Source organism: Myxococcus sp. SDU36, from assembly GCF_030168875.1.
In the GTDB taxonomy this organism is placed as follows: domain Bacteria; phylum Myxococcota; class Myxococcia; order Myxococcales; family Myxococcaceae; genus Myxococcus; species Myxococcus vastator.
In genome coordinates this window covers 5,044,096-5,100,359 of record NZ_CP077414.1, presented here as the reverse complement: position 1 = coordinate 5,100,359, position 56,264 = coordinate 5,044,096, and the positions used below count along the sequence as shown (strand labels likewise).

Below are 56,264 nucleotides of genomic sequence, written 5' to 3'. Positions count from 1 at the left end.
AGCTTCGTGCCCACGGGGAAGCGCCACTCGTCGCTCTTGGACGTGTCCACCTTCGTACCGGGCGGCAGGGAGATGAAGCGCGCCTTGTCCAGGCCGTCGCTCCAGAGCTGGAGGCCGGGCTCGTAGGGGCGCACCTCGGGAGGAATCGCCCGGGCCGCCCACCCCGTGCCGCCATCGCCGTAGAGGCCAGTGCAGGCCAGGTGCTGGAGCTCCTGGCACTGGACGCCGCCGTTGGCTTCCTTCCAGCCCGCCTCGGTGGGCGTCTTGGTACAGCCTCCGGCGGACACCATGATGATGAGCAGCAGCGCACTCGTGCGTGGCGCGGACATCGGACCTCCTGACACCTTCCACCCTACCGGCGGGGGCGCCGCGCTTCGTGCGTCTTGCTGACGCACCCCGCGGCGCTCACTTGGGAACGGGATACTTGGACAGCTTGCGTTGCAGGCTCCGCCGCTGGATGCGCAGCAGCCGGGCGGCCTGGGAGATGTTGCCCCCGCAGTCGGAGAGCACGCGCTGGATGTGCTCCCACTCCGCGCGCGCCAGGGAGGGCACCTCGTGGGTGAGCGCGGCCTCCTGTCCGGAGGGGAGGGTGGCGCCGGCGAAGGCGAGCAGGATGTCGTCCACGTCCGCGGGCTTGGCCAGGTAGTGCGTGGCGCCTCGCCGCACGGCCTCCACCGCCGTCGCGATGCTGCCGTAGCCCGTCAGCACCACGACGGTGATGCTCGCGTCCAGGGCCTTCAGCTCGCGCACCAGCTCCAGGCCGGAGCCGTCGGGCAGGCGCAGGTCGACGACGGCGTAGCCCGGGCGCAACGCCCGCGCGGCCTCGAGCGCCGCTTGCGCGCTGGCCGCGCCGTGGGCCTGGAAGCCGTGCCGCACGAAGGCGCGCACCAGTCGCTCGCGGAAGCGCTCGTCGTCGTCCGTGACGAGCACCGTGGCGGGGGCCTCACCCGGTGGCATCGGACGACTCCTTCCTCAAGGGCAGCTCCAGCGTCACGCGCGTCCCCTGTCCCTCCTCCGAGCTCAGCTCCAGGCGGCCTCCACACAGCTCGGCGTACGTCTGGGTGAGGAACAGGCCCAGCCCCATGCCCTGGCCCGCGGGCTTGGTGGTGAAGAAGGGCTCGCCCAGCCGGGGCAGCAGCGCGCGTGGGATGCCGGTGCCCCGGTCCTCCACGATGAAGCGCAGGCGGTCCACCTCGCGGTGCGCGGACACCACGACGCTCGCCTGGGTGGCCTCGCTGGCATGCAGCCCGTTGCGTACCAGGTTCGTCAGGACCTGCACCAGTCCTCGCACGGGGCACCAGAAGGGCACGTCCGGGCCGGGCTCGAGTTGGAGGCGCGCCTGGTCCGCGGTGCTCAGTTGTTCCCGGAGGCGCGCGAGCACGTCGCTTGGCGTCGTCCGCTCTGGCACTTCGCCCAGCGTCTGTCCGGTGCGGGCGCTCATGCGCTCCAGGATGTCGCGGCAGCGCTCCACCTCGTCCCGGATGAGGCGGGCGTCCTCCAGCGCTTCCTGGGGCGCCTCCAGGATGAGGGTGTCCAATTCATTGGCCGCGATGGCGATGGTGCCCAGCGGCGTGCCCAGCTCGTGCGCCGCGCCGGCCGCGAGCGTGGACAGCGACGCCAGCTTCTCCGCGCGCGCCGCCAGCCGCTGCGTGCGCGCCAGCGCGGCCTGCCGGTCTCTCAGCGCGGCGGCCACGCGGGCGACGACGAAGGCGATGATGAGCGCCGTCAGCGTGAAGGCGACCCACATGCCCACGACGTGGAGTGAGTCCAGGCCGTGGCTGCCCGGCGCGCTCACCGTGTCGGGCAGCGGGACGTGGAAGGCGAAGAGGCTGGTGGAGCCCAGCACCGACAGCAGCGCGATGAGCACCGTCCACCGGGGGCCCAGCACGATGGCCGCCAGCGTCACGTGGACGAGATACAGCATGGCGAACGGGTTGGCCGGGCCACCGGACAGCGCGAGCAGCCCCGTCAGCAACGCGGTGTCGAACGCGAGCACGGCGCCCAGCAGGCCGGGGCGGACCTCGGGCTCGCGGCGGAGCCAGAGCGCGAGGAGCAGGTTGGACACCGCCGTCGTGGCCACCAGGGCCAGCAGCGGCGCCACGGGCAGCGCCAGCCCCAGCACCCGGACGGCGACGCCCACCGTCAGCGCTTGTCCGGCGACGGCGTGCCAGCGCAGGCGGACCAACCACCCGAGCGCGATGTCGCTGGAGGACAGCCGCGCCGCCATGTCCGCGGTGGAGCGCCGGAAGGCGGAGCGCGGCAGGCGCGGGGGCGAGGCCAGGACGTCAGGCGACGGCGCCTCGGCGTGAGTCGGCGCGGTGGACACCCGCACGTCATATCCCGGCGTCGGAGGCGGGGTGTGCGTCAAGTTGACGCATTGCCCTGCCGGGCAGGTGCCCGAGCCTGCCCCTGGAGCGTGCTCCGAAGCTGGGAGATGTCCCGGGCGGGCGGCGCGCCAAACAGCCGGCTGTACTCCCGGCTGAACTGCGAGGGGCTCTCATAGCCCACCGAGTGCCCCGCCGAGGCTGCGTCCAGCGCCTGCCCCAGCATGAGGCGCCGGGCCTCCTGGAGCCGCAGGTGCTTTTGGTACTGGAGCGGGCTCATGGCGGTGATGCGCTTGAAGTGGTGATGGAGCGCCGACGTGCTCATGTGCGCCACGCGCGCGAGCTGCTCGATGCGCAGCGGCTCCGCGTAGTGGTGCTTGAGCCAGGTGATGGCCCGGTTGACGGAGTCGAGCCGCTCTCCGGCCAGGGCGATGTGGCGCAGGCTCGCGCCGTGCTCGCTCGACAGCAGTCGGTAGAGGAGCTCCCGGATGAAGAGGGGCGCCAGGAAGGGGATGTCCCGGGGCGTCTCCAGGAGCCGCACGAGCCGGGTGGCCGCGTCGAGCAGGTCCGGCTCGGCCGGGCTGAGCGACATGCCCGGTCCGGCTGGTGGGGTTCCGGTGGGCTCCAGCGCGGCCTCCAGCATCAAGGCGCCCAGCTGCCCCGGGTCCAGGTCCACGCGGAGGCACAGGTACGGCGCCTCGGGCGTGGCCTCCAGGACCTGGCCCGTGACGGGGAGGTCCACCGACACCACCAGGCACTGCTCCGGGCCGTAGTGAAAGACTTCATTCGCGAGCATGACCTGCTTGCGGCCCTGCGCGACGATGCAGAGCGCAGGTTCATGCAAGGCATGCAGGGGCTCGCTCGGCTGCGCGGCGCGAATCAGGACGACCTGCGCGATGGCGGTCGCGTGGATGCCATCCGCGGGCGTGTGCCTCTGAATCAACCGCGCCAGCGCGGCCGAGTGCTTGGAGGTGGAGGAGGGCGTCATCGGGTGGAGAAGCGTATGCGGCCCGGCCCTCCGGTTCAGCGTCATCCGCCGGTTCGTGCAGGATTGGGCAAGAACCCGGCAGCATCGGAGTACTGCGCCAGCGGCGGGAGCGCGCAGATTGCGGTCATCCACTCCGCAGTCACGAGGCGCATCCACATGTCTGGAATCAAGGGGAAGGTCATCGCCATCACCGGGGCGAGCAGCGGAATCGGGGAGGCGACGGCTCGCCTGCTCGCGAGCAAGGGCGCGCATGTCGTCCTGGGCGCGCGCCGGACGGACCGGCTCGAAGCCCTGGCGTCGGCTCTCCGCGCGGACGGAGGCTCCGCGCGCCACCGGGCGCTGGACGTCACGAAGCGCGCGGACGTCGAGTCCTTCATGGGCTTCGCCCGCGCCGAGCACGGTCGGCTCGACGTCATCATCAACAACGCGGGCGTCATGCCCCTGTCGAAGCTGGAGGCGCTCAAGGTCGAGGAGTGGGACCGCATGATTGACGTCAACATCCGCGGCGTCCTGCATGGCATCGCCGCGGGGCTGCCCATCATGCAGGCGCAGCGCTCCGGTCAGTTCATCAACCTCTCCTCCATCGGCGGCCACTCCGTGGTGCCCACCGGCGCGGTGTACTGCGCGACCAAGTACGCCGTCATCGCCATCTCCGAAGGCCTGCGCCAGGAGGTCGGCGGTGACATCCGCGTCACCGTCATTTCACCGGGCGTGACGACGTCCGAGCTCGCGGACTCCATCTCCGACGCCGGCGCGCGCGAGGGCATGCGCGAGTACCGGCGAATCGCCATCCCACCCGAGGCCATTGCCCGGAGCATCGCCTTCGCCATCGAGCAGCCCGCCGACGTGGACGTGAACGAAATCATCGTCCGTCCCACCGCCAGCCCCAACTGAGCGTGACACCGCGCGGACGGAGCCTGGCGCGGCTCCGTCCCGCTGTGCGTGAAATGCCGAGCCAGCACGCGTTTCCCGTCTGACCGCCTGCCTTGACTTCATCGCGCGGCCGGGTTTCATTGGGTCTGGTTCCGATATTGAGAGTGATTCTCAATAGCGTCCTTGCTCCGAGGAGAACATGGCGGTTTCGACCCTGCTCATCCTGCTGGGCCTCGCTGTGCTCCTGTCGGTAATGGCCCGCGCCCCCCAGAGTGCCCTCACGCGTCACCGGGGGTGGGTGCGCGCCGTGGGCGCCGTGGCATGTCTGGCCGGCGTGGCCGTGAGCGTGAAGGCGCAGGGGTTGAGCGTCGGGCTGACGACGGCCACGGTGGTGGTGATGCTGGCCACGCCGGTGCTCGCGCTGTGTGGGCCGCTGTGGCCGCGCGCCACGCGGTGGGCGGTGCCGCTCAGCGCGGTGGGGCTGGTGCTGGCCTGGGCGGGGACACGCTGATGGCCCAGAAGCATCAACATGGCGCTGCTCGCATCAGCGCCGCGGTGACGGTGGCGCCCGCGGCCGGGGTGCTGGCGACGCTGGCGCTGGTGGCGGTGCTGCCCGCGTCCGTCGATGTCCGATACCTGCTCGCGTTCCTCGTCGCGCTGCCAGCGATGGCCACCGCGGCGTGCCTGGCGCTGCTGGCCCGAAGTGGCGCGCGGGCCTGGGTGGGCTCGGCGGTGGTGGCGGTGGTGTCGTCGGTCGTCCTGGTGCTCACGTGAAGCTGTCTCCCCGTTCGTACACCATCCTCTGGGACGCGCACGCCTGGGCCGGCGTGCTGTCGTCGCTCATCCTCTTCGTGCTGTTCTTCATGGGCTCCTTCGCGCTCTTCGCGGAGGAGCTGGCGCCGTGGCAGGAGCCCACGTTCCGGGCGCCCATCTCGGTGCCGGAGGCGCAGGCCGTCCAGTTGGCCCAGCGGTTGGCGGAGGCGGAGACCGCGGCGAAGCCCGTCTGGTTCGGTATCTCCCTGCCCACCGACAATGAGCCGTGGATGCGGCTGTGGCGCATGACGCCCGAAGGCCCCATCCGCTCCACCTGGTGGGACCCGGTGTCTGGCCAGCAGTTGGGCGAGCGCAGCGACCTGGGCGAGTTCCTCAACGCGATGCACTTCCTGGAGCCGCTGCCCTTCGGCAAGCACCTGGCGGGAATCGCCTCCGGTGTGCTGCTGCTGCTCGTCATCACCGGCGTGCTCATCCAGTTGGGGCGGCTGGTGCGGGAGCTGGTGCAGTTCCGCCCGGAGTCGTCGCGGCGGGCGCTGTGGTCGGACGCGCACAAGGTGATTGGCGTCATCAGCGCGCCCTTCCTGTTCGTCTTCGCCCTCACCGGCGGAGTCCTCTGCCTGTCGGACTGGTACCTGCCCGCGGTGGTGTCGTCCGCGCTCGACGGTGACGCGAAGGCGATGGAGGTGGCCGTGGACTGGCCCGCGCCGCTCGCTCCTTCCGGACAGCCCGGCGGCCCTCCCGACCTGAGCCGGGCGCTGGCGCTGGCCAAGGCGCGCTTCCCGCACTCGGAGCACAGCTGGTTCTTCTTCGACCACCTGGGGGACGCGAACGGCACCGTCCACCTGCCGGGCGAGGCGGAGGGCACGCTGCACGCTTTCACGCACCTGCGCGTGTCGCGCGAGGGTGACGTCCTCTGGTCGCGCGAGACGGGCGGCGGCACGCGCTACACGCAGGTGATGGACCCGCTGTACGGCCTGCACTTCGCGACCTGGGCCAGCTTCCCCGCCAAGGTCCTCTACGCGCTGCTCTCCTGGCTGATGGCGTTCGGCATCCTGGCGGGCAACCTGCTCTGGCTGGAGCGGCGGCGCCTGCAGGGGAAGAGCCGCTTCGACGCCGTGCTCGCGAAGCTGACGGCGGGGGTGTGCGCCGGGCTCACGGTGGCGGTGGCGGTGCTCTTCATCGCGAACCAGCTGGTGCCCGCGGAGCTCGCGGACCGTCCCCGCTGGGAGCACACCGCCTTCTTCGTGGCCTGGGCGCTGGGCGTGGGAGGCGCGTGGGTGGGCGGCTCGCCCGGCGTGTACGCGCGCCGCCTGCTCATCCTCGCCAGCGCGGGGCTCTTCGCCGTGCCCTTCATCGACGCGGTCCGGATGCAGCGGCTCCCCTTCGCCCCGGGCTCCGCGTTCGTGCTCGCGACCGAGGTGGGCCTGTGCCTGCTCGCGGTGCTGCTGGCCGGCGCGGCCCACGCCATCTCCCGCCTTCAGAAGCAGGCCCCGACGCCGATGCCCGCCGCGGTGCCTGCCTGAAACCACGCCGTACCCCTCATGGAGAATCCAATGCGCACGCGCAGCCGTCTGGCGACTGCATCCACCACGTCCCTCATGTTCCTCGCCGCCTCGTTGACGGCGTGCGGCTCGTCGGACTCGGACCCGAACGTGACCCCCGACGAGACGGAGACCGGTCCGGTGTACAGCCTGGCCACGTCCGTCTTCGGAGACTCCGGTTCGGCCACGTATGTGAGCGTGTTCAACTCGCTCGACGTGACGAGCATCGACCTGGAGCAGGCGAGCGAGCACGCTGGCTTCGCGACCATCGGCGCGGTTGACGGGAAGCTCTTCGTCGGCGCGGGCGAGGCGCCCGAGCTCACCCGCTACTCGGTGTTCGACAGCGGGCGCTTCCAGGAGTCGGGGAAGCTCAGCTTCGCCAACTACGGGCTGACGGCGGCGCCGCTGTACCTCAACCACTTCGTGGACGGGACGTCGGCGTACATGCAACTGGAGGAGTCCCGGCGCATCGTGTGGAACCCGGAGGCGATGACCATCTCCGGCCCGGTGGAGTCGCCGGGGCTGGTGACGGAGCGCGACGGGCTGGTGGTGAAGGCCAGCTTCGACCGGGGCGTGGTGGCGCACGGCGGCTATTCGTTCCAGCCCTTCTACTGGACGGACGCCAACTACTACCGCTTCTCCCCCAGCTCCCAGATTGCCGTCTACTCCCACGCGGACGACAGCCTGGTGGAGCTCGTGGAGGCGCCGTGCCCGGGCCTGGACGTGGCGACGAAGGATGAGAACGGCAACATCTACTTCAGCAACTGGGTGTTCAGCGCGGGCGCGCCCGTGATTGACGACACCGCCCCGGAGACCTGCGCGGTGCGCTTCAACGCGAACGCGCGCGCCATCGACGGGGACTGGACGCGCTCGCTGGCGTCCATGGTGGGCGGGCGGCAGACGGCCGCGTTCCGCTACCTGGGCAACAACATGGGCGTGGTGGCGGCCTTCCACGACGACAGCCCGACGCTGGGCGCGACGCCGACGGCGTCCGACGTCACCAACGGCACGCACTGGAAGCTGTGGCAGGTGAACGTGGAGACGGGCGAGGGCGCGCCCATCCAGGGCCTGGATTGGATTGCGGGCGGCTACTACGCCTTCACCATCGAAGGGCGGACCTTCCTGCTGCTGCCCACCGCGGACTACGCGTCCACGTCCGTGTGGGAGCTGAACAGCAACGGCTCCGCGGTGAAGCGCTTCGAGACGCTGGGCTGGGCCTATCAGTTCGTGAAGGTGCGCTGAGCAGGGTGCGCCAGGTGCCGCCCGCGTGAGTGACGCGGGCGGCGCCGTGCTTCAGTACTCCACGGTGGCCTTGAGCCAGCCCGAGCGGCCGGGCCGCTGGACGCCGAAGAAGTCGAACAGCCTCGCGTCGGTGAGGTTGTCCAGCTCGGTGGTGAGCCCCAGGGAGAAGCCGTTGAGGCGGACCTTGTAGCCAACGCCCGCCGCCTGCGCGAACTGGCTGTCGATGGTCTGCTTCGTCTCCGCGGAGCCCAGGCCCCCCCAGTAGCGATAGAAGCCGTGGACGTAGCGCGCGGTCCAGAAGGGGGACAGCTCGTCCTCCGCGGTGGCCACGCCTCGCAGGGACAGGCGCGCGGTGGCGTTGAGGAAGAACCAGGGCCGGTTGGGCAGCCGCTGTCCCTCGAAGGCGCCGAAGGTGCCCTGGCTGGACACGTTACGGAGGTCCTGGACGGTGGCGTTGGCGTCCAGGTGCAGCCAGCCGCCAGGGGCGCTCCAGCCCGTCGCCCCCTCCAGGCCCAGCGCCCGCGCGCCGTAGACGTTCTGGAACGTCCAGTCGCGGTCCCTGCCCGCCAGCATGATGAGGTCCCGCGCCAGCCGGGCGAACCCGTTCAGCTCCCCCCGGAAAACGCCGAGCCGGGTGCGCAAGGGCGCGGTGGCCAGGCCGGCGTTCACGTTGTGGCTGCGCTCTGGCGCCAGGTCGAGGTTCTCCCGGATGAGGACCCCGTTGCCGAACAGCTCGTCCATCCGCGGCAGCCGCGTGGCGCGCTCGTAGCTGACCTTGACGTAGAGGGGCTCGCTCACGCGCAGCCGCAGGGCCGCGCCGCCGCCCAGTTGGTGCAGGTCGCGGTCCTTGCTGAGCCACTCGCCGGTGGGCTGCGGCTGCTGGGCCCTGGCCGCGTAGAGGTAGTCCTTGGCGAAGACAATCAGCTCCAGCGCGTCGTTGAAGGCGTTGAGCTGGTACTCCAGGCCCGTGACGGCGGTGAGGAGGTCGCGGTCCGCGGAGAGCGGGTCCTGGTCAATGGGGCTGGCCAGCCGCCGCTGCTCGCCGGTGCGGCGGGTGAGGGTGGGGGCGAAGGCGAGCCGCAGCGTCTGGGACGGGCTCAGGGCCCAGCTCGCGTTGGCGCGGCCATAGAAGGATTGCTGCCAGAGCGTCTGGTCGGTGGCGTCGCCGCCCAGCTCGCCCGGCTGGGTGCGCTCGCGCAGCCGGTTGCCGAACCAGTCGTAGACCCACTGGGACGTGTCCTGGAAGTCGGAGGCCTGCCACGCGTAGCCGGCCAGCGCGTCGACGCGGACCGCGCCGGTGAGGGCCTTCTCGTAGAGGAGCTGCGTGCCGAGCGCGGTGGCGCCGTAGCGGGCCTCGCCGAAGGGGCCTCCGCTCATCACCAGGTTGTGCTGGAGGTCCTTGTCGTAGCCAGAGCCGAAGACGCGCAGGGCGACGCGGTCCGCCCAGCCGACCTGTTCGAAGCCGGCCTCGAGCCCGCCGCCCAGCGCCTGGTAGCCGTCGTGGAAGCGGCTGACGGTGACAGGGCGAAGCTGCCCGCTGTCGTCGGAGGCCTCCACATTCACGCGGTAGTCGTTCCGCGTGGTGTCCGCGAAGAGGTGGGCCCGGGTGTAGATGCCGCCAGCGGCGGGCCGGTAGCTGCCGCCCAGCGTCAGCCGGTACGTCCCGAAGGCGCCACCCTGGAGCGACACGGCGCCATGCGCGCCGTCCTGAAGCGGCGCGGAGGTGAGGTTGACGGCACCGCCCAGCGCGTCGGCGCCGAAGCGGGAGGGCACCACGCCTCGGTAGATTTGAATCGAGTCGACCAGGTTCACCGGCACGTTGGCGAAGCCAAAGGGATAGCCGGACAGCTCGAGCGGCACGCCGTCCAGGAAGAAGCGAATCTGGTCGTCGGTGAGGCCGTTCAGCGAGAAGCGGATGGTGCTGCCCAGGCCGCCGCTGCGGCGCACCTCCACGCCCTCCTGCGCCGCCAGCACCTGGCCCATGTCCACCGAGCGGGCCTGCGCGCGGGTGGTGCTGACCACGCGCACCGCCTCCGCGGACTGGCGCATCCGCTCCGCCTCCGAGCGGCCGGACACCGTGGTCTCCATCGTCTTCTCTTCCGGAGGAGGCGGCGCGGCGGGCGCCTCCGCCTGCGCGGGCGGTGGCTCGGCGGTGGGCGCGGCCTCTGGTGCTGACGGGACGGGCGCGGTGGCCGGCTCCAACCGGAAGGAGTGGACCAGCTCAATCTGGCAGGCGACCGCTGCTCCGCCGACGCGCGCGGGCTCGAAGCGGAAGGCGAGGCTGGCGGTGCGAATCGCCTCGTCGAAGGCCGCGCCCGCGGACCGCACCACCTCCGACTCCGTCACCACGCCGTGCTCGTCGATGGTGAGCCGCAGCACCACGTCCGCCTGGCGCCCCGCCGCCAGCTCCACCTCCGGATAGGGGACGGTGACGCTGTCGATGCGGCTGGGCGGCTGGACCTGGGAGGGCGCGGTTTCGGAGGGCGCGGGCGCCGCCGCGGGTGCTGGCTCCGCGGGGGCCGCCGAGAGCAGCAGGGCGAGCGAGGTGAATGCCGAGAACATCCGCAATCCCGTTTTTGGTTTTGCGTCTCAGTCTCAACTATGACGCGAGCCGCTTATCGAGGATTGCGACAGGCCGGTCAAGGCAGGGCGCCCGGGTCTTGATTGACGGCCTGTCTCACGATTCGATAATCGAGCAAAAACCGTATATGTTGAAAGTCTCGAAGCTGAGCCTTCACCGCGAACTGAGTGAAGGCCGGCACGGCCCCTTTTCACGTGGGGGGCCGCGCCGGGGTGCCGTGCCTTGCGGGCTGCCTCATCGCGGGGATGAGGCAGCCCGTTTTTTCGCGGCTCAGGCCCGTTCCACGCGGAGGCGCGCGGGCAGGCCATTGATGCTGACCTCTTCTTCCTGGCCGGTGAGGCCCTCGGGGCCCACGAGGATGCTGGAGGCCAGCGTCTCCCGCGCAATCAGCTCCCGCGCTTCGTCCGTCACGCGCTTCACGCGCGCGTCGCCGTCCACCCAGAGCTGGATGCGGTCCGCGTAGCCCAGCTCCAGGTCCTTGCGCGCGCCCTGCACGCGGGCGAGCAGCTCGCGCACCAGGCCCTCATCCACCAGGCCTTCCGTCAGCTCGGTGTGCAGCACCACCACGCCCACGCCCATGCCCGCGGCGGCGTAGCCGGGGTTGGCCTCCACCAGCGTCTCCAGCTCCTCGGCGGTGAAGACCAGGTCCTCGCCGGCCACCGTCAGGGCCACGCGGCCCGTCTGGAGCAGCTCGCGGTGCAGCGCGGCGCCGTCGCCCGTGTCGAAGGCCTTGCGCACCGGGGCCAGCTTGGGGCCCAGCCGTCCGCCCACCGCGCGCAGGTTGGGCCGGACGCGGAAGCGCACCACGTCCGCCTCCGGGCTGCCCGGCTCCACGAAGCGCACGTCGTGGACGTTCAGCTCGTCCGCGATGAGGTCGCGGTACACCGCCACGCGGTCCGTCAGCTCCTTGCGCGCCAGGATGACGTCCGCGCGCGACAGCGGCTGGCGCACCTTGAGGCGGTTGTCCGTGCGCACCTTGAGGCCCAGGGACACCAAATCCCGCACCGCGCCCATCTCCGCCGCGAGCCCCTCGTCGATGAGGGCCGCCTCCACCGTGGGGAAGCGCGCCAGGTGGACGCTCTCCGGCTGCGTGGTGGGCCAGGGCTTTCGCACCAGGTTGCCCCACATCTCGTCGGCGAAGAAGGGGATGAAGGGCGCCGACAGCGCGGCGATGGTGGTGAGCGCCTCGTGGAGCGTGAAGTACGCGTCCTGCTTGTCCTGCTCGAAGCCCGGCGCCCAGAAGCGCGAGCGGCTGCGGCGCAGGTACCAGTTGGACAGCGCGTCCACCAGCGCCACCATCCGCTGGGCCGCGTCGTAGACCTGGTAGGTGTCCAGCGCGCGGGTGACGTCGCGCAGGGTGAGGTGGACCTCCGACAGAATCCAGCGGTCCAGCACCGGCCGCGCCTTCACCTCGCGCCAGCCCTGGCTGCGGCGGATGGCCTCCCACGGCGCGTCGGACGCGTCCGTGTTGCCGGCCGCGGGGTTGAAGCCGTCGATGTTCGCGTAGATGGTGAAGAACGCGTAGACGTTGCGCAGCTTGACCTGGAAGTCCTTCTGGAGCAGCCGCACGTTGCTCAGCGAGTGCCGCGTGTTGGACCAGGTGGGGCTCGCCGCGTAGAAGAACCAGCGGAACGCGTCCGCGCCCGGCGCCTTGGCGGCGGGGTCCTTCAGCACCACGCGTTCGGAGGGCGCCAGCCGGGGCACCTCCACCGGCATGACGCTGGCGCCGCGCGCGGAGGGCGCCACGTCCAGCGACTTCACGTCAGCGGGCGCCAGCAGCAGCACGCGGCGCTTGAGCTTCTTGTGCGCCTTCACCGTCGCCGTGAGCGCCACGTCCGGACGGTCCGGGCGGAAGAGCCGCACCTGGGCGCCCTCCTGGAGGTCCAGGCCCTCCAGGTCCTCGCGGGCGATGAGCGCCACGCCCGGCTCACCCGGCACGCCGGCCTCCGCGGCCGTGAGGACGGCGAAGTCCATGCGCACTTCGTCCAGGATGATTTCGGGCGGCGTGTAGTTGCCCTTGGACTTGGACTCCTTGCGGCCCTCCTTGTCGGAGACGTGGCCCAGCACGATGCAGCTCTTGTACGGCTGCGGCCAGCCGCGCTGGGGCGACAGGCCCATGCGCGCCTGCGTCTCCTCGTCGAAGAGGAGCGTGCTCACCATCAGCAGGGAGTAGAACCAGCCGCGCGTCTGGTCGATGGCTTCGGAGATGAAGTCCGCGGGGAAGGCGCGGTTGAAAATCTCCCGCGAGCCCGGCGCGTGCGGGAAGCCCCACTGCGCGAAGGGCATGCAGCCGGAGTCGAACCACACGTCCACGACTTCGGGCACGCGCTGGAAGCGCCCCGGGGTGCCGGGCTTCTCGAACGTCACCTTGTCAATCCACGGCTTGTGGACCAGGAGGTGCCTGGCGTTGGCCTCGTGCGGCTTGCCCGCGAGGAAGGCGTTCAGCTCCGCCTCCACCGCGGCCACGTTGTTGCCCGGCTTCTCGCGCAGCGCCTGGAGCGAGGGGACGGCCTCCACCTCACCTGTTTCCGAGTGCACCCACAGCGGCAGCGGCGTGCCCCAGTAGCGCTCGCGTGACAGGGCCCAGTCCACGTTGTTGGCCAGGAAGTCGCCGAAGCGGCCTTCCTTGATGTGCTCGGGCACCCAGTTGACGGCGCGGTTGTTGGCAATGGCCTCGTCCTTCACGGACGTGGTTCGGATGTACCAGGCGGGCCGGGCGAACTGGATGAGCGGGTCGTCGTCCGCGCGCCAGCAGAAGGGGTACTCGTGCTTGTACTGCTCCGTGAGGAGGATGAGCCCGCGCTCCTTCAGGTGGCGCTGGATGTCCTTGTCCGCCTCCTTCACGAAGCGGCCCGCGACGAGCGGCACGTCGTCGGAGAAGGTGCCGTCCGGCTTCACCGCGCAGAACAGCTCCAGCGCTTCGGGCTGGGCGAAGCGGGCCTTGTCCTTGCGAAAGGCCTCATAGTCGTCCTCGCCGAAGGCCGGGGCGATGTGGACGATGCCCGTGCCGCTGTCGAGCGTCACGAAGTCCGCGCCCAGCACGCGCCAGGCCTGTGCGTCCCCCCCGCCGTCCTTCAGCGGCAGCCGCGTGTCGCCCGCGCGCTGGTGGTACTGCTCGAAGGGCGGCTGGTAGCGCTGGCCCACCAGGGCGCTGCCCTTCTGCGTGGCGACCACGGGCAGCTCCTGCTTGAGCTTCTTCGCCAGCGCCTCGCGCAGGGCCGCGGCGACGATGAGCTTGCGCTCGCCCGCGTCCACGGTGACGTAGTCCACGCCCGGGTTGACGGCCGCGTACATGTTGGACGGCAGCGTCCAGGGCGTGGTCGTCCACACCACCAGCGCGGTGTCCGGCGCGTCGCGCAGCGGGAAGGCGACGTAGACGCTCGGGTCGTCCACCGTCTTGTAGCCCAGGCCCACCTCCGCGGCGCTCAGCGCGGTGCCGCCCTGCGGCCACCACCACACCACCTTGTGGCCCTGGTACAGCAGACCCTTGCGGTGCAGCTCCGCCAGCGCCCACCACACGCTCTCCACGAACTGCCGGTGGTAGGTGACGTAGGCCTGGTTCAGGTCCACCCAGAAGCCGATGCGCTCGGTGAGCCGCTCCCACTCGGAGGTGTAGCGGAAGACGGACTCGATGCAGCGCTCGGTGAAGGGCTCCACGCCGTAGCGCTCAATCTCCGCCTTGCCGTGGATGCGCAGCTCCTTCTCGACCTCCACCTCCACGGGCAGGCCGTGGGTGTCCCAGCCGGCCTTGCGGGGGACGTAGTGGCCCGTCATCGTCTTGTAGCGGGGGAACAGGTCCTTGATGACGCGCGTGAGGACGTGGCCGTTGTGCGGCAGGCCGTTGGCGGTCGGCGGGCCCTCGTAGAAGACGAAGCTGGGGGCACCCTCACGCGTTTCGAGCGAGCGCTCGAAGATGCGGCGGTCCTTCCAGAAGGCCTGGATGCGGCGCTCGTCGGAAGGGAAGTCCATCTCCGCGGGCACCACATCGAACAGGGAAGGGGGCGTTTCAGGCATGGTGCGGTGCTTGATAGCACCGCCCGCGCCAGGGATGCCCGTCCTGTGAATCAGGGCTGCGGACAGAGCGGCCAGTTGCCCCCACAGATGTCGCGTTCGATGTAGTAGCCCCAGTCCGGGCTGTAGAAGGCGAAGTGCTCCGGCCCGCTGCCGCAGGACACGTACTTGGACCGGACCCGGCAGTGGATGTCCGGGTCGTACTCCGGGTAGAGGGCCTGGGACGTGGACTCCGTCGCGGCGGGCTCCGCCGTGGCTTCGTCCATGGCTCCACCGCAGCCCCCCATCAGCAGGGCGGCAAGGCACATCAAGGTCGCGCGACTCTGGGGCACGGGTCTCTCCTGGGGGCGGCGTCCGTCGCCGTGGCTGAGTCTAAACGGGGATGTTCTGAATTTCAGGGTGGGCCTGTTGACGCCCATGTGCGCATCTTTCTAGGTTCTCGGGAGCTGAGAATTCCCACGCCCCTGGAATCGAGAGAGACATGAAAAGGCTGCTGCTCTGTGCCCTGTCGCTGGCTGTCGTGGTGGGCTGTTCCGATGCGCCGTCCGGACAGCCTCTTGCGCAGGAGGGCTTCCAGGTCCTCCAGCACGACGCGACGACGCTGGAGGCCACGTACGGCTCCGGGGGCGCGGTGGTGCGGATGCTCGCGGTGGAGACGCAGGCCAACGTCGTCGAGGTGACGTACGACTTTGGCGACCCCGTCATCGGGTTCCACATCGACTTCAACCAGGGCGTGGGCCAATTCACACCGTCGGGCAGCCCGCTGGACGCGTCCCACTCGCACCTGCTCGCGTCGCTGTTGGAGGGGCTCGCCCACGCGCTCCCCGCGGAGGGCCGCACCCGCGTCGAGGAAGCCGCCGAGCGCCAGACGAGCTTCATGCAGATTGTCCCCGTGGGCGAGGTCCTCACGGCGTACGAGTACGTGTCCGAGCGCGGCTGGGTGCACCTCTCCTGCACCTGCAGCCGTCAGTACATCGGCTCCGGCTACTACCGCACGGCGGGCCGGGGCTGCGGCTGCACCGGTGGCTCGGGCAACGGCTGCAAGGGCCGCTGCGGCCAGGGCTGCGGCGTCACCAGCCTGCCGCGCTGCGTGGGTACCACGGCCTATACGCAGGACTGCGCCAAGCACGACTACGGCCTGGGCAGCTTCGCGGCGGCGTCGGATGACTACTCGTTCGCGCGCAACAACTGCAGCTGCAGCGGCGTGGGCTCTTGCAGTTGAAGAAGCGCGTCCTGACAGGTGTGGCGCTGGCGCTCGTCGCCGGGATGGCCCTGGGCTGCAACCGGGCTTCCGGGCCCTGTCCCGATGGCGCGCGGCTCCAGGGCCGCGCGCCGCCCGACGGCGTCCTCCAGTGGTGCGCCCGGCCTGATGGCCAGAAGCACGGCCGTTGGGCGGAGTGGCACGCCACCGGGAAGCTGAAGACGGAGGGCGCCTACGTCGACGGGAAGATGGAGGGCCGCTGGGTCACCTACTTCGAGGACGGCGTGAAGCAGTTCGAGGGTGACTACCGCGGCGGGCTCAAGCAGGGCCTGTGGACCCTCTACTATGAGGAGGGCCCGAAGAACCGCGAGGAGCTCCATTCGCCCGGCGCCGGTCCGGTGAAGTGGACCGCCTGGCGCTCGGACGGCTCGAAGTGGGCGGAAGGGGCGCTGGCGGGACATCGCTCGCAGGGCGCTTATACGGAGTGGCACCCCAATGGCGCGCTGGCCGTGCAGGGCCAGTACGAGAAGGGGGAGAAGACGGGTGAGTGGAAGTACTGGGACGCCGCGGGCGCCGCCACGGACGTTCCGCAGGGCGACTTCGACAGCGAGTGACGTCACGTCCGCCGCCGTGGGACTCCTGCTGGCGGCGGGCGCGTGTGGTCCTTCTGTCGTCCCCGTCTCCCCGGAGACGCTCTCCCCGGCGCGGCGGGCCGTGGTGGGCGGCGCGGCCGAGCCGGGCTACGCCGCGGTGGCCGCCATCGTGCCCGTCTCCCCCTTCTGTGGTGAGCCTGACGAGGCGGCTCGCGTGCTCTGCACGGGCACGCTGGTGGCGCCCCGCGTGGTGCTGACGGCGGCGCACTGCGTGGAGAACACGGAGGCGCCGCGGGTGTTCTCGGTGGTGTTCGCCGCCGAGACAGCCCGCGCCTCCGCCGCGCAGCGCATCCGCGTGGTGGAGGGCCGGCTCCATCCCGCGTGGCGGCCGGGCGTGAATGACGTGGGCGTGTTGATGCTCGCCAGCGATGCGCCAGTCGCGCCGCTGGCCTGGGAGGCGCGCGCGTTTCCCGCTGACGGCGTGGGACGGGTGGCGCGGGTGGTGGGCTTCGGCATGGACGGGGAGGGGGGCTCGGGCCTGCGCCGAGGTGGCCTGTCCCGAATCACCTCGGTTGACGCGTTCGCATTCTCCATCGAAGCGGCGCCAGCGATGTCGTGCGGCGGGGACAGCGGCGGCCCGGTGTTCATTGAACAGGACGGCCTTGAACGATGGGTCGGTGTCACCTCGTTTGGCGACCTCACCTGCACCACGGGGACGAACACCCGCGTCGACGTACACGCGGATTTCATCCAGGCGGCCATTGACGACGCCGCTCACGACGCGCCCGTCCGGACGCCGGTGGACCTGGACGAGGATGCCTGCGCGCAGCGGTGCCGTGCGCATGGGGACTGCCCCGTGGGCATGGCGTGTGTCGCACGGGAGGACGGCACCCGGAGCTGCGCGGTGGCGGGGCTCGAGGCGGGCCACTTCGGGCCTTCCTGCACCAGCGCGCAGGGTGAACATCCGTGTGTGAAGGCGGGCTCGGCGTGCCGGCTGTGGCTGCCCTGCTCCACGCCGCGGGATGCAACAGCGCGGGGAGGGTGCGCGGCGGCAGGGGGCGGAAACCCCGGCCTGCTCCCGCTGGTGCTCCTGGCCCGGGCCTGGGGACGCGGCCGTCGCGCCAAGGGCGGGTAGGTCCGCGAGCGCCTTCCAGCCGCTGCTCGCCTGTCAGCCCCGCTGGCATGTTGTTTAACTGGGTGGTTTAATTTAGGGCGGAGGTCGTTATGGTCACCCCCATGGTTCAGCAACGTTCCGAGCAGCTCGACGCGGTCTTCCACGCGCTCTCCGACCCGACGCGGCGGGAGATGCTGCGCAGCCTGTCCTCGGGGCCGCGGAGCATTGGCGAGCTGGCGGCGCCGTTCAGCATGTCCTTCGCGGGTGCTTCCAAGCACGTCAAGACGCTGGAGCGCGCGGGGCTGGTGAACAGGTCGGTGGAGGGGCGCACGCACCGGTGCAGCCTCGCGCCGGCGCCGCTGGCCGGAGCGGCGGACTGGCTGCGCTTCTACGAGCGCTTCTGGAATGACCGGCTGGATGCCCTGGAGCGGGAGCTCCGCAAGCCCGAGCGCGGCGGCGCCAGGAAGGGCGCGCGGAAGGAGTGAGGTCCGCATGCGTCCCGTCGCCCCGCGGGCTGGGGGCACTCAGTGTCTGTCGTCTTCTCGCGGGGCATCACCCGTCCCGGGACGCGGGCCCCGTTGCTGCTTGAGCCGTTCGCGCGGCCAGACGAACAGCGCCATCCCGGCCAGGAACAGGAAGAAGAGGACGACAGACAGCACGAGCACGCCGCCGACGAGGCCCGCCGCCATGCCAGCCAGGCCCCACAGCAGGCCATGGGGAAAGCCCAGGACGGCCCCGATGACGGTGCCCACCGCCGCGCCCGCGTAGGCGAAGGGCTCGATGAGGTTCACGATGCGCTCCCACGTTGATGCTCGTCACGAGCCTGGGTGGGAGAACGCATGAGCAAGTCGCGACGCAAGGTGGTCCTCATCACTGGCGCATCCTCTGGCATCGGTCAGGCCTGCGCGGAGCTCCTGGGGGCGCATGGCCACGCCGTCCATGGTACCAGCCGCCATCCCCGCGCGGAGGGTGCCCACCACCAGATGGCTGTTTTGGACGTCACGGATGAGGATTCCGTTCAACGCGTGGTGGCGTCGGTGCTCGCGGCCGAGGGCCGGCTCGACGTGGTGGTGAACTGCGCGGGCTTCGTGATGGCTGGCGCGGTGGAGGATGTGTCCATTGAAGAGGCCCAGCGGCAGATGGACACCAACTTCTTCGGCGTGCTGCGCGTCTGCCGGGCGGTGCTGCCCACGATGCGCGCGCAGCGGTCGGGCCTCATCGTCAACATCAGCTCCATGGGCGGCGCCGCCGGGCTCCCCTTCCAGGGGCTCTACAGCGCCAGCAAGTTCGCCCTGGAGGGGCTGACGGAGAGCCTCCGGCAGGAAGTCGCCGCCTTCGGCATCGAGGCCACGCTGCTGCAGCCCGGAGATGTCCTCACGCGCGTGCGCGAGTACCGGCAGCGCGCCCGTCAGTCCGGTCCCGGGTCCGCCTACCAGGAGGCCTTCGAGCGCGTCATGGACCTGGTGGAGTCAGCAGAGGGCGCGGGCGTCCCTCCCGAGCAGGTCGCCCGGAAGCTCCTGTCCCTGGTGGAGCGCCGGCGCGTGGACGTGCGCTACTCCGTGGGGCACCTGTCGCAGCGCGTCGGCCTGGTGTCGAAGCGCCTGCTACCCGGGCGCACTTTCGAGCACCTCGTGATGGCGCTCCACGGCCTGTCGCGGCGCTGAGCGGGGTCCAGCGGGTGGCACATTCCTGACATAGGACTGTCAGGGGCGGGTCGCAGGATGGCGTCCACGAAGCCCCTTGGGTTCTCCCAACCCAGGGGTGTTCGCATCCCACCCCCAGGTGCCAACCGACATGATTCCCTTCTTGATGATGTTGCCGCTGCTCGTCCCCGCGGGTGCCAAACGTGGGCGCCCCAGCAAGGCACGGAAGGAGCGGGTGCTGCGTCCGGTGCCCCCACCCACGAAGGAATCAGGAAGCGCGCCGCCTGCCCGTGTCTCCTCGCGGCGGCGGAGCCCGCCGGCCCAGGTTCTGGGGCAGCGGGCCCTCAACCGGGCCCTGCTCCAGCGGCAGTGGCTGTTGCAGCGCTTCCGCACGGGCGTGGTGGAGGCACTGGAGCACCTGGTGGGGCTCCAGGCCCAGGCCACCCATCCTCCCTACGGTGGATTGTGGACGCGGCTGGAGGGCTTCCAGCAAGAGGCGCTGACCCGGCTCATCACCGAGCGCCAGGTGGTGCGCGCCGGGATGATGCGCGGGACGTTGCACCTGGTGACCGCGCGCGACTGCCTCGCGCTGCGTCCCGTGCTGCAACCCGCGCTCGACAGGGCGCTGAAGCACTCCTCCCATGGCAAGCAGCTGGCGGGCGTGGACGTCCAGGCGCTGGTGGCGCGGGGGCGGGCGCTGCTGGAGGCCCGTCCCAGTCCCCGCGGTGAGCTGGGCCAGCGGCTCCAGGAGCAGTGGCCCGGCCATGATGCGAGCGCCCTGAGCATGGGCTTCTCGAGCCTGGAGCCGCTCGTCGTGGTGCCGCCCTGTGGAACGTGGGGCCATGGCGAGCGGATGGTGTACGCCACCGCTGAGTCCTGGCTCGGCCAGCGCTTCGAGCCCGCCGCGCCGCCAGACGCGCTGGTGCCGCGCTACCTCGCCGCGTTCGGCCCCGCGAGCGTCAGGGATTTGCAGGCCTGGTCGGGCCTGTCACGCATGGGCGCTGTCCTGGAGCGGTTGAGGCCCGGGCTGCGCACCTTCCGTGACGAGCACGGCGTGGAGCTGTTCGACACCCCCGATGCCCGGAGGCCCGACCCGGACACGCCCGCGCCCGTCCGCTTCCTGTCCGAGTTCGACAGCGCGCTGCTGGCCCACGCGGACCGCACGCGCATCCTGTCCGATGCCGCTCGCAAGCGGGTCTTCACCCGCAACGGCATTGTGCGCGCCACCCTCCTCGTCGATGGCTTCGTTCAAGGAACCTGGCGCATCGAACGTGCGCGTGGCACCGCGACCTTGTGCATCACGCCCTTCGCGCGGCTGTCGCGTGAGGACCGCGCCGCGCTGAGCGACGAGGGCGCGCGGCTGCTCGCCTTCGCCGCCGCGGATGCCCGGCGCGTCGACCTCCGCTTCGAGCGGGTGGAGTGAGGGCACCGGGAGCAGACTTTCCCAGTCCCGCTCCATGCAAAAGAGCCGTGTCTTCATAAAACGCCATTTGTCTTTAATTCAAGATTTCCTGGTGATATCCGGCGCCCTCTTTCCCGCTTTGGGAGTGAGGAGGCACGTCGAATGGCACAGGGACACTCGGTGGTGGTGGGACGTGGCTGGGTGCTGGCGTTGGGACTGGGAGGTCTGCTGGCGGCATGTTCGCCGGCGGAGGAGGCGGGCTCCGCGGAGGTGAGGTCTCCAGAGGTGGCGTCGCGGGCGCAGGGGCTGGCGGCGCCCATTGGACGGAGCGTCACGCTGAGGGCCTGCTCGACGCAGCAGTTCGTGTCCGCGGACCAGAACCTCGCGAACACGCCGCTGATGGCGAACCGGGCCACGGCGCAGGACTGGGAGCAGTTCCAGGTGGTGGACGCGGGCGGTGGCCTGGTCGCGCTGCGCTCCGTGTCGTCGGGGCTGTACGTGTCGGCGGACACCAACCTGGGCGGACAGCTCGTCGCCAACCGGAACAGCGTCCAGGACTGGGAGCGCTTCGAGTGGGTGGAGTTTGGCGGCGACTCCGTGGGCCTGAAGGCGCGCAGCAACAACCTCTTCGTGTCGGCGGACACGAACCTGGGCGGGCAGCTCATCGCCAACCGCGCGTCGGCGGGGTGCTGGGAGTCCTTCTCCGTCAGCGTCATTGGCGGGGGCGGCGGCGGCTGGGTGGAGCGCTGGCGTGACGACTTCGACGGTAGCAGCATCAACGCCGCCAACTGGTTCGCCAATACCGGCGTCCATGTGAACAGCGAGCAGCAGCAGTACACGACGTCGCCGCGAAACATCGAGGTGAGCAACGGGACGCTGAAGCTCATCGCGCGGCACGAGTGGAACAACGGCTATCCCTTCACGTCGGGCCGCCTGGAGAGCGCGGGCAAGCGGGAGTTCGGGCACGGCAAGGTGGAGGCGCGCATCAAAATGCCGGTGGGCCCGGGGCTGTGGCCGGCGTTCTGGATGCTCGGCAACAACATCAACCAGGTCGGCTGGCCGGAGTGCGGTGAGCTCGACATCATGGAGAACGTCGGCTACGCGAACTGGACGTCGGGCGCGCTGCACGGGCCGGGGTACTCCGGCAACACGCCCATCAACCAGCAGTTCTTCCCGAGCTCGCCGGTGAGTGACTGGCACGTCTACGCCACGGAGTTCTCGTCCCAGGACATCAAGTGGTTCATCGACGGCGTGCTGCTGAAGACGGTGACCCGCGCCGAGGTCGAGCGCTACGGCCGCTGGGTCTATGACCGCCCCTACTTCATCATCCTGAACCTGGCGGTGGGCGGCACCTATCCGCACGGCGTCAACGGGGCGACGACGCCGTACTTCGGCGTGCCGCAGTCCACGCTGAACCACATCCGCGACACGGCGCCCGCGCTGGAAGTCGACTGGGTCCGTTATTCCCAGTGGCAGTGAGCCGGAAAGGAAAGGCGCCAGACGTCATGCGAAACGAGCGTGTTTTCCTCAAGTCCCTGGCCTTCGCGGCCCTGTGTGTCACCACTTTGCTGGCCTGCTCCGGCGCGCCGGATGAGGCGGCGCAAGAAGGAGCGCCCACCGGGAGCGCCGAGCAGGCGGCCCTCGCGACGCGCGTGGTGGGGTACCTGCCCACGTGGGCGGGGGACATCAATGCCCTCCAGTACGACAAGCTGACGCACATCAACTACGCCTTCGCGCTGCCCACCGCGCAGGGCGGCCTCACGGGGGTGAGCAGCAACGACGCGCGGCTGCGCTCGCTGGTGCAGACGGCGCATGCGCGCGGCGTGAAGGTGCTCATCGCCGTGGGCGGCTGGAACAACGGCGACGACAGCGGCTTCGAGCAGTTGGCCGCCAACGCCTCCACGCGCACCGCGTTCGTGAACAACCTCATCAGCTTCGTCAACGCGGCGGGGTTGGACGGCGTGGACCTGGACTGGGAGTACCCGGACCCGGGGCAGTCGGCGCAGAACTTCGCGGCGCTGGTGCGGGAACTGGGCGCGGCGCTCCGTGCGCGGGGCAAGCTGCTCACCGCGGCCGTCATCGCCAACGGCTACTACGGCGAGGGCATCCCCGCGTCGACGTTCAGCGACTTCGACTTCCTGAACATCATGGCCTACGACGGCGGCCATCCGCATTCGACGTATGAGTTCGCGGTGCAGTCGCTCAACTACTGGGTGAACCGCGGGCTGCCGCGCGCGAAGGCGGCGCTGGGCGTGCCCTTCTATGGCCGTTCGCCGTCGTCCTACGTCAGCTACGCGGAGCTGGTGGGGCGTGATTCCCAGGCGCCCTACAAGGACTGGGTGGGGGACGTGCAGTACAACGGCATCGCCACCATCCAGGCGAAGTCGCGCCTGGCGCTCCAGCAGGGCGGCGGGGTGATGATTTGGGAGCTGTCCCAGGACACGCAGGGCGCCACGTCACTGCTGAGCGCTATCGCGCAGGTGGTGCAGACGCCCGGCGGCGGCAACGTGTACCGGCTGGTGAACAAGCTGACGGGCAAGTGCGTGGACATCGACGGACCGAGCACGGCCGACGGCGCGCTCATCCACCAGTGGGCCTGCCACGGCGGCGCCAGCCAGCAGTGGGCGATGGAGTCCACCGACAACGGCTACGTGCGCTTCGTGTCCCGCCACAGCGGGAAGGCCCTGGACGTGCGGGACGTGAGCACGGCGGACGGTGCCCGGCTCCAGCAGTGGAGCTATTCGGGCGGCGGCAACCAGCAGTTCCGCGCCGTCTCCCTGGGCAACGGCTTCCACCGGCTGGAGGCGCGGCACAGCGGGAAGGTGCTGGACGTGGCGGACTGCTGGGCCCGCGGTGACGGCGCGGCCGTGCAGCAGTGGGCGTGGTCCAACAACGATTGCCAGCAGTTCCGGCTCGAGCAGCTCTGAGCCGGTGCGGGGAGGCGGCGCTCCAGCCGGGCCGGGCTGGAGCGCCGTCGTCTTCCCCAGGAAGGTGTGAGGCTCAGGCGTTGAGCGTGCTCTCGTCGACGCCGGCCTCGGCCATCAGCGTGGCCAGCGCGAGCTTGAGCTTGTCCTTCGCGCGAATCTCCAACTGACGGGCGCGCTCGCGGGAGAAGCCGAAGTGCTCGCCCAGCTCGCTGAGCGTCATCTCCGCGTCACCCATGACGCGCTGCTCGATGATGAAGCGCTCGCGCGGGTCCAGCCGGCGCAGGGCGCGCTGCACGAGCTCGCGGGTGAGGTTGGCCTGCTGCCGGTCGGCGACCTCGTCCACCGCGGAGGCGGACTCGGACTCCACGAAGTCCAGGTGCGTGGCGTCGCCGTCCTCGCCCATGGGCGCGTCCAGGGACAAGTCCCGGCCGCCCATGCGCTGCTCCATCTCGCGCACCTCGGAGGCCTTCACGTTCAGCTTGCGCGCAATCTCCTCGGCGTTGACGACGTTCGCGTCGCCGGCGCCCAGCTTCTCCAGCTCGCGGCGCGTGCGGGCCAGGCTGAAGAAGAGGCGGCGCTGCGCCTGCGTGGTGCCCAGCTTCACCAGGCTCCAGTTCTTGAGGATGCAGTTCTGGATGTACGCGCGAATCCACCAGACGGCGTAGGAGATGAGGCGGATGCCCTTGTCCGGGTCGAACTTCTGCACGGCCTTCATCAGGCCGATGTTCGCCTCCTGGATGAGGTCCGACATCTTCAGGCCGTAGGAGCGGTACTCGTAGGCCACCTTCACCACGAAGCGGAGGTTCGCCGTCACCAGCTGGTGGCCCGCGGCCAGGTCTCCGTCGCGGAAGCGCCTCGACAGCTCCTGCTCCTTCGGCTGGGTGAGCAGCGGGTACTGGTTGATCTCCGACAGGTAGGTGGAGAGCGAATCAGGGGAGGAGAAGGAGTTGGAAGCCTGCATGGTGTCTCTCGGGGAAAAAGAGATCTGGTTGGGGGACCGCGATGACGCTACGGGGGGTTGCCCTTTGCGACCCGCGTGCCAAAGGGTGGCACCATCGTTTCTAAGTGAATCCAGGGGTTTGCATCCATGCTGACCCATGCATAAGGGCGGTAATCGGTCGTTTTTACAGCCGGCCTCACGGAAGTCTTTTCCGAACGTTGACTGGCCAACGGGGCACCTGGCCTGGGGGGGCAGGCAGGTGGGAGCGGGCGTGCGGGGCCCTTCACGGAGGCCTGCTGTGTCGTGCCCGGTGCGTCGTCGCCACCTTGATGGGATGGGGGACCTCTTCCAGCTCTTCGCCGTCTCCGCCGTGGTGATGGGCGTGTCGCAGACGCTGTCCCGGGAGCGCATCTTCGCGCCGATGCGCGCGCGGCTGGGGGGCAAGGACTCCTGGCTGGGCTACCTGGTGTCGTGCCCCTACTGCGTGTCGCACTACGTGGCGTTCATCCTGGTGCCGCTCACGGGGACGGCCGTCATCCGGGTGACGGTGGGCGGCTGGCCCGGCTACGTGCTCAGCTGGGTGCTGTCCACGCTGCTCATCACCGTCATCGCGGCGTTCTTCCGGGTGGTGTTCTGGTTCGTGGATGAGACGCAGGGCCTGGTGAAGCGGCGCCAGCGCACGGAAGAAGAGGAGACGGCCACGCGGCGCCTCCATCGCGAGCAGGCGGAGCAGACGCTGAACCACCACGACCCTGATTCACAGGAGCCCTCACCGCCCGTGCCGCATTGATGCGATGCGTCGCGTGCCCTCTGTGTGGATCGACCTGGGGGAGGTGGGGAGGACGCAACTTCCCTCTGCAACCTTGAGAAGATGAGGAGAACACCCGTCCCCCACCGGGCAGGAGGTCCTCGTGAGCACCATCGACCGCAGCCGCAGCGCCGTCACCCCTCCGACTGTGAAGGCGCCCACGGCGGCTCCGAAGAACGCCCTGTTGGGCGGGGTGGTGGAGGCCATCAAGGGCGGCATCGCGGACGTGCCCCGCTTCATCGAGATGGGCAAGGACGTCTTCCAGGCCGCGCATGTGAGCGAGCTGAAGCGCCTCTTCGGCGGGGACGCGAAGCCGGACCGGATGAATGACGGGAAGTTCGTGGGCGCCAAGGGGCAGACGTTTCCGCCCGGCACGCCGCTGAAGGATGTCCCGGGCGTGACGCCGCTGGACAACCCGAACCCGTCGAAGACGATTCTCTACGTCAACGGCATCATGACGCCGACGTCGGGCCAGCTGAGTGAGATGCAGGCCATCGCGGAGACGGCGGACGCGAAGGTGGTGGGGATTCACAACGCGACGCAGGGGCTGGTGGCGGACCTGGCGCAGTGTGTGGGGGACAAGCTGGACAAGGGCCGCAACCCCGCGGTGGATACGCTGGCGGACACGCTCTACGGCGAGCTGAAGGCGGGCCGTGAGGTGCACCTGATGGGGTACAGCCAGGGCGGCCTCATCACCGCGCGGGCGCTGGATGACGTGGCGAAGCGGCTGCGCATCGAAGACGGCATGTCCCCGGCGCAGGTGGAGCAGACGCTGGGCAAGCTGAGCGTGGAGACCTTTGGCGCGGCGTCCACGCGGTATGTGGATGGGCCCAAGTACGTGCACTACGTCAACAACGCGGACCCGGTGCCCACGCTCACGGGCCTGGGCGGGAGCGTGGACCCGACGGCCTTCCTGAAGGACGCGGGCAAGGGCGCGGTGGTGCACCGGTTCACGGATGGGAATGCGAACCCCATCAGCAATCACATGCTGGACACGCTGTACATGAAGCACCGCGTGGACTTCGACCAGGCTCGGGCGGGGCAGTTCTAGTTCGTGAGGATTACACCGGCGTGAACTTCACGCCGGTGGCCTGGAGGCGCTCCAGGGCGTGTTTGATTTCCTCGGCGACGATGAGGGCGATGTCCCAGCCTTCCGTGCGGAAGACCTTGGCGTCGCCGACTTTCGTGGTGTCGATGCGCAGCCCCATCACGGACTTGTAGTCGCCAATTCGCTCTGGCTGCCCGTGCTCCGGCTTCCAGTAGCGCACCTCCTCTGACGCCTTGTCGTCAATGCAGCGGATGCGCTTCGTGGCCACGAGGATGAGGTACTGGTCCGGGTGGCTCTGGACGTCCACGGGGATGAGTTGCACGTCGTCGGGAGCCAGCTCCGCGAAGAGGGTGGCTACCCGGACATGAACGATAGGTGCAGCGCCGATGCCCGCCATGCAGAAGTCCAACCGCCTCCCGGGCGCGTCGACGGGAATCGTCAGACGGCCCGTAACACGGACAGGCTGTCCGGCCGCGAATAGGTAGGGGTCGTCCACCTCTTGACCTTGCTCGTTCAAGAGGTCTCCCAGGTCCCAGTTCTCGGCTTGCATGTCCTCTTTGAGCCTGAAGTAGCGCTTGGGCATGGTGGGCTTCCTCTCTACCTTACTTGCCCTGGGTCACGAGCCTGTGGAGGCTCGTTCCCTTCGTCGCGACTTCCTCGGCCAGCTCCTTGAGTGCGGCCGTTAGCGTTTTACGGCATGCAACCACGGTGCGGCACGTTCTTGTCGCATCCCAGAGTCTCTCGTAAACCGCCTCGTGGTAATCCTGCGGATGAGGCCCCTTGTGGCCAGGAACATCAACGATGTTCTCAGGGTCCTTCAACTCCATTCCGGCCTTCCTGAAGATCCTTCTGAACTCAGGCGTCCAGGGCCCGCCACGAGCGGTGGAGACACTGTTCTTGTCCGTGGCAAGGTGGTGCTTCTGGCTCTTTCCCCTTGAGCCCCCGCTGCTCCTCCCCTGGTTCGCCATGGCGACCGCGTGGGGGGCCAGCGCGATGGTGAAGCCCTCGGCCGCCATCGCCACCGACTCCACGCTTCCGATGGCCACGTACTGGTAGCCCGCCTGCGTCTCCACCGCGAGGGACGCCTGCGCCGAGCCCGGGAGTCGCGGTGCTTTCGCCGCGAGCCCCGCCGTATTGCCGAGTGCTGCCGTGGCCAACATGACGAAGATGCGTGCTGCGTTCTCTCCGAGGACTTCGCCGTACGCCTCGCCCGCCTCGCTGAGCTGCTCGAAGGTGGTGGCCCGGTCCGCCTCACGCACCAGCGCCACCCACCCGTCCAGAATGCGCCACACGGTGTCCACGCCCAGGTAGGCGATGGCCGTGGCCGTCAGCAGCGCTGCCAGCCCCTTGCTCACCGGTTCAGGGAGCGACCAGAGGAGCAGGTACATGCTGACGGAGGCACTCACCGTCGCCAGCAGCGCCTGCGGGTCGGCCATGTCCTCCAGCGCCTCGGCCGTCTCTTCCCACACCGAGTCCATGGCGATGGCCATGGCCAGCGAGTACTTGCCGTCGCTGGCCAGCAGCGGGCCTTCTGACAGCAGGCGCAGGCAGTCACCGGGCTGCGACTTACGCTTGCACCAGCGGCCATAGGCGCGCGTCAGTTCGTCATCCGCGTAGGCCCCCAGGAGACGCAGGCCGTCTGGGTCCTTCTCTTCGTTCTGGGGGATGAGCCGGGGGCCGCGCCCCTCGTACAGGTATACGCCGCTTCGCTCGGGAACGCCGAAGCGTCGGCGGGCCTCGCGCAGGGGATTGGAAAAGGGCCGCACATCCCGGGCGAGTTCCACCACGGCCGCCTCGAACTCGTCCTCGTCCAGCTCCACGGGCCCGGCCTCATCGTCCGTGAACGGCGTGTGGACCAGCGGAGGTCCCTCCCTGGTCTCCAGGCGCACGAGGCGCGTGGTCGAACAGCCCGTGACGGCAAGCGCCAGCACCAGCCAGATGACCGCATGCGCTCTCATTCAAGTCCTCGCTGGGCAGCGGGGCCCACGGGAGGTGGCGTGGCCCAGGTCCATCGACATTTCCGAAAGAGCGTGACGCGTGGCGCGGCGGGACAGGCGTGCCACCTTCGCCACCTGCTCTGGGTGGCAGTGTGCGAGGCGGGCGCTCGCGCCGCTCCGGACGAGAGTTCATGCCGGCGCTGAGCAGGGTGAGCCTCCGCGGTTGCTCAAGAGTCTGCCCCGCGAGTCCGGGGCGACAGGTCCTCCTTCCCCTCCGGCACGAAGCGCGTGGAGCTTCATGCCGGAAGGGCGGGCCAGAGGCGCTCACCGCGATGACTCTGGACACGCAATGCTCAGAATGGCCCCGCGCACACCAACTGGCCATCCAGGCATTCAGAGTGGCAGTCCGCGTTCTCGTCGCACGCCATCCCGAGGCAGGCGCCACCGCCGCAGAGGCCAAGCGGCCTGCAGGTGTTGGTCTGCCAAAAGGAGTACCGGTTGGACCAACTTGTGGTGCTGCGCGCGGGGTCGCACTCCAGGCAGATGTTGCTGGAGTTGACGGTCCCGGCGCTGTACGTCACGCCGCCGATGGTGCAACTGGTGGGCGAAGGCGGCGAACAGTAGCTCGACACCCCGTCACATGTGACGCTGGGAGGGTTCCCGGTCTGCGAGGCAGAGCAGGTGCTCATGCCCGAGCAACTGCGACTGGTGTTGTCGGAGCAGAACACTGTGACGTAGCAGCCGCTCGTGACGGCCTGCTCCTGGGTGTGCATGAGCGGGTCCTGCCCGTGCTCGGAGCCTGGACCGCAACTGGCAAGGGTCATCAGGACAGCGAAGACATACAGCTTCCGCATGGGATGCCTCGGGGTAGGGGGAGGTCGCCAGTTTTGAACTGGAATTGAGAATAAGGAAAAGGGAAATGAGTCGACCTGGTTCGTTGCTGGGTCTGACTTCATGGGCGGCTTCGTTGAGTTGCCGTGCTTGGGATATCCGCATCCGTTTGGTGTAATGAAGAAAGCAGAGCGGAATTGGGCCTGCCCCGGTTCCATTGGACGCCTGAGGTTCGCGGTGACGCGCTGCTTCGTCGCGCCTGCTGTTGGCGTACGTCAGTCCGACTGCACTATGAAATTTGGCGGTGCTGGCCGACCGGGTGTCCGGCAACGAAGGCATAGGGTTTGTCAACCTCCTGGCCTTGTTTGTCCACGGGGCCCCCCGGGTTCAGGTAGCGTGTGCCTGAATGTGGCACAAGTGCAATCGCAGGAGAGAACGGTGCTATCGAGACTGGTGATGCGAATCGGCATGCTCGGGGTCTTGTGGTTGCCGACAGCTCATGCGGAACCTTCGCGTGCATGAGCAGTGACTCCGTCACGGGCAAGACGCTGCTCTTCAATGCTCGCCTGGGGCCGTTCTGTGGCTGATGCCTCGTGGGCGCGGGATGCTGCCTTGGTGGCAGAGGCGCTCAATTTGCTGACGGTGCTGGCTGCGCCTCGCCTCTATGCGAGGTGGTGCACGCAGGCTTCGCCCGAGGAGCTCCGTGCAGCGCTCCAGTCCCGTATGGCTGCGCTCACTGCTTTCTGCGCGACGGCGCAGGGGAGTCTGGATGCGGACCGCTTCCGGGCTGCAGCCCCCAAAGTGCAGACGCTCGCTGAATCTTTGGAAGGCGCTCCTCCCGGCATCCTCATGGAGCCCGGTTGGAACGCTCAGGCCCGCGAGTGCTTGGCCGCGCTGGGTGTTCCAGCGCCTCCCGAAGGGTGGGAGTCCTTCGAGGGGTGGTGTGTCGGCGGCGCGTGAGAGGGGCTGCGTTCAAGGTGCTCGACTCTCACTTCTTGCAGGACAAATCGTACCCGGTGTTCCAGGTCCGGCCATCCAGCGAGTACTGGCCACGCATGTTCATCATGCCTGGCGAAACGACATGCTCTGTGTCCCGGATTCTCATCTCGCCCATCGGGCCGCTCGACTCCCCGAGCCAGGTGATGCCATCCGTGGACAAAGCCTTGGCGTGACCGCCCAGGTTGTCGACGATGACATTCACCCACTTGCTCGATGCTGCGTCGAACGTGCGGTACGAGGTGAATTTGTATTTGTACTCGCCGGACAACACCGCGAAGTCGGTTCGCAGCCATGTCTTGTCGAGGTCGGGCCTGACATCCAGGGTGACCTCGCTGGGGCTCGCGCCACCTGGCCCATGGACCGAACCGGTGCAGGTCCACGTCCCCGCCAGGGCCTTGGCGGAGTCAACCCGCGCGGACTCGACCGTTGAGGTCGAGGCTTCCGCAGCGACAGCGCTGGGGGCAGCGGCAGGCGCCTGCCCGCCCATTGGGACAGCCGTGGGGTCTTCCGGCCACTTCGAAGCGCTGCCTCGACATCCGAGCAGACCGGCAATGGCGACGAACATGAAGGCGGACGGACGTATGAACATGCATTCCTCGGGCAGAGCAGTTGTGCAGCCGAGTTGCATCTAAGGCGGTCAATCGCCATGCGGATAGAGCGCCGTTTACGCCCGATTCGGCGGATCCTACGGTGCTCTTGGTTGGAGCGGGTCAACTCCCAAGCGCGAGCTCGGAGCGCCAGCCAACGCCGAGCAGCAGAAACCCGCGGAGCGATGTCCATGCATCGTTGAACCTGCTCACGCAGACCGAGCCAGCGCGACGGCGTCAGGACCCGCGGGGAAACGGAGCTGCTCCGACGTGTCGTTCGCGGCGAGCCAGACCGCTTCGGCCACGTCGGACTCGCGCGTCACCGCGGCCGGCTGTCCGAAGGAAGCGAAGATGCGCTGTGCGAAAGGCGCATACGGCTCAGGAAACAGCCCTTCCATGCGAGGGCCGCCGTTGCTCGTGAAACGGGTGCTCGGGCAATAGCCCGGCTCGACGAGCTTCACGCGCAGGTTGAAGGCTTCGAGCTCGAACGCGAGCGACGCCGTGAACCCTTCGATGGCCACCTTGCTCGCGGTGTACACCGCCACCAGCGGCATCGGCGACAGCGTCGCGCTGGACGTCACGTTCACGACCACTCCTGACTTGCGTGCGCGAAACAGGGGCAGCACCGCCTGTGTCATCGCCATCACCCCGAAGACGTTGGTCTCGAACACGTCGCGCACCGTGGCCATCGGCGTCGCCTCGAAGGCCCCCATGAGCCCGATGCCCGCGTTGTTGACGAGCACGTCGATGGGGCCGCTCGCCTCCAGCGCCGCCGCGATGCTCTCGGGGTTCGTCACGTCGAGCGGCACCACGCGCAGCCGCTCCGACCGGGGGAGGACGTCCTCGCGTGGCGTTCGCATGGTCGCGACCACGTTCCAGCCCTGCGCATGGAAATGGCGCGCGGTCTCAAGTCCGTAGCCGGAGGAGCAACCCGTGATGAGCACCGTCTTCATGACAACCCTCCCACGTTGAGCTTGCCGCCGAGGGGCACTTCGTCCTGATGCCGAGTCTCTCCAGTGACGAGCGGGGCGAGAAGCGCCTGCGCCCGTGGGCCCGTGCCGCTCGTCGCGGTGAGCAACAGGGCCGCCAGTTCATCACCGCGCCCCGGGAGCGCAGTCATTGGCGCCCGGAATCCGTACGTTGCTTTCATGTCGACTCCTTGCATTGCCGCGATTCGCGCGGCGTCGATAATCCCAAGGTACTTGCGGCCGACAGGACGCTCCACCATGTACAGTCCGTATTTCTTTCGCGAGCGTCCGGGCATACAGTACCGCGCCACCTCTCTACCCATGACCGACCCTCTCTCGGAAGTCATTGCCCTGCTTCAACCCCGAGCCGTCTTCTCAAAGGGCATCAGCGGCGCGGGCCGCTGGGGTGTTCGCTACTCGGACTTTGGCCAGCCGAGCTTCTGCGCCGTGCTCGAAGGGCGCTGCCGACTCGCTGTCGACGGCCAGCCCGCCATCACGCTCGAGGCAGGCGATTTCGTGCTCCTGCCGGCGACGCCGGGCTTCGCCATGTCCGGCTTCGAACCGGTGGCACTCCAGCGAATCAATCCCAAGACGACGCCCGCGCCGAAGGGGGAGGTGCGGCACGGCACGCGTGGCGGCCGTCCTGACGTGCGTCTGCTCGGCGGATACTTCATCTTCGACTCCCCTGACGCGGCCCTGATGGTGTCGTTGCTTCCGGCCATGGTGCACGTGCGAGGCGTGGAGCGGCTTTCGGTGCTGGTGCGACTCGTCGGCGACGAGACGGGCGAGCAACGCTCGGGCCGCGACCTCGTGCTCTCGCGCCTCGTGGAGCTGCTGCTCATCGAGGCGCTGCGGTCGACATCGAGCGACGACGCGCCCCCGGGGCTCCTGCGCGGCCTGGCGGATGCGCGGCTCGCACCCGCGATACGGCAGATGCACGGCCACCTCACGCGGCAGTGGACGGTGGCACAGCTCGCGAAGAGCGCGGCGCTCTCGCGCTCGGCGTTTTTTGAGCGCTTCACGCGCACCGTGGGGCTGCCCCCGATGGAGTACCTGCTGGACTGGCGGATGGCCGTCGCGAGGGGGCTGCTTCGCCGCCGGGAGCTCGCCATCGCCGAGGTCGCCGAGCGCGTCGGGTACAGCTCGGCGAGCACCTTCAGCACGGCGTTCAGTCGACGTGTGGGCCAGTCTCCGGGACGCTATGCACGGGCAAGCTAGTCGGTATGCCCCGCATCGGAGCCTGTGCTCGGGCGTGATGGCTCACCAGAGCGCCTGCTGGCGCAGCAGCTCCGCCAGCGGGTGAGCGCCCAGCCCGTGCGCGTCGAAGAGCCGGCCCGCGGCCTCGTGCGTGGGGTTCCTCCACGCGATGCGCTCCGGTCCGTCCTCTTGGGTGTTGCCACACAACAGCAGCGAGGCCCGCAGGACCTCGGCCGACGGGAACAGCGTGTGCTCGAAGAGGAGCGGATTCTGGCTGGTGAGGAACACCTGCCGCGCCCCCAGCGCCCGCATGCACGCCTCCACCCAGCGCGGGTGCAGGCCATTCGCCAGCTCATCCGCGATGGCGAAGTCCTCGTTCACATCCAGGTAGTACAGCAGCGACAGCAGCCGCTTCTGCCCGAAGCCCAGCGCCTCATGCGTCATCACCCGGCCGTCGCGCCGTGTGAACTCGAAGCCGAAGCCCCCAAAGCCCACGCGCCCTCCGTTCTCGAACGAGCGCTTCTCCAGCACCTCCACTCGGAAGCGGCCCGCCTCGAAGCCCGCCAGCGCCACGAACTTCGCCAGGAAGCTGCCTTCTCGCGCGTCGTGGGTCAGCTCCAGCACGTCCGTGACCGACGGCTGCTCCATCCGCTCACGCAGCCACCCCGGCATCCACGTGGGCAGCGCCATCAGCCCCAGCGGGAACACTTCGCCGTCCCGCACCTCCATGGCGTAGCGGATGGCGCCGATGCGCTCGAACATCCCCAGCGCCTCATCGAACCGCTGCGGCGCCAGCAAGAAGGTACGGCGCAGCAGCTCCTTGAGCCGGTCTTTCATCCCCGCGTCGATGTACTGCGCCGTCATGAACAGCAGCGTCCACACCGACCGGTCCAGCAGCGACCAGTGCATGCTCCGCGACCACACCGCCTCGCCGTCCACCTTGCAGTCCATGCCCGCCGCGTCCGCGCGCATCACCAACCTGGCCGACGGTGAATGGAACCGAACGTCCACCTCGATGCGCGGGTGCAGCGAGGACTCCAGCGCCGGCGTGCGCAGCGTCATCAGCGCGGCGCCCTTTCGCGGCGGCGCCTCCGCGTCCGGCGCCGGCGCGTTCTGCTCGTTCCGGACGAAGACGTGCAGCTTCATGCCCGGGAACGCCAGTTCATACTCCAGCGCGAACGGCTCGTGGAGGAGGCCGGAGAAGTCCGACCCCAGCACCGTGGAGATGAGCTCCAGGAGCGTCGTCCTGCCGGTGCCGTTCTCTCCCAGCACCAGGTTGTGCGACGGGCTGAACACCAGCGAGGTGCCAGGGGCGACGTTCCGGTAGTGGTGGACCTCGAGCCGCGTGAGCTTCATGGGTCTCCTCGGCGCGCAGCATGGCCAGGGTGGGCGCGTGGAGGAACCACGCAATGTCACGGAATGTCCACCTCCCTTCGTATGTAGAGGGCGCCCGAGCCCCTCCCTGGCCGAAAGCCGCATGACGCGGTGCGGGCCAAGGTGGAACGTGAGGTGGAGCCAGACCTCGTCTATACACTCCACCGGCTCTGCGACCCTTCCCGGGTCGGAAAGGATGAAGTGAGGACGATGAAGAACCAGCTTCTCGGCTGTATGGCCTCCGCGCTCATGACCCTGTCGGCGATGCCCGCGCTGGCGCAACTCAAGCTGCCGGCCCCCAGCCCCGCGGCGAAGGTGATGCAGGAGGTGGGCGTCTCGGAGATTTCCGTCGAATATTCCAGCCCCGCCGTGAAGGGCCGGAAGGTCTGGGGAGAGCTGGTCCCCAACGACAAAGCGTGGCGCAGCGGCGCCAACGCGGCGACGAAGATTACCTTCAGCCACCCCGTCACCTTCGGCGGCAAGGCCGTCCCGGCGGGCTCCTACGCCATCGTCAGCCTGCCCTCGCAGAAGGGCTGGAAGGTGATGCTGAACTCGGACCTGGGCCTGTGGCGGGGCGGCGCGCCCTATGACGCCTCCAAGGACGTGGCCTCGGTGAACGCCACCACCACGGCGATTCCGGCGCGCGAGCGCCTGACGTACCTCTTCACCGACACCACGGACACCGGCACGCGACTGGACCTGGAGTGGGAGCAGCTGCGCGTCTCCGTGCCCATCACCGTGGACACGGCGGCCCTCGCGAAGGCCAACCTCGAGCAGGCGGAGAAGAGCACGGCCAGCATGCACGCGAGCGCGGCCTCCTACGTGGCGGAGAACAGCAAGGACTACGCCGCCGCGCTGAAGCACGCCGACGCGGCCGTGGCCGCCAACGCCACCTGGTACACCCACTGGATTCGCGCGGACGTCCTGTCGCGCATGGGCAAGTACACGGAGGCCCGCAAGGCCGCGCAGGCCGCGTGGGACCTGGGGCAGAAGGACAAGAACTTCCCCTACCGTGACCGGGTCTCCAAGGCGCTGGCGGAGTGGAAGAACAAGAAGTAGCCCGCTGCGCTCCCGGGGCTCCTCAACGACGGAGGGGCCCCGTCAGGAGCCGGCGGTAGAGCGCCTCGTAGCGGTCGACGGCGGGCTCCTTCTGGAAGCGCTCCAGGACTCGCGCCCGCGCGCGTTGTGAGAAGCCCTGCCAGCGCTCCGCGTCCTCGACCAGCGTGAGCACGTGCCGGGCCATGGCCGGGACGTCGCCCAGCGGCGCCAGGAAGCCTGTCTCGCCGTGCGTGACGAGCTCCGGGATTCCGCCCAGGTCGCTGGCCACCACGGGGATGCCGCAGCTCAGCGCCTCCAGCGCGGCGAGCCCGAAGCTCTCCTGCTCGCTGGGGAGCAGGAAGACGTCGGAGGCGGCGAGCAGCTCCTCGAAGCGGTCCTGCTTGCCGAGGAACGCGACGCGGCCCTCCAGGCCCTTCTCCCGCAGCATCCGCTCCACGGGCGAGCGCTCCGGGCCGTCTCCCACCATCACCATCCGGCAGGGGCGGTGGCGGTGGACCTCGGTGAAGATGGCGGCCACGTCGGTGATGCGCTTCACCGGCCGGAAGTTGGAGACGTGGACGAGCACCGGCTCGTGGTCGCGCAGGGCCGGGAAGAGCGCGCGCAGGCAGGCGCGGTCTCTCACCGGTGCATAACGCGCGGTGTCCACGAAGTTGGTGATGACGTCGATGGGGACGCTCTCTGGGATGTCGAAGCCCCGCCACGTCGCGCGGCGCAGGTAGGCGGACGGCACCGTCACCGCGTCGCTGCGCATGATGGAGAAGCGCGTAATCGGCAGGTAGCTGGGGTCGATTCCCACCAGCGTGGTGTCCGTCCCGTGCAGCGTGGTGACGACGCGCGGCGCCCTGTGGCCCAGCACCTCGCGCGCCATCCACGCGGCGGTGGCGTGCGGCACCGCGTAGTGGACGTGCAGGATGTCCAGGCGCTCGTAGCTGGCGACCTCAATCATCTTGGACGCCAGCGCGATGGGATAGGTGCTGGACTGCTGGAGCGCCGGGTAGTCGCTCTCCGTCACCTCGTGGAAGACGACCTTCCGGTTCGCGCCATGGAGGCGTACCGGCAAGTCCCGGGCGATGAAGTGGACGCGGTGGCCCCGGTCCGCCATCGCGAGGCCAATCTCCGTGGCGACCATGCCGCTGCCACCGAAGGTCGGAAAGCAGGTGATGGCCACGTTGAGCGGGGCGTTCATGGGCGCGCCGGGAAGAACAGGGGCCGGGCGAAGCTATTCCTGCGGAAGTGGTCGAGCGGGTCGGCCAGTCCCAGCGTCTCGCGGAGGACGTAGGGCTCGCCGTGGGTGACGCCAATCCGCGCGCCATAGAAGCGATCCCTGGCCTCCAGCGACGACAGCGACAGCGGTGAACCCACCAGCGTGGGCGGTGCGTCCGGGCGGGGCTGCACCTGACTGGCGTAGCAGTGCACCGCCGCCAGCTTGCGCTCGTAGACGGCGGAGACGTCCACGACGACGCTGGGCTCGGCCAGGTGCCGCAGCGGGTAGTAGAGGACCTGCCGCGGCGTGAAGGGCTCCGCGGCGGGCTCCGCGTCGAACTTGCGCACGCCCGCGAAGAAGAGGGCGCGCGTCACCAGCGCACTGGCCGCCTCGTGGTCCGGGTGCCGCTCCTGCTCCCACGGCACCACGACGAGCTCCGGACGCAGGCGGCGCAGCGCCTCCACCACGCGGGCCACGGCGGCGGTGCGGGCGCGCTCGGGCTCGGGCGTGTCGAAGCCCGCCCACGGATTGAGCCAGCCGTCGGGCAGCTCCAGGTTCTCCCGGTGGGCCAGGCCCAGCGCGCGGGTGGCGGCCTCCGTCTCCTCCGCGCGGGACTGGAGCGTGCCGCGCGAGCTCTTCTCGCCGCGCGTCAGGTCGACGATGCCGGTGCGGTAGCCACGGGTGGCCATGCTCGCCAGCAGCCCGCCGCAGAACAGCTCCACGTCATCCGGGTGGGGGCCGAAGGCGAGCACGTCGATGCCGTAGGCGGTGCCATTCGCGCTCATGGCGTCAGGTCCTTCGAGTCACCGGAGAAGGGGACACACGCGTCCAGCACCAACCGGGTGAAGGCGCGCGTCCCGATGCGGCAGGCGAAGTAGGGCAGCCCGAGGACGCGCTCCTGGGGCGCGTCCTCCGGGAAGAGGAAGGTGCGCAGGCGGTCCACCTGTTCGGCCGCCGTGGCATCGCGCCGGGCGAGCGCGCGGCGGTAGCGGCCCGTCAGCCGGGACACCGCGACCCGCACCGTGCCCTGGGTGCGGCGCAGCGCGTCCTGGAGGTTCGCGTCCACCGCCGACACCTGTCCGGCGACGCGCTCCAGCTCGGAGGAGAACGCGCCGAAGAGGCGGGCCTCCAGGGCCTCGGGCGTCTCCAGCGACTCCGGTGCATCACGCGTGGCCAGCCGCGTGAGCAGCGTGTCGCGCGGCACGTTCACCTCATCGGGCTGGAGCCCCACCTTGCCCAGCCACCGGCGCGCGCGGTCATCGAGCACGCGGAAGCGGGCCCGGGGAATGGCGAGCGGCATCGGCCGGCCCGCGTGGGCGTACAGCGGCGCCAGTTGCGCGAAGTAGGCCAGCTCGCCCGGGCCACCGACATACGCGGCCGTGGGGAGCCAGGTGTCCTGGAGGAGAGGACGCAGCAGCGCGGACGTGGTGAAGCGCAGCGGCTCTCGCTCCAGGGCCGCGTGCAGCGCGTCCTGGGTGATGGCGCTTTGCTCCGGGTGGCCCACCAGACTCCAGGCGCCCGCTTCCACCGGGTCCAGCCGGTAGCGCGGGCCATCGAGCGCATCCGGAGAGAAGAAGCTGAGCGGCGAGCCCGGGCGGACGTGGACCTGCACCGTGTAGCCCGCGCGGGTGAGCGCCTCCGCGCGGGCCGCGAGCACGGAGGAGAGTGCCTCCGCTTCCTGGAGGGCGAAGCGATGCACGGGCGCGGCCAGCGGCGCCAGCCGTGCGTCTCGCGGGTCGAGGAAGACGAGTCCCTCGTCTGCGAAGAGGGACGACAGCACGTCGGTGAAGGCGCCCGCGAGCGTGGCTTCGGGACGGTAGGCCCGCTCCAGCAGGGTGAGGAACTCCTCCGCGTGGGGTTCTGCTTCCAGCTCGGCGCGGAGGGTGGCCAGGGCGGGGAGGACGCTCGGTCCCAGGTGGCGATGGGCGATGGGCGCTCGAGACGCTGCTGCATCCGGAAGCTCGAGCGCCAGGCGACAGGGCCCTCCGGCCGGGCGTGGGAGGACACAGTGGTCAATCTCCGGGAGGTCGTGGTCCTCCGTCTGGAGCCAGAAGACGGGAACACAGGGCCGGCCGGTTTCTTCCCGAAGCGCGCGCGCCGTGACGATGGCGGACGCCGCCTTGTAGAGCGTGTACAGCGGGCCCAGGAAGAGGCCCATCTGCTGCCCCGTCACCACCGCCACGGTGCCGGGCCGCGCGAGCAGCGCGAGGTTTCGCTCCCGGGCGGCACTGGGCGCGAGGCGCGCGTTCTGCGCGGCGAGGACGTCCATCAGCGCGGGCGACACCGTGCGCGACGCGGCGGCGGCCACGGCCCGCGCGCGCGCTTCACGGTGTCGATAGTCGTCGGGAAGGAAGGAGAGCGCGGACGCATCTCCGCGAAGCCACGCGGTCGAGAACGAGGACGTCACGGCATGTCGTGATAACAGGTCACGGCGGGCGCGCCACCGGAAGTGCATGCTCGCACGTCGTGTGCGGCCGTGGCGGCGGGTGTCATCCCGGAGCGAACGTGAGCCGCGCGCGAGGAAGAGGCCTGTTATAGGGTCCGCCCGAATGCGGAACCTGCTCCTCGGAATGACACTGGCCATGAGCCTTGGAATCGGGTCGACGGCGGTGGCGCGGCCTCCCCGGCAGCTCCATGCGGGTGAAATCGCGGCGGGCCTGAAGCGGCTCGGCGTGACGGGCAGCGTGCTCTATGTCGCGGCCCACCCGGACGACGAGAACACGCGCTTGCTCGCGTGGCTGGTGGGAGAACGTGGCCTGCGCGCGGGGTACCTGTCCGTGACGCGCGGCGATGGTGGGCAGAACCTCATCGGCACCGAGCAGGACGCCCTGTTGGGGCTCATCCGCACGCACGAGCTGCTCGCCGCGCGGAGCGTGGACGGCGCGGAGCAGTTCTTCACGCGGGCGCGGGACTTCGGCTACTCGAAGAGCGCGGAAGAGGCGCTGCGCATCTGGGGACATGAAGCGGTGCTGGCGGACGTGGTGCTCGCCATCCGCCGCTTCCAGCCGGACGTCATCATCACCCGCTTCACCACGAAGCCGCCGAACCACGGCCACCACACGGCCTCCGCGCTGCTGGCGGCGGAGGCCTTCATCGCCGCCGCCGACCCGAAGCGCTTCCCGGAGCAGCTCTCCGAGGTGAAGCCGTGGAAGGCGGACCGCCTGCTGCAGAACGCCTCCTCGTGGTGGTTCAAGCCCGACGAGGACCTGTCCCGCTACGTGAAGCTGGAGGTGGGCGGCTACGACGCGTTGCTCGGGCGTTCGTGGGGCGAGGTGGCCGCGGAGAGCCGCAGCCAGCACAAGAGCCAGGGCTTCGGCCAGGCCGCGGACCGGGGCCCCAGCGCGGAGTACTTCACGCCGCTGGCGGGGACGCTCCCGAAGCGCGACGTGTTCGAGGGGCTCGACTTCTCCTGGAAGCGCTGGAAGGACTCCGCCGCGGTGTCCCGCGCGGTGGCCGCCGCGACGAAGGCGTTCGACGCGCGCGCCCCTCACCGCGCCCTGCCCGCGCTCGTCCGCGTCCACGAGGCGCTGACCGCGCTGCCGGACACCCACCCGTGGAAGGCGCCCAAGCTGCGTGAGACGGAGGCGCTCATCGCCGCCTGCGCGGGCCTGTTCCTGGAGGTGCGCGCCGCCGCGCCCATGGGCATCCCGGGGCTGCCGGTGGCGTTGGACGTGGTGGCGCTGAACCGCTCGCCCGCCGCCGTCGAGTGGGTGGGGCTGACGCTGCCGGGCGAGAAGCCCGAGGCCGTGGGGAAGGCGCTGGGCGCGAACGTGCCCATGAAGCTGTCGCGCACGGTGACGCTGCCGGTGACGGCGCCCATCTCCACGCCCTACTGGCTCCGCGAGCCCGTCACCGGGGGGCTCTACACGCTCGAGGGCGAGGACCGCGCGCTCACCGGCCAGCCGGAGGGCGTCCCCGCGCTGTCGGTGGCGTTCGAATACCAGGTCGCGGGCCGGCGCTTCCGCGCGGTGCGTCCGGTGGTCTACGTCTGGACGGACCCGGTGCGCGGCGAGCTCTACTGTGACTTCGAGGTCGTCCCGCCCGTCACCGCCACGCTGGCGCAGGACGTGCTCATGTTCCCCAACGGCGAGCCCCGCGCCGTGCCGGTGGTGCTGGCCGCGGGGATGGACCAGGTGCCGGGCACGGTGCGGGTGGTGGCGCCGCCCGGCTGGCGCGTGGAGCCCGCGTCGGTCGAGTTCAAGCTCGCGGCGCGCGGAGACGAGCGCACCCTCACCTTCCAGGTGACGCCGCCTCGGGGGGCGACCCAGAAGGGTGACCTCTCCGTGGAGGTCGACGTGGGGGACCGCGCCTGGTCCTGGCGTGCCCGCTCCGTGTCCTATCCCCACATTCCGCCGCTGACGGTGCGCCAGCCCTCCACGGCCACGGTGGTGCCGCTCTCCCTGGCCATGAAGGGCAAGCGCATCGGCTACATCCCCGGGCCGGGCGACCGCGTCGCGGAGAGCCTGAGCGCGGTGGGCTACGAGGTGACGCTGCTCCCCGAGGAGCGGCTGGCCCGGGAGAAGCTGGAGCGCTTCGACGCCATCCTCGTGGGCGTGCGCGCCTTCAACGCCAACCCGCACCTCATCGTCCACCGGGAGCGGCTGCTCCAGTACGTGGAAGGCGGCGGGCGGCTGGTGGTCCAGTACAACACCAACAGCCGCGTGGGGCCACTCACGTCCTTCGTCGGGCCCTATCCGCTGGAGCTTGGCCGCGAGCGCGTGACGCATGAGGCGGCGGTGATGACGCCGCTGCGCGCCGATGAGCCGCTGCTGCGCGCGCCCAATGCGCTGACGGCCGCGGACTTCGAGGGCTGGGTGCAGGAGCGCGGCCTCTACTTCGCGTCGTCGTGGGACGCTCGCTACCAGCCTGTCTTCGCCATGCACGACGCCGGCGAGGCGCCGCTCCAGGGCTCGCTGCTGGTCGCCCGCCACGGCAAGGGCACGTTCGTCTACACGGGCCTCGCTTTCTTCCGTCAGCTCCCCGCCGGGGTCCCCGGCGCCTATCGCCTGCTAGCCAACATCCTCTCTCAATGAGCACCGCCCCCAACCTGACCCCTCGTGAGCCCGTCGGCGACGCCCCCGCGCACCGGCCCGAGCTCGATGACGCGCCGCCGCTGCTGGGCTCGTGGCGCAACATCTACCTCCTGGTGCTGGGCACCTTCGTCCTGTTCGTCGCCCTGTTCTGGGTGGTCACCGAGGTGTACGCGTGACGGGGCTCGACTGGCTCGTCCTGGGCGGGACGATTGCGTCCATCGTGGCGTGGGGCCTCTGGAAGTCCCGAGGGACATCCACCAGCGACGAGTACCTGCGCGGCGGCCGTGAGCTGAAGTGGCCCACCATTGGCCTGGGCGTCATGGCCACGCAGGCCAGCGCCGTCACCTTCCTCTCCGTCCCCGGGCAGGCCTACGAGGACGGAATGCGCTTCGTGCAGTTCTACTTCGGACTGCCGATCGCGATGGTCATCATCAGCGCCGTCTTCGTGCCCATCTACTACCGGCTGAACGTCATCACCGCGTACGAATACCTGGAGTCGCGGTTCGACCTGAAGACGCGGCTGCTGGGCGCCTTCCTCTTCCTCATCCAGCGCGGGCTGGCCGCGGGCATCACCATCTACGCGCCGGCCATCATCCTCTCCACCATCCTCGGCTGGCCGCTGGAGCCCACGGTCATCGCCATGGGCGCGCTCGTCATCCTCTACACGGTGACGGGCGGCTCCAAGGCGGTGAGCCAGACGCAGAAGCAGCAGATGGTGGTGATGATGGGCGGCATGGTGGTGGCCGCCGCGGTCATCCTCTGGCGCTTGCCGGAGCATGTGTCGTTCGGCAAGGCGGTGGACGTCGCGGGCGCGTTCGGCCGGATGAACCTGGTGAGCTTCGACTTCGACATGCAGGACCGCTACAACTTCTGGTCCGGCATCACGGGCGGGCTGTTCCTGTCACTGTCGTACTTCGGCACGGACCAGTCCCAGGTGGGCCGCTACCTGACGGGCCGCTCCATCGCCGAGAGCCGGCTGGGGCTGCTCTTCAACGGCGTGCTGAAAATCCCGATGCAGTTCCTCATCCTCTTCGTCGGGATTCTCGTCTTCGTCTTCTACCAGTTCAGCACGCCGCCGCTGCTCTTCAACGAGACGCTGCGCACCCGCGTGCAGGGCACGGCGCAGGCGGCCGAGTACGCCGCGCTGGAGACGAAGTGGGAGCAGGTCCAGTCCGGCAAGCGCGTGGAGGTGGAGCGCTATCTGTCCGCCGTCGAGTCGGGCGACGTGGCGGCCGGCGAGGCGTCGCGGGCGCTGCTCCAGGGCGCGGCGCAGCAGGCGAGCGCGGTCCGGCAGGAGGCCAAGGACATGGTGGCGCGCGCGCTCCCGGGCGCGGAGACGAAGGACTCGGACTACATCTTCATCGCCTTCGTGAAGCGCTGGTTGCCCAGCGGGCTGTTCGGGTTGCTCATCGCCGTCATCCTGTCCGCGGCCATGAGCTCCATCGCCAGCGAGCTGACGGCGCTGGGGACGACCACGACGGTGGACTTCTACCGGCGGGTGTTCCAGCCCGGCGCCTCGGACCGGCACGTGCTGGTGGCGTCCAAGCTGTTCACCGTGTTCTGGGGACTGGTCGCGGTGGCCTTCGCGACCTTCGCGTCGCTCCTGGACAACCTCATCCAGGCCATCAACATCCTGGGCTCCATCTTCTACGGGACGGTGCTGGGCATCTTCCTGGTGGCCTTCTTCGTGAAACAGGTGCGCGGCCACGCCGTGTTCGCGGCGGCCGTCATCTCCCAGGCGTCGGTGATTGCCCTCTTCTTCCTCTCCGACGTGGGCTACCTCTGGTTCAACGTCATCGGCTGCACGCTGGTGGTGGTGCTGAGCCTGGTGATGCAGGCCGTCCTGCCGCGCGGCGAGACGCCGGCCCCGGCCACGGCGGCCTGAGTCCGCGGCGCCCAGGGCGGTGAAGGTCGGGAGGCGTCCGGGAAGGGGCGCCGGCCCGGCCTTGCAGTATGCTCGTCCGGGAGAGGGACGGACATGTCTGACGGGAAGAGGCGGCCCGGTCGCCCGGGGCGTTCCGAGGAGCCACGCATCGCGCCGGAGGAGGACGAGGACGCGACGCGGGACATTCCGCTCCTCACGCGCCCCGAGGAGACGCGCCTGGGGCCCGTGGAGCCCCGCTTCGAGGAGACGCGCATGGGCCCGGTGGAGCCGCTCACCGAGGAGACGCGCATGGGCCCCGTGGCGTCCTTCTCCCCGGAGGAGGACCTGCCCCCCTTGGAGCCTCCCGCGCTGGAGACGCGGATGGAGCCCGTCCCACCCGCCCGGGCGGGCCGCTCGGGCAGCGTCGCCGGGAGCGCGCGGACCGAGCCGCCAGCGCCGCGCTCCACCGAGGTCCACACGGACGTCATGCCTCCGAAGCCCCCCAGGCCGCGCGGGAGCCCGGCGACGAAGGCCCCGGAGAAGCGCGCCAGCCCGCTGAAGGCCAGCGCGGCCCCCGCCAGCGTGGGCGTGGTGCGCCTGAGCCCGCTGGAGCCCCTGGGCGCGAAGGTGGTGGCCGCCGAGGAGGAGGCGCCCGCGCTGCGGACGATGTTCGCGAACCACTCGGCGCTGCTGGCCGAGCAGCTCCGCGACGCGCTGTCGACGAAGATGTATGGCCGGGGCCCTCACCGGGTGCTGCGCATCGACGAGCCGGAGGGGCCCAGCACCGCGGGCGGGAAGCTGGCGCGGCAGGCCATCTCCCTGGTGCCTCGCAAGGGCGTGGGCACCTCGCTGACGTGCGGCTGGGTGGACGTGTCCAAGCGGGAGGCCCAGCTCCGCAACTTCGAGGCGGTGGCGAAGCGGTACGCGCTCCAGCACGGCGAGCCGCTGGAGCTGCGGGCCGAGGAGTACGAGCGCTTCCTCTCAGACGTCGAGGCGGTGCTCATCCAGGCCGTCATCAAGGTCCGCGTCATCGTCCCCGAGGAAGCGGGCGCGGTGCGCGTCGCGGGCCCTTCCGCCTCCGCCCGCGCGAAGGGCGTCCCGCCCCTCTGGGCGGGACTGCTGGCCATGCTGGCCTTCGTGCTGGGCCTGCTCGCGGGGCGGATGGGGGCGGGCGGCTGAGCTACGCCGGGGGCGGGGCCTCACGCTCCCAGTGGCGGCGGGCGATGGACTCGGCGAAGAGCTGGCCGAAGCCCTTCGTCTCCGCCTTCGCGCTGCGGACGACGCCGCGCGTGGCGTCCAGGCCCTTGGCTGGAGGCGCCTCCAGGTCGCGCACGCCCGCGGCGTCCAAAAGGGTGTTGGCGTCCGCGGAGAGCGCCAGCGCCTTGCAGTGCACGTAGGCCTCGCGCACGAAGTCCACCGCCAGTGGCACGCGCCGCAGGGCCGCGACGCTCCGCTCGCCGCCGGGCACGTAGACGGCGTCGTACATCACCGAGGACGCGGTGGAGAAGGTCCGCAGGGGCCGCTCCTCCCGGCCTTCCTGGCTCGTCACCGGGCTCAGCGTGGGGCCCACCACCTCCAGCGTCGCGCCGCGCTCCTCCAGCGCCTTGCGCACGCCGTCCAGCTCCTTGCCGGAGAACCCGTCCGACACCAGCGCCGCGATTTTGCGCGTGCGGATGGAGTCATGCGGCGAGCGCTCCATGCTCAGCGCCGGGGACGTCTCCACCGAGAGCGCCGCCTTCTGGCCCGGGGCCTTGGACGGCTTGGGGGGCCTGGTGGGCTTGGGCGGCGTGACGCCCGCGGCGCGCGCCACGCGCACGGCCAGCTCCGGGTCCACGTTCACCAGAATCTGGTTCACCACGCGCTCGCGAATCTCCACGCGCTCCACCTTGCCAACCTCGAACTCGAGCGCGGCCACCAGGTGCTCCCGCTCCGGCTTCGACAGGCTCTTGTAGAAGAGGGTGGCCTGGCTGAAGTGGTCGCTGAAGCTGCCGCTGCGCGCGCGAATCTTGTGGCCCTCCACGCGCTCCTGAAAGTGGCGGAAGGCGCTCGCGGGGTTGGCCAGCACCGGGCAGCCGCCGCCCAGGGAGTTGGGATGGTAGTTGGCGCGGGACGTGGGAATCGTCTGCCGCCCGAAGCCGTCCTGCTGGTGGTTGGTGACGGGGCACACCGGCTTGTTGATGGGCAGCTCCGCGAAGTTGGGGCCGCCCAGCCGCGTGAGCTGCGTGTCCAGGTACGAGAAGAGCCGCGCCTGCATCAGCGGGTCATTGGTGAAGTCGATGCCGGGGACGATGTTGGCCACGCAGAAGGCGACCTGCTCCGTCTCCGCGAAGAAGTTGTCCGGGTTGCGGTTGAGCGTCAGCTTGCCCACGCGCTGGACCGGCACCAGCTCCTCGGGGAGCAGCTTGGTGGCGTCCAGCAAATCGAAGCCGTACTTGAGCTCGTCGCCTTCGGGGATGATTTGCAGCCCCAGCTCGTACTCGGGGAAGTCCCCGCGCTCAATGGACTCCCAGAGGTCGCGGCGGTGGAAGTCCGGGTCCTTGCCGGACAGCTTCTGGGCCTCGTCCCACACGAGCGCGTGGTTGCCCAGCAGCGGCTTCCAGTGGAACTTGACGAGGTTCGCCTTGCCGGCCGCGTTGACCAGCCGGAAGGTGTGGACGCCGAAGCCCTCCATCATCCGGAAGCTGCGCGGAATGGCGCGGTCCGACATCAGCCACATCACCATGTGCGTCGTCTCGGGGACGAGCGAGACGAAGTCCCAGAGCGAGTCATGCGCCGAGGACGCCTGGGGGATTTCGTTGTGCGGCTCGGGTTTGACGGCGTGGACGAAGTCCGGGAACTTGATGCCGTCCTGGATGAAGAAGACGGGCATGTTGTTGCCCACCAGGTCGAAGTTGCCTTCCTCCGTATAGAACTTGGTGGCGAAGCCGCGCACGTCACGCACGGTGTCCGCCGAGCCACGCGAGCCGCCCACGGTGGAGAAGCGCACGAACACCGGCGTGCGCAGCGACGGGTCGGTGAGGAAGCGGGCCTGGGTGACCTTCTCCAGCGACTTATAGACTTGGAAGTAGCCGTGGGCGCCCGCGCCGCGCGCGTGGACGGCGCGCTCCGGGATGCGCTCGTGGTCGAAGCGCATCATCTTCTCCCGGAAGTGGAAGTCCTCCAGGAGCGTGGGGCCGCGGATGCCAGCCTTCAGCGAGTTGTCCGTGTCCGAGATGGGAATGCCCTGGTCCGTGGTGAGGACCTTCCCCTCCGCGTGCATGCGGTGGGGTTCGAGGCTTTCGCTCTTGAGCGTGGTGGGCCGGCTCTTCGCCGAGGGCTTGCGCAGTTTCATGGGGGCCTGTCGCCAACGAGAGAGGTGAAGGCGCCGTCTACGCTGGTGGGGGCCTCCCCGGGCCACGAGGCTTTGGGGGACGTCGGCGAGTCGGCACTCGCGCGCGTGGCAGTGTCCACCACCGCGCGCTCGGACCTCATGGCGTCAGGCGGGCATCACGGCACGGCGGGCGCGGCCACGGACTCCGCGTGCTTCTTCGCGTCGGCCACGGCGACGTCCTTCAGGGTCGCCAGGCCCTTCTCGAAGTCCTTCCCAATCATGGCGTCCATGTCCATGAACAGGGACATGGCCTTGCTCACGAAGTTGTTCTCGCCGGACATGGCCCAGACGACCTGGGTGCCGCCCTCGGCGGCGCTGAAGGTGAAGGTGGTGGTGTTGGTGGACTCGAAGGGCTTGATGAACTCCAGCTTGATGGTGACCTGCTCGTTGGCCTTGCTGTCGGTGATGGTCATCCGGCCCTCGCCGACCTGGTCGTTGCCCACCCAGGCGTAGCCCGCGCCGGTGCCTGACTCCGGGCCGGAGTAGGTGCGCTGCTGCTGGGGGTCCAGGCCGTCCCAGGGGGACCAATCGGTCCAGCGGTGGAAGTCATTCACCAGCGCGAAGGCGATGTCCGAGGACACGGGGAGCACCGCGGTGCGCTGATAGGTGAACGTGTCGGGGCGGGTGACGACGACGCCGACGAACAGCAGGATGGCGGCGGCGAGGCCGGCGAGAATCTTCTTGAGCATGGGGCGTGGGTCCTCACGAGCCGGCCTGGGATGGCCGCGCTCCTGGCGCGCGTCTTAAAGCGTGTCCGGCGCTCCGCGCAACCCACGCACAGCGTAGCGACTACGACGGAGATGGCTGGCGGCTCAGCACTCCGGGAGGCCCACGCTCAGGTTGGCCACCTCCAGCACGTTGGCGGCCAGCCCTCCTCGCGACGTCTCCTTGTACTTGTCCTTCATGTCGCGGCCGGTGTCGCGCATCGTCCGGATGACCTTGTCCAGGCTGACGAAGTGCCGCCCGTCGCCAGAGAGGGCCATGCGCGTGGCGTTGATGGCCTTCACGGAGGCCATGGCGTTGCGTTCGATGCAGGGCACCTGCACCAGCCCGCCAATGGGGTCGCAGGTGAGGCCCAGGTTGTGCTCCATGGCGATCTCCGCCGCGTTCTCCACCTGGAGCGGGGTGCCGCCCAAGACCTCCGTGAGCGCCCCCGCGGCCATGGAGCAGGCGCTGCCGACCTCACCCTGGCAGCCCACCTCCGCGCCGCTGATGGAGGCGTTCTCCTTGTACAGCACGCCAATGGCGCCGGCGGTGAGGAGGAAGCGCACCACGCCGTCCTCGTTCGCGCCGGGCACGAAGCGCCAGTAGTAGTGCAGGACGGCGGGGATGATGCCGGCGGCGCCGTTGGTGGGCGCGGTGACGACGCGGCCTCCCGCCGCGTTCTCCTCGTTGACGGCCAGGGCGTAGAGGTTCACCCAGTCCAGCACGGTCAGCGGGTTGGTGAGGCCGGCCTCGGGGCGGCTGATGAGCTTCTGGTACATGCCCGCGGCGCGGCGCTCCACCTTGAGGCCACCGGGGAGGATGCCGCCGCTGGTGCAGCCTCGGCGCACGCTGGCCTGCATCACGTCCCAGATGCGCAGCAGCCCGGCGCGAATCTCCGCCTCGTCGCGCCAGGTCTTCTCGTTGGCGAGCATGAGCGAGCTGAAGCTCATGCGCTCGCGCTCGCAGTGGGCCAGCAGCGCGGCGGCGGACTGGAAGGGGAAGGGCAGCGGCGTGGCGTCCTTACTCAGCGGGTCCTTGCCCGCCGCGGCGGCGGACTCGTCGACGATGAAGCCGCCGCCCACGGAGTAGTAGACGACCGATGCCAGCTCCGCTCCGTCTTCGCCGCAGGCGGTGAAGCGCATGCCGTTGGGGTGGAAGGGCAGCGAGCGGCGGCGGTGCATGACCAGGTGCTCGCCGTCACGGAACGTCACCTCGCGCTGGCCGAGCAGCGTCACGCGGCCCTCCGCGCGCCAGCGGGAAATCATGGCGGGCACGGCCTCCACGTCCACGGCCTCCGGCGTCTCGCCCATCAGGCCCAGCACCACGGCCTTGTCGCTGCCGTGGCCCTTGCCCGTCGCGCCCAGCGAGCCGAACAGCTCCACCTTGAGCCGGGTGAGCCGCTCCAAGACGCCTGTGTCCGCCAACTTCCGGGCGAACGTGCGCGCCGCTCGCATGGGCCCGACGGTGTGCGAGCTGGAGGGTCCGATACCAATCTTGAAGAGGTCGAAGACGCTGACGGCCATGGCGAGCGCAACATGCCACGTTTCCACTTCCGTCCCAGTGTCCCCCCGCCGACGCGCATGTCACCGCGTCGACGGATGAACGTCATTGGACATCCAACGAGACGCGGTGCTCGCGCACGGCCTCGACGAGTTCGTCCAGGCTGACCTGGAAGCGCTCGTGCCTCCCGGAATCCCCCTGGGAAGTATGGCCCTTTTCGCGAAGGACTCAGGATGAAGTCGTTTTATACCCAGAGCCCACACCGGGAGAGGACATGAACCGTAGACGACGGGTCGCCGCGCTGAGCTGCATCATGCTGACTGCCGTGGGGTGTGGTTCGGAGGGGCCACCCGCCCAAAGTTGGGAGGTGGGTTCGGGGCTCCGGTTGGACGACAACAACGTCGTCAGCGTCGCGTATGGCGCGGGGCCGGGGACCGTTGTGGAGGGGAGCGACCCCCGCTTGAGCGACGCGCGTGCGCCGCTGCCGGGCAATGGGAGCTACATCCAGAATGGGACGCAGCCCCAGGACGCCTCGCTGTCGCTCGCGGGCACGGCCAGCACGCGGTCCGGCCTGTTCGTCGACGCGGCGGCGCCTGTCGCGTCTCCCGTCCCGCTGCTCCGTGTCACGAACACGAGCGGCGCCCAGCCGGTCTGGGACGCCTTGCCGCTCTTCACGGTGGATTCCGGCGGCGGACTGCTGGCGCGCGGCGAGTTCGCGGAGCACGGGGCGCTGACGACCAGCGGCGGTGGCACGCGGCTCATGTGGGCCCCGTCACGCGGAGCGTTCCGCGCGGGCACCGTGATGACGGATGAGTGGGACGACGCCAACGTGGGGCAATACTCGTGGGCGGGCGGAAACCGGACCCAGGCCAGCGCGTATGGCACGTTCGCCTTCGGGGACCAGTGCGTGGCCAGCGGCACGGTGGCCGTGTGCTTCGGCTCGGCCACTCAGGCGACGGGAACGGCGAGCTTCGCCAGTGGCGCGTCCAGCACCGCGAGCGGCTTTGGCTCCACGGCCCTGGGGTACACCAATAGCGCGATGGGGCAGGGGAGCGTGGCCATCGGGTACCGCGCCCAGGCAACGGGGGACTACAGCGTCGCGCTGGGCAATCGCGTGTCCACGGAGGGCCGCAGGGGCTCGTTCATCTGGGGCGACGCGTCGACCACCACCACCGCGACCAGCACCGCGGACAACCAGTTCATGGTGCGCGCGGCGGGGGGCGTCCGCCTGAGGACCCGCGCCGACCTGGGGACGGGGTGTGACCTGCCGGCGAACTCAGGGGTGTTCACCTGCACGTCGGACCGCGACATGAAGGAGGACTTCCGGCACGTCGACGGGGAGGCCCTCCTGGCGAAGGTGGCGAAGCTGCCCGTGGCCTCCTGGCGCTACAAGGGCGAGGACCGGCAGGTGCGGCACCTGGGGCCCGTGGCGCAGGACTTCCGCGCCGCGTTTGGCCTGGGGACCGATGACACCAGCATCGGCATGCTCGACATCGACGGGGTGAACATGGCCGCCATCCAGGCGCTGGAGCGGCGGACGCGGGAGCTGCACGCGAAGAGCGCCGAGCTCGACGCGCTCAAGGCGGAGCTGGCGGAGCTGAAAACGAGCGTGGCGCGGTTGACGGCGTCGCTGCCGCGGCCGTGAGCCGCTGACGCTGGAGACACGAAGGGCCGGGAGGACGTCCGTGGGACGCCGGCTCCCGGCCCTGGTGTTGACGGACGGCTACTGGTCGTCGCAGGGCGTGCCCAGGCGGGCGCCTTCGTACACACCGAGCTCGTTGTAGATGAGCGGCAGGTTCTCATCCACGGGCACCTGGCGCAGCTCCAGGCGGCGCTTGGTGTTTTCAATCCACAGGGCGGGCTTCGCCTTGTCGAGCAGCAAGCGGAGGTCACCGCGCTTGGTGGAGAAGATCTCGCCTTCGGAGTCGGAGATGACGTTGGTCATCTTCTGGGACTTCAGGTTGCCACGGGGCCCGATGAAGACGCGGTAGCTCTTCTTCTGGGCCTCATGGAAGCCGCGGTCCACGAAGTAGTAGACGCCCTTGGTGTCGCGCAGCAGCGCGTAGGGCACGAACTTCTGCGGGTTGGGCTGGAAGGTGGCCTTGCGCAGCAGCTCCGCGGCCGGCTCTCCGTCCAGCATGGTGAGGGGAATCTTCTTCTCCCCGCACGCCAGGGAGCAGGTGCGCTCCTTGCGGTCCATCTCCACGCTCGACATCACCCGCCAGTCGATGCCGCGGAAGCTGGGGTTCGCGCCCTTGTTGAAGAAGCGCGGGTCCAGGAAGGACGTGGGCGACGTGTAGGGACCGGGGTGGGGCACCTGGACGAACTGCTTCTCATCGCCGTAGTAGAGGACGGCGTTGGTGTCCTCGTCGTCGGGCGTGAGCGCGACGTAGTGGCCCTTGCCGTCGGTGCACACCGACGTGGCCTCCAACATCATCTTCTCGCCGAGGTTCGACTCCTTGCCCCAGGGGGGCTTGATGGGCTCGGCCGCCATGGCGGCCGTACACGCGAACGACATCGCCGCGAAGGCGAAACGCTGGAATCGCATCGTGAAGGCTCCGGCTACAGGTGCTGCTTGAAGAACTTGGTGGCGAACTTGTCCTGATTGCTGGCGTCCCGGGTCGTCGTCCAGATGACGCGGTCCGCTTCGAGCTTGGGCTCCAGCGCGGAGCCGAAGCGGCAGCTCACCTGCTTCACCTTCTCCTGGATGGTCTGCTTCGCGATGGCGGACGCGGTGCACAGCTCCTTGAGGCTGGTCAGCGGCGTGCCACAGTAGCTGGCGATGCTCAGCTCCTTGAGCAGGTCCTCGTTGACGCTGCTCCAGTCGATGCGGGCGGCCACGGACGTGCCACACGCGTTGTTCATCTCCTGGAGGGTGGCGGCATACTCCTTGTCGTGGCCGGACTCCTCGCCCTTGCGGTCGAAGGCCATCAGCTTCGTCAGGGTGCCGTCCTTCATCTGCTTCTGGTGCTGCGCGTAGACCTCCTCCGGCTTCAACGCGGCGGTCTTCTTCTCGTCGTAGGTCAGGCGGATGGAGCGCTGGCGGCCGGGCACGTAGAGCTCGTACTTCGTGTCCCGCACGTGCAGGGCCGTGTACTTCCGGCCGTGCCACTGGGTGCTGTAGTTGAACTGCTCGGTGCTGCGGGTGCTCCAGTCGTTCTGCTCGTAGGGGAACACCAGGCCGTCGAACTCCGAGCCCGTGCCCTTCACGCGCAGGATGAACTTCTTGTCGGAACGAGGCGTGAGCGGCACCACGGCCACCTCTTCGCCCTCCGTGCCGGAGTACACCTTGCCAGCTTCCACGGGCGCGGCGGCCAGGGCCTGCGACGCCCCCAGCGCGACTGCCGCGACAATCACTGCGACCATGTTTCTCAAGCGAATCACCTCGTGTTGCATGAGAGCCCCCCTACCTGGATGGCCCGCTGTTTCAGAGCTCGATGTCGTGCTTCTGGCAGAACTTCTTGACCTTGGCACGCTCCGCTGACGCGACCTTCGGCCACTCGCTCACCGCACCGCCCAGGTCCTTCTGCTGGCAGTAGGCGCGGGTGAGCAGCGAATACGCCGCCATGGAGCGCTTCGCGCGCTGGCTGCTGCGGGCCAGCGCGATGGCGCGGCTGGCGTCACCGGAGGCCAGCGCGCTCTCTCCGTCCTTGAGCAGCTTGCGGACCTGCTCGGGGAGCGCTTCCTTGGGCTCGGGGCGCGTCACCGGGCGCGAAGGCGGCTTGTCGGGCGGGGTGTTGGTGGCCACGACCCCCTGCTGCGGGGCGCCTGCGTCCGGCGGAGTCTGTGTGCCGTTGGCCTGCTCGGTGCCGTTGGCCTGCTCGGTGCCGTTGGCTTGCTCGGTGCCGTGGGCCTGCTGCGCGTCCTGGGGTACGCGGGTGTCCGCCACGGGCGTCGTGGGCGAACCCGTGCCGGAGGCGCCACCCTTCATCATCCAGACGAGTCCCACGCTGGAGGCCAGCAGGACCGCCGCGGTGGCGCCGATGAAGGTGCCGCGGCCCTTCGCAGCGGGGGGCGACGAGGCCGGCGACGACGGGGCGGACACCAGCGCCGCGGCGGCGTGGGCCTCGGCGGCGCCCGGGATGGGCACGGGGACGCTCACGGACGTGTGCGGCTGGGCGGGACGCTCCGGCACGGGAAGGGCCGGGACCTGCTTCGAGATGAGCGTGGGCTCCAGGCCAGGCGGGTCGACGAGCGATGCGGCGGCCGGCTGCGCCATGCCCATCTGCCCCGTGGCGGACGGATTGAAGCCCTGCTGGCCGGTGCCGGGCGCCATCGTGGAGTCGAAGCCCTCGCGGCCCGTGTCCGGCGCCACCCGGAGGCTCCCGGGCGGGACGGTGGCGGACAGCGAGGCCGGGCCCTCGGAGGGCAGGGCGATTCCGGACACCGGGGCCTGGGGGCGCGGGGCGGGCTGGTTTCCCACCGCGGTGGACAGCGAGTGCAGCGGCGTGCCCGTCAGGTCCTCGATGAAGGAGGAGACGTCCGGGTAGCGCTCATCCGCGCTCTTGGCGAGCGCGCGCATCACCGCGGCGATGGCCTCCGGCGTGGCCTCGGGACAGAGCGGGGCCAGGGGCTCGGGCGGCTCATAGACGACGCGGAAGATCATCTGCGCGAGGCTGCCCGAGCCGAACACGGGCTTGCCGGCCATCATCTCGTAGACGATGCACCCCAGCGAGAACACATCCGTGCGCGCGTCGATGTCCCGGTTCTTCCCCTGGGCCTGCTCGGGCGACATGTACTGAGGCGTCCCGATGATGGTCGCCTCCTGCGTCTGCACCGTCGTGGAGCTGAGGACCTTGGAGATGCCGAAGTCGAGCAGCTTCACGCGCTCGCCCACCACGCCGCCGGAGTCGGTGGGCACCAGGAACACGTTGGCCGGCTTCAAATCACGGTGGATGACGCCGGCGCCGTGCGCCGCCTGGAGCGCGGAGCCCATCTGCCGGGTGAAGGAGACCACGTCCTCCATGGGCAGGCGCCCGCGCTCCAGCCGCTCCTGGAGGCTCTCGCCGCGCAGGTACTCCAGCACCAGGAACGGGTTGCCGTTCTCCAGGGTGTCGTAGTCGTGCACCTCGACGATGTTGGGGTGGCCCAGCCGCGAGGCAATCTCCGCCTCCCGGCGGAAGCGCGCGAAGATTTCGGGCGTCAGGTGGTCGCCGCCACGCAGCACCTTGACCGCCACCTGCTTGCCGGGGAGCCGCAGGTGCTGGGCCAGGTACACCGAGCCCATTCCTCCCCGCCCCAGCAGGGAGACAATCCTGTACGTATTCCGCAGGACCTCATCAATGCGGAGGTCACCGTCAGCGGGTTGGGTCATGGGGCTGGGACTCTCAGGCAGGGCATTCCGGGGAACTTCGCCCATTCCATCCTCCCACCCCCCCCTGAGGCAACCCTCCTGATGTCACGGAACACCCAGGCAGGTCATGGCCTGCGGCGGGGGCGTCCCACCGGCAGCCTGCCAGGGAGGCGGGCGTATGCCGGAGGCCAGGACCGCCAGGCCGGAAGACACGCCCGCCGCCCGGGGCTCCGAGCGGCGGCACGCGAGACACGGGCCCTGGGTGAGGCTCAGGCGGGCTGCGGCACGCGGGAGGCGTCCGGCGCCGGCTCGGTGGCGACCGCCGTCGTCGAGGTGAGCGCGGGCTGCGGCACGGGGGCGATGATGGACTCGCCCACCGTCTCTCCGTGCTGGCTCAGGTCCAGGCCTTCTTCCTCGTGCTCACGGGTGACGCGCAGCGGGACGATGCGGTCCACCACCTTGTAGAGCAGGAACGAGCCGGCGAAGGAGAACACCGACACCAGCACCAGCGCCAGCATGTGCATCAGGAAGGTGCGCGTCTCGCCGTGGATGAGGCCCACGTCCTTGGCGAGCACGCCCGTCAGCACCATGCCCACCACGCCGCCCAGGCCGTGGCAGGGGAAGACGTCCAGCGTGTCGTCGACGGAGGTGCGGTTCTTGAAGTGCACCGCCGCGTTGCTCACGAAGCTGGCGACGAGCCCCACGACGAGGCTCTGCCCCACGGTGATGAAGCCGGCCGCGGGCGTCACCGCCACCAGGCCCACCACCGCGCCGATGCACGCGCCCATGGCGCTGGGCTTGCGGCCGCGCAGCCAGTCGAAGGCAATCCACCCCAGCATCGCCGCCGCGGACGCCGTGTTGGTGGTGGCGAAGGCCAGCGTGGCCAGCGACGAGGCCGACAGCGCCGAGCCCGCGTTGAAGCCGAACCAGCCGAACCACAGCATGCCCGTGCCCAGCATGACGAAGGGGATGTTGGCGGGCGTGTGCGCCATGTTCTCCACGTGCACCTTGCGGCGGCCCAGCACCAGCGCGCCGGCCAACGCCGCGAAGCCCGCGGACATGTGCACCACCGTGCCGCCCGCGAAGTCGAGCACGCCCCACTGCCGGAGGAAGCCCTCCGGGTGCCACGTCCAGTGCGCCAGCGGCGCGTAGATGACGAGCGTGAAGAGCACCATGAAGAGCACGTACGCCTTGAAGCGCACGCGCTCCGCGAACGCGCCGGTGATGAGCGCCGGGGTGATGATGGCGAACTTGAGCTGGAACAGCGCGAACAGCATCAAGGGGATGGTGGGCGCCAGGTCCGGGTGCGTCTCACCGCCCACGCCGCTGAACATGAAGAAGGTCCGAGGGTCGCCGATGAGCCCATGGAAGCTGTCGCCGAAGCACAGGCTGAAGCCCACCACCACCCAGAGCAGGCTGATGACCGCCATGGCGATGTAGCTCTGCAGCAGCGTGGACACCACGTTCTTCAGCCGCACCATGCCGCCGTAGAAGAAGGACAGGCCCGGCGTCATCAGCAGCACCAGCGCGGTGGCCGTGAGAATCCACGCCGTGTCCGCCGTGTTGATGGGGCCCCCTTGCTTCACCTGCGCCGCCGGCTCGACCAGCAACCCCGCCACACCCACACCCACCAGAAGGGCCATCGCCAACCACTTCTTCATTGCGCCTCCACCTGGAAGACTGACGCAATGCAGTATGGGGCGAGTTGGAGCTAGATTCAATCTGGGGTGGTCTTATTTTGTTCCGGAGTAGGTTAAAATGGTCCGGATTTAGTCTAAGTAGCGGCTTCCTGGCAGGCGGGGGCTCACTTCACCTGGATGCGGCCGTCCTTGATTTCAAGGTCTTCGCCGCCCTTGAGGACCACGGTGCCCGTGTCCGTCTTCACGGCGCAGGGCCCGGAGCCCTGGATGGTGACGGAGGCCGTCTGGCTCTTGCCGAACGTCACCGACGTCTTCACGCCGCTGCACACCACGGGCCACGTGTGGTCGCGTGCGTCGCGGTTGTGGTAGCGCACCGTCACCGCTGCCCACGCGGCGGAGGACGCGAGCAGGGATGCAGCCAGTGTCACCGCGGCGAGCTTCGTCTTCATGCCTTGTTCCCCGCGTCCGGAGCGTTGGTGCCGCGCACACTGGAGCAGGGCGTTGGTGCTTGTCCATGCCGTACGTACAAACCACCACGTCACAGTGGGAGGGCGTGGGCAGGTCGGGAACGTCGGTGGCGTCCACGTCGGGCGCGTTGTGCTCCAACGCTCCGCGCGAACTCGTTCTCGGCACGCGGATTCAGCCCCCGCGTGGCGCTCGCGCTCGGCCGCTGGCCGACGAGCGCGCGCCAGG

At 69.7% G+C, this 56,264-nt stretch carries 49 protein-coding genes (1 of these 49 running past the window's edge); 23 read left to right on the top strand and 26 right to left on the bottom strand.

Annotation, left to right across the window (positions count from 1 at the left end):
• The 4 genes from KGD87_RS20225 to KGD87_RS20210 all read right to left on the bottom strand — a co-directional run.
• On the bottom strand, nucleotides 1-329 hold the beginning of the coding sequence (locus KGD87_RS20225; protein ID WP_284661921.1) for a hypothetical protein. It extends 718 nt beyond the left edge of the window; only the first 329 of its 1,047 coding nucleotides appear in the window; it begins with the start codon at nucleotides 327-329; its stop codon lies beyond the left edge, outside the window.
• Between the two features lie 76 nt (nucleotides 330-405).
• Complete coding sequence (locus KGD87_RS20220; RefSeq protein ID WP_284661920.1) at nucleotides 406-957, bottom strand: response regulator transcription factor; 552 nt, start codon at nucleotides 955-957, stop codon at nucleotides 406-408.
• Nucleotides 944-2,326, bottom strand: coding sequence for an ATP-binding protein (locus KGD87_RS20215; protein ID WP_350102574.1), 1,383 nt, complete (start codon nucleotides 2,324-2,326; stop codon nucleotides 944-946). Before KGD87_RS20215 ends, KGD87_RS20220 begins: the two co-directional genes overlap by 14 nt.
• Nucleotides 2,327-2,364: 38 nt before the next feature.
• On the bottom strand, nucleotides 2,365-3,312 hold the full coding sequence (locus KGD87_RS20210) for an AraC family transcriptional regulator (RefSeq protein ID WP_284661918.1): 948 nt from the start codon (nucleotides 3,310-3,312) through the stop codon (nucleotides 2,365-2,367).
• Between the two features lie 156 nt (nucleotides 3,313-3,468).
• Here KGD87_RS20210 and KGD87_RS20205 point away from each other — a divergent pair, with 156 nt between their 5' ends.
• From KGD87_RS20205 to KGD87_RS20185, 5 genes are all read left to right on the top strand, one after another.
• The gene (locus tag KGD87_RS20205; RefSeq protein WP_284661917.1) at nucleotides 3,469-4,206 is read left to right on the top strand and encodes an SDR family oxidoreductase; all 738 of its coding nucleotides are present in this window, start codon (nucleotides 3,469-3,471) and stop codon (nucleotides 4,204-4,206) included.
• 178 nt (nucleotides 4,207-4,384) lie between these two features.
• Nucleotides 4,385-4,696, top strand: a complete 312-nt coding sequence (locus KGD87_RS20200; protein ID WP_284661916.1) for a hypothetical protein — start codon at nucleotides 4,385-4,387, stop codon at nucleotides 4,694-4,696.
• Nucleotides 4,696-4,959, top strand: coding sequence for a hypothetical protein (locus KGD87_RS20195; RefSeq protein WP_284661915.1), 264 nt, complete (start codon nucleotides 4,696-4,698; stop codon nucleotides 4,957-4,959). Before KGD87_RS20200 ends, KGD87_RS20195 begins: the two co-directional genes overlap by 1 nt.
• Nucleotides 4,956-6,482 carry a PepSY-associated TM helix domain-containing protein gene (locus KGD87_RS20190; RefSeq protein WP_284661914.1) on the top strand — a complete coding sequence of 509 codons (1,527 nt, stop codon included), beginning with the start codon at nucleotides 4,956-4,958 and terminating at the stop codon, nucleotides 6,480-6,482. The genes KGD87_RS20195 and KGD87_RS20190 overlap by 4 nt, the downstream gene beginning before the upstream one ends.
• A 30-nt stretch (nucleotides 6,483-6,512) precedes the next feature.
• Nucleotides 6,513-7,742 (top strand): DUF4374 domain-containing protein, encoded by a 1,230-nt coding sequence (locus KGD87_RS20185; protein WP_284661913.1) that lies wholly within the window; start codon nucleotides 6,513-6,515, stop codon nucleotides 7,740-7,742.
• Nucleotides 7,743-7,793: 51 nt separating this feature from the next.
• Here KGD87_RS20185 and mxcH read toward each other — a convergent pair whose 3' ends face one another.
• From mxcH to KGD87_RS20170, 3 genes are all read right to left on the bottom strand, one after another.
• Nucleotides 7,794-10,304, bottom strand: coding sequence for a TonB-dependent siderophore myxochelin receptor MxcH (gene mxcH, locus KGD87_RS20180; protein WP_284661911.1), 2,511 nt, complete (start codon nucleotides 10,302-10,304; stop codon nucleotides 7,794-7,796).
• A 289-nt stretch (nucleotides 10,305-10,593) separates the two neighbouring features.
• A complete protein-coding gene (gene ileS / locus KGD87_RS20175; protein ID WP_284661909.1) occupies nucleotides 10,594-14,337 on the bottom strand; it encodes an isoleucine--tRNA ligase in 3,744 nt (1,247 codons plus the stop codon).
• A gap of 50 nt (nucleotides 14,338-14,387) precedes the next feature.
• Entirely contained in the window at nucleotides 14,388-14,666 is a 279-nt protein-coding gene (locus KGD87_RS20170) for a hypothetical protein (RefSeq protein WP_284661908.1), read from the bottom strand.
• Nucleotides 14,667-14,815: 149 nt separating this feature from the next.
• Between KGD87_RS20170 and KGD87_RS20165 the strand changes: the two genes are divergently transcribed.
• The 4 genes from KGD87_RS20165 (at nucleotide 14,816) to KGD87_RS20150 (ending at nucleotide 17,727) form a co-directional block, all read left to right on the top strand.
• Complete coding sequence (locus tag KGD87_RS20165) at nucleotides 14,816-15,556, top strand: hypothetical protein (RefSeq protein ID WP_284661906.1); 741 nt, start codon at nucleotides 14,816-14,818, stop codon at nucleotides 15,554-15,556.
• Entirely contained in the window at nucleotides 15,553-16,149 is a 597-nt protein-coding gene (locus KGD87_RS20160; RefSeq protein WP_284661905.1) for a toxin-antitoxin system YwqK family antitoxin, read from the top strand. The genes KGD87_RS20165 and KGD87_RS20160 overlap by 4 nt, the downstream gene beginning before the upstream one ends.
• A gap of 16 nt (nucleotides 16,150-16,165) precedes the next feature.
• Nucleotides 16,166-17,263, top strand: coding sequence for a S1 family peptidase (locus tag KGD87_RS20155; protein WP_284661904.1), 1,098 nt, complete (start codon nucleotides 16,166-16,168; stop codon nucleotides 17,261-17,263).
• Between the two features lie 89 nt (nucleotides 17,264-17,352).
• Complete coding sequence (locus KGD87_RS20150; RefSeq protein ID WP_284661903.1) at nucleotides 17,353-17,727, top strand: ArsR/SmtB family transcription factor; 375 nt, start codon at nucleotides 17,353-17,355, stop codon at nucleotides 17,725-17,727.
• A gap of 39 nt (nucleotides 17,728-17,766) precedes the next feature.
• On the opposite strand, the gene KGD87_RS20145 is transcribed toward KGD87_RS20150, so the two are convergent.
• On the bottom strand, nucleotides 17,767-18,033 hold the full coding sequence (locus KGD87_RS20145) for a hypothetical protein (protein ID WP_163777314.1): 267 nt from the start codon (nucleotides 18,031-18,033) through the stop codon (nucleotides 17,767-17,769).
• A 48-nt stretch (nucleotides 18,034-18,081) separates the two neighbouring features.
• Between KGD87_RS20145 and KGD87_RS20140 the strand changes: the two genes are divergently transcribed.
• The 4 genes from KGD87_RS20140 (at nucleotide 18,082) to KGD87_RS20125 (ending at nucleotide 23,214) form a co-directional block, all read left to right on the top strand.
• Nucleotides 18,082-18,906, top strand: a complete 825-nt coding sequence (locus tag KGD87_RS20140; RefSeq protein WP_284661901.1) for an SDR family oxidoreductase — start codon at nucleotides 18,082-18,084, stop codon at nucleotides 18,904-18,906.
• 130 nt (nucleotides 18,907-19,036) lie between these two features.
• Nucleotides 19,037-20,308: a winged helix DNA-binding domain-containing protein gene (locus tag KGD87_RS20135; protein ID WP_284661900.1), complete on the top strand. Its 1,272-nt coding sequence runs from the start codon at nucleotides 19,037-19,039 to the stop codon at nucleotides 20,306-20,308.
• Nucleotides 20,309-20,449: 141 nt separating this feature from the next.
• Entirely contained in the window at nucleotides 20,450-21,766 is a 1,317-nt protein-coding gene (locus KGD87_RS20130) for a family 16 glycosylhydrolase (protein ID WP_284661899.1), read from the top strand.
• A gap of 26 nt (nucleotides 21,767-21,792) precedes the next feature.
• The gene (locus tag KGD87_RS20125) at nucleotides 21,793-23,214 is read left to right on the top strand and encodes an RICIN domain-containing protein (RefSeq protein ID WP_284661898.1); all 1,422 of its coding nucleotides are present in this window, start codon (nucleotides 21,793-21,795) and stop codon (nucleotides 23,212-23,214) included.
• A gap of 73 nt (nucleotides 23,215-23,287) precedes the next feature.
• Here the strand turns inward: KGD87_RS20125 and KGD87_RS20120 are convergent, their stop codons facing one another.
• A complete protein-coding gene (locus KGD87_RS20120; RefSeq protein WP_163777306.1) occupies nucleotides 23,288-24,175 on the bottom strand; it encodes an RNA polymerase factor sigma-32 in 888 nt (295 codons plus the stop codon).
• Between the two features lie 313 nt (nucleotides 24,176-24,488).
• On the opposite strand from KGD87_RS20120, the gene KGD87_RS20115 reads away from it, so the two are divergent.
• Nucleotides 24,489-24,944: a hypothetical protein gene (locus tag KGD87_RS20115; protein ID WP_284661897.1), complete on the top strand. Its 456-nt coding sequence runs from the start codon at nucleotides 24,489-24,491 to the stop codon at nucleotides 24,942-24,944.
• Between the two features lie 121 nt (nucleotides 24,945-25,065).
• Nucleotides 25,066-26,013: an alpha/beta fold hydrolase gene (locus KGD87_RS20110; protein ID WP_284661896.1), complete on the top strand. Its 948-nt coding sequence runs from the start codon at nucleotides 25,066-25,068 to the stop codon at nucleotides 26,011-26,013.
• A gap of 10 nt (nucleotides 26,014-26,023) precedes the next feature.
• Here KGD87_RS20110 and KGD87_RS20105 read toward each other — a convergent pair whose 3' ends face one another.
• Both KGD87_RS20105 and KGD87_RS20100 read right to left on the bottom strand, forming a co-directional pair.
• Nucleotides 26,024-26,593 carry an imm11 family protein gene (locus tag KGD87_RS20105; RefSeq protein ID WP_284661894.1) on the bottom strand — a complete coding sequence of 190 codons (570 nt, stop codon included), beginning with the start codon at nucleotides 26,591-26,593 and terminating at the stop codon, nucleotides 26,024-26,026.
• Nucleotides 26,594-26,612: 19 nt separating this feature from the next.
• A complete protein-coding gene (locus KGD87_RS20100) occupies nucleotides 26,613-27,968 on the bottom strand; it encodes an AHH domain-containing protein (protein ID WP_284661893.1) in 1,356 nt (451 codons plus the stop codon).
• A gap of 477 nt (nucleotides 27,969-28,445) precedes the next feature.
• Between KGD87_RS20100 and KGD87_RS20095 the strand changes: the two genes are divergently transcribed.
• On the top strand, nucleotides 28,446-28,571 hold the full coding sequence (locus tag KGD87_RS20095; RefSeq protein WP_284661892.1) for a hypothetical protein: 126 nt from the start codon (nucleotides 28,446-28,448) through the stop codon (nucleotides 28,569-28,571).
• 1,195 nt (nucleotides 28,572-29,766) lie between these two features.
• Here the strand turns inward: KGD87_RS20095 and KGD87_RS20090 are convergent.
• From KGD87_RS20090 to KGD87_RS20080, 3 genes are all read right to left on the bottom strand, one after another.
• Complete coding sequence (locus tag KGD87_RS20090) at nucleotides 29,767-30,366, bottom strand: DUF1579 domain-containing protein (RefSeq protein ID WP_284661890.1); 600 nt, start codon at nucleotides 30,364-30,366, stop codon at nucleotides 29,767-29,769.
• A gap of 207 nt (nucleotides 30,367-30,573) precedes the next feature.
• Complete coding sequence (locus tag KGD87_RS20085; protein ID WP_284661888.1) at nucleotides 30,574-31,317, bottom strand: SDR family oxidoreductase; 744 nt, start codon at nucleotides 31,315-31,317, stop codon at nucleotides 30,574-30,576.
• On the bottom strand, nucleotides 31,314-31,628 hold the full coding sequence (locus tag KGD87_RS20080) for a hypothetical protein (RefSeq protein ID WP_284661887.1): 315 nt from the start codon (nucleotides 31,626-31,628) through the stop codon (nucleotides 31,314-31,316). The genes KGD87_RS20085 and KGD87_RS20080 overlap by 4 nt, the downstream gene beginning before the upstream one ends.
• A 25-nt stretch (nucleotides 31,629-31,653) precedes the next feature.
• On the opposite strand from KGD87_RS20080, the gene KGD87_RS20075 reads away from it, so the two are divergent.
• Nucleotides 31,654-32,550, top strand: a complete 897-nt coding sequence (locus tag KGD87_RS20075) for an AraC family transcriptional regulator (protein ID WP_284661886.1) — start codon at nucleotides 31,654-31,656, stop codon at nucleotides 32,548-32,550.
• Between the two features lie 42 nt (nucleotides 32,551-32,592).
• Here KGD87_RS20075 and KGD87_RS20070 read toward each other — a convergent pair whose 3' ends face one another.
• Complete coding sequence (locus KGD87_RS20070) at nucleotides 32,593-33,885, bottom strand: ATP-binding protein (RefSeq protein ID WP_284661885.1); 1,293 nt, start codon at nucleotides 33,883-33,885, stop codon at nucleotides 32,593-32,595.
• 219 nt (nucleotides 33,886-34,104) lie between these two features.
• On the opposite strand from KGD87_RS20070, the gene KGD87_RS20065 reads away from it, so the two are divergent.
• Complete coding sequence (locus KGD87_RS20065) at nucleotides 34,105-34,962, top strand: DUF2911 domain-containing protein (protein ID WP_350099269.1); 858 nt, start codon at nucleotides 34,105-34,107, stop codon at nucleotides 34,960-34,962.
• A gap of 22 nt (nucleotides 34,963-34,984) precedes the next feature.
• Here the strand turns inward: KGD87_RS20065 and bshA are convergent, their stop codons facing one another.
• Genes bshA through bshC form a run of 3 tightly spaced genes read right to left on the bottom strand, consistent with a single transcriptional unit; the run spans nucleotide 34,985 to nucleotide 38,621 of the window.
• The gene (gene bshA, locus KGD87_RS20060) at nucleotides 34,985-36,148 is read right to left on the bottom strand and encodes an N-acetyl-alpha-D-glucosaminyl L-malate synthase BshA (protein WP_284661882.1); all 1,164 of its coding nucleotides are present in this window, start codon (nucleotides 36,146-36,148) and stop codon (nucleotides 34,985-34,987) included.
• Nucleotides 36,145-36,951, bottom strand: a complete 807-nt coding sequence (bshB1, locus tag KGD87_RS20055; protein WP_284661880.1) for a bacillithiol biosynthesis deacetylase BshB1 — start codon at nucleotides 36,949-36,951, stop codon at nucleotides 36,145-36,147. The genes bshA and bshB1 overlap by 4 nt, the downstream gene beginning before the upstream one ends.
• Entirely contained in the window at nucleotides 36,948-38,621 is a 1,674-nt protein-coding gene (gene bshC / locus KGD87_RS20050) for a bacillithiol biosynthesis cysteine-adding enzyme BshC (protein WP_284661878.1), read from the bottom strand. The genes bshB1 and bshC overlap by 4 nt, the downstream gene beginning before the upstream one ends.
• A gap of 94 nt (nucleotides 38,622-38,715) precedes the next feature.
• Here bshC and KGD87_RS20045 point away from each other — a divergent pair, with 94 nt between their 5' ends.
• From KGD87_RS20045 to KGD87_RS20030, 4 genes are all read left to right on the top strand, one after another.
• Nucleotides 38,716-41,199 (top strand): PIG-L family deacetylase, encoded by a 2,484-nt coding sequence (locus KGD87_RS20045; protein ID WP_350099266.1) that lies wholly within the window; start codon nucleotides 38,716-38,718, stop codon nucleotides 41,197-41,199.
• On the top strand, nucleotides 41,196-41,375 hold the full coding sequence (locus tag KGD87_RS20040) for a hypothetical protein (RefSeq protein WP_163777280.1): 180 nt from the start codon (nucleotides 41,196-41,198) through the stop codon (nucleotides 41,373-41,375). Before KGD87_RS20045 ends, KGD87_RS20040 begins: the two co-directional genes overlap by 4 nt.
• Nucleotides 41,372-43,084 carry a sodium:solute symporter family protein gene (locus tag KGD87_RS20035; protein ID WP_284661872.1) on the top strand — a complete coding sequence of 571 codons (1,713 nt, stop codon included), beginning with the start codon at nucleotides 41,372-41,374 and terminating at the stop codon, nucleotides 43,082-43,084. Before KGD87_RS20040 ends, KGD87_RS20035 begins: the two co-directional genes overlap by 4 nt.
• Before the next feature lie 93 nt (nucleotides 43,085-43,177).
• Entirely contained in the window at nucleotides 43,178-44,242 is a 1,065-nt protein-coding gene (locus KGD87_RS20030; RefSeq protein WP_284661871.1) for a hypothetical protein, read from the top strand.
• Between the two features lies 1 nt (nucleotide 44,243).
• Here KGD87_RS20030 and KGD87_RS20025 read toward each other — a convergent pair whose 3' ends face one another.
• The 3 genes from KGD87_RS20025 to KGD87_RS20015 form a co-directional block, all read right to left on the bottom strand.
• Nucleotides 44,244-46,394: a catalase gene (locus KGD87_RS20025; RefSeq protein ID WP_284661869.1), complete on the bottom strand. Its 2,151-nt coding sequence runs from the start codon at nucleotides 46,392-46,394 to the stop codon at nucleotides 44,244-44,246.
• 155 nt (nucleotides 46,395-46,549) lie between these two features.
• Nucleotides 46,550-47,122 (bottom strand): SRPBCC family protein, encoded by a 573-nt coding sequence (locus tag KGD87_RS20020; protein WP_284661867.1) that lies wholly within the window; start codon nucleotides 47,120-47,122, stop codon nucleotides 46,550-46,552.
• Between the two features lie 123 nt (nucleotides 47,123-47,245).
• Nucleotides 47,246-48,661 (bottom strand): L-serine ammonia-lyase, encoded by a 1,416-nt coding sequence (locus tag KGD87_RS20015; protein WP_284661866.1) that lies wholly within the window; start codon nucleotides 48,659-48,661, stop codon nucleotides 47,246-47,248.
• A gap of 251 nt (nucleotides 48,662-48,912) precedes the next feature.
• On the opposite strand from KGD87_RS20015, the gene KGD87_RS20010 reads away from it, so the two are divergent.
• Nucleotides 48,913-50,283 (top strand): tail fiber domain-containing protein, encoded by a 1,371-nt coding sequence (locus KGD87_RS20010; RefSeq protein WP_284661865.1) that lies wholly within the window; start codon nucleotides 48,913-48,915, stop codon nucleotides 50,281-50,283.
• Between the two features lie 78 nt (nucleotides 50,284-50,361).
• On the opposite strand, the gene KGD87_RS20005 is transcribed toward KGD87_RS20010, so the two are convergent.
• From KGD87_RS20005 to KGD87_RS19985, 5 genes are all read right to left on the bottom strand, one after another.
• On the bottom strand, nucleotides 50,362-51,186 hold the full coding sequence (locus KGD87_RS20005) for a hypothetical protein (protein ID WP_284661864.1): 825 nt from the start codon (nucleotides 51,184-51,186) through the stop codon (nucleotides 50,362-50,364).
• Between the two features lie 14 nt (nucleotides 51,187-51,200).
• Nucleotides 51,201-52,004, bottom strand: a complete 804-nt coding sequence (locus KGD87_RS20000) for a hypothetical protein (RefSeq protein WP_284661862.1) — start codon at nucleotides 52,002-52,004, stop codon at nucleotides 51,201-51,203.
• A gap of 61 nt (nucleotides 52,005-52,065) precedes the next feature.
• Nucleotides 52,066-53,952, bottom strand: a complete 1,887-nt coding sequence (locus tag KGD87_RS19995; RefSeq protein ID WP_284661861.1) for a serine/threonine-protein kinase — start codon at nucleotides 53,950-53,952, stop codon at nucleotides 52,066-52,068.
• A 248-nt stretch (nucleotides 53,953-54,200) separates the two neighbouring features.
• Complete coding sequence (locus tag KGD87_RS19990; protein ID WP_284661860.1) at nucleotides 54,201-55,592, bottom strand: ammonium transporter; 1,392 nt, start codon at nucleotides 55,590-55,592, stop codon at nucleotides 54,201-54,203.
• A gap of 143 nt (nucleotides 55,593-55,735) precedes the next feature.
• Entirely contained in the window at nucleotides 55,736-56,020 is a 285-nt protein-coding gene (locus tag KGD87_RS19985; RefSeq protein WP_284661859.1) for a hypothetical protein, read from the bottom strand.
• Nucleotides 56,021-56,264: the final 244 nt, after the last annotated feature.

Bases quoted from the DNA above. Each gene is read 5' to 3' on its own strand.
- KGD87_RS20220 (WP_284661920.1), bottom strand. From the start codon at position 957: ATGCCACCGGGTGAGGCCCCCGCCACGGTGCTCGTCACGGACGACGAC.
- KGD87_RS20210 (WP_284661918.1), bottom strand. From the start codon at position 3,312: ATGACGCCCTCCTCCACCTCCAAGCACTCGGCCGCGCTGGCGCGGTTG.
- KGD87_RS20205 (WP_284661917.1), top strand. From the start codon at position 3,469: ATGTCTGGAATCAAGGGGAAGGTCATCGCCATCACCGGGGCGAGCAGC.
- KGD87_RS20200 (WP_284661916.1), top strand. From the start codon at position 4,385: ATGGCGGTTTCGACCCTGCTCATCCTGCTGGGCCTCGCTGTGCTCCTG.
- KGD87_RS20195 (WP_284661915.1), top strand. From the start codon at position 4,696: ATGGCCCAGAAGCATCAACATGGCGCTGCTCGCATCAGCGCCGCGGTG.
- KGD87_RS20185 (WP_284661913.1), top strand. From the start codon at position 6,513: ATGCGCACGCGCAGCCGTCTGGCGACTGCATCCACCACGTCCCTCATG.
- mxcH (WP_284661911.1), bottom strand. From the start codon at position 10,304: ATGTTCTCGGCATTCACCTCGCTCGCCCTGCTGCTCTCGGCGGCCCCC.
- ileS (WP_284661909.1), bottom strand. From the start codon at position 14,337: ATGCCTGAAACGCCCCCTTCCCTGTTCGATGTGGTGCCCGCGGAGATG.
- KGD87_RS20165 (WP_284661906.1), top strand. From the start codon at position 14,816: ATGAAAAGGCTGCTGCTCTGTGCCCTGTCGCTGGCTGTCGTGGTGGGC.
- KGD87_RS20150 (WP_284661903.1), top strand. From the start codon at position 17,353: ATGGTCACCCCCATGGTTCAGCAACGTTCCGAGCAGCTCGACGCGGTC.
- KGD87_RS20140 (WP_284661901.1), top strand. From the start codon at position 18,082: ATGAGCAAGTCGCGACGCAAGGTGGTCCTCATCACTGGCGCATCCTCT.
- KGD87_RS20135 (WP_284661900.1), top strand. From the start codon at position 19,037: ATGATTCCCTTCTTGATGATGTTGCCGCTGCTCGTCCCCGCGGGTGCC.
- KGD87_RS20130 (WP_284661899.1), top strand. From the start codon at position 20,450: ATGGCACAGGGACACTCGGTGGTGGTGGGACGTGGCTGGGTGCTGGCG.
- KGD87_RS20125 (WP_284661898.1), top strand. From the start codon at position 21,793: ATGCGAAACGAGCGTGTTTTCCTCAAGTCCCTGGCCTTCGCGGCCCTG.
- KGD87_RS20120 (WP_163777306.1), bottom strand. From the start codon at position 24,175: ATGCAGGCTTCCAACTCCTTCTCCTCCCCTGATTCGCTCTCCACCTAC.
- KGD87_RS20115 (WP_284661897.1), top strand. From the start codon at position 24,489: ATGGGGGACCTCTTCCAGCTCTTCGCCGTCTCCGCCGTGGTGATGGGC.
- KGD87_RS20105 (WP_284661894.1), bottom strand. From the start codon at position 26,593: ATGCCCAAGCGCTACTTCAGGCTCAAAGAGGACATGCAAGCCGAGAAC.
- KGD87_RS20100 (WP_284661893.1), bottom strand. From the start codon at position 27,968: ATGAGAGCGCATGCGGTCATCTGGCTGGTGCTGGCGCTTGCCGTCACG.
- KGD87_RS20090 (WP_284661890.1), bottom strand. From the start codon at position 30,366: ATGTTCATACGTCCGTCCGCCTTCATGTTCGTCGCCATTGCCGGTCTG.
- KGD87_RS20085 (WP_284661888.1), bottom strand. From the start codon at position 31,317: ATGAAGACGGTGCTCATCACGGGTTGCTCCTCCGGCTACGGACTTGAG.
- KGD87_RS20080 (WP_284661887.1), bottom strand. From the start codon at position 31,628: ATGCCCGGACGCTCGCGAAAGAAATACGGACTGTACATGGTGGAGCGT.
- KGD87_RS20075 (WP_284661886.1), top strand. From the start codon at position 31,654: ATGACCGACCCTCTCTCGGAAGTCATTGCCCTGCTTCAACCCCGAGCC.
- KGD87_RS20070 (WP_284661885.1), bottom strand. From the start codon at position 33,885: ATGAAGCTCACGCGGCTCGAGGTCCACCACTACCGGAACGTCGCCCCT.
- bshA (WP_284661882.1), bottom strand. From the start codon at position 36,148: ATGAACGCCCCGCTCAACGTGGCCATCACCTGCTTTCCGACCTTCGGT.
- bshB1 (WP_284661880.1), bottom strand. From the start codon at position 36,951: ATGAGCGCGAATGGCACCGCCTACGGCATCGACGTGCTCGCCTTCGGC.
- bshC (WP_284661878.1), bottom strand. From the start codon at position 38,621: ATGCACTTCCGGTGGCGCGCCCGCCGTGACCTGTTATCACGACATGCC.
- KGD87_RS20045 (WP_350099266.1), top strand. From the start codon at position 38,716: ATGCGGAACCTGCTCCTCGGAATGACACTGGCCATGAGCCTTGGAATC.
- KGD87_RS20040 (WP_163777280.1), top strand. From the start codon at position 41,196: ATGAGCACCGCCCCCAACCTGACCCCTCGTGAGCCCGTCGGCGACGCC.
- KGD87_RS20030 (WP_284661871.1), top strand. From the start codon at position 43,178: ATGTCTGACGGGAAGAGGCGGCCCGGTCGCCCGGGGCGTTCCGAGGAG.
- KGD87_RS20025 (WP_284661869.1), bottom strand. From the start codon at position 46,394: ATGAAACTGCGCAAGCCCTCGGCGAAGAGCCGGCCCACCACGCTCAAG.
- KGD87_RS20020 (WP_284661867.1), bottom strand. From the start codon at position 47,122: ATGCTCAAGAAGATTCTCGCCGGCCTCGCCGCCGCCATCCTGCTGTTC.
- KGD87_RS20015 (WP_284661866.1), bottom strand. From the start codon at position 48,661: ATGGCCGTCAGCGTCTTCGACCTCTTCAAGATTGGTATCGGACCCTCC.
- KGD87_RS20010 (WP_284661865.1), top strand. From the start codon at position 48,913: ATGAACCGTAGACGACGGGTCGCCGCGCTGAGCTGCATCATGCTGACT.
- KGD87_RS20005 (WP_284661864.1), bottom strand. From the start codon at position 51,186: ATGCGATTCCAGCGTTTCGCCTTCGCGGCGATGTCGTTCGCGTGTACG.
- KGD87_RS20000 (WP_284661862.1), bottom strand. From the start codon at position 52,004: ATGGTCGCAGTGATTGTCGCGGCAGTCGCGCTGGGGGCGTCGCAGGCC.
- KGD87_RS19995 (WP_284661861.1), bottom strand. From the start codon at position 53,952: ATGACCCAACCCGCTGACGGTGACCTCCGCATTGATGAGGTCCTGCGG.
- KGD87_RS19990 (WP_284661860.1), bottom strand. From the start codon at position 55,592: ATGAAGAAGTGGTTGGCGATGGCCCTTCTGGTGGGTGTGGGTGTGGCG.
- KGD87_RS19985 (WP_284661859.1), bottom strand. From the start codon at position 56,020: ATGAAGACGAAGCTCGCCGCGGTGACACTGGCTGCATCCCTGCTCGCG.